General features: G+C 71.3%; 44 protein-coding genes and 1 pseudogene (1 of these 45 only partly in view). 27 read left to right on the forward strand and 18 right to left on the reverse strand.

Annotated elements, in window-relative coordinates; all coding sequences use genetic code 11:
* Together fdh and AC3EN4_RS10120 are read right to left on the reverse strand one after the other, a co-directional pair.
* Positions 1-392, reverse strand: a pseudogene (gene fdh / locus AC3EN4_RS10115) (formate dehydrogenase); its annotated part reaches 2,857 nt to the left of the window's first position; the annotation flags it as partial.
* Positions 393-537: 145 nt separating this feature from the next.
* Entirely contained in the window at positions 538-1,329 is a 792-nt protein-coding gene (locus tag AC3EN4_RS10120) for a PrsW family intramembrane metalloprotease (protein WP_435205667.1), read from the reverse strand.
* Between the two features lie 158 nt (positions 1,330-1,487).
* Here AC3EN4_RS10120 and AC3EN4_RS10125 point away from each other — a divergent pair, with 158 nt between their 5' ends.
* The 3 genes from AC3EN4_RS10125 to AC3EN4_RS10135 all read left to right on the forward strand — a co-directional run bounded on the left by AC3EN4_RS10125 (position 1,488) and on the right by AC3EN4_RS10135 (position 3,049).
* Positions 1,488-2,216: a hypothetical protein gene (locus tag AC3EN4_RS10125; protein ID WP_435205668.1), complete on the forward strand. Its 729-nt coding sequence runs from the start codon at positions 1,488-1,490 to the stop codon at positions 2,214-2,216.
* 150 nt (positions 2,217-2,366) lie between these two features.
* A complete protein-coding gene (locus AC3EN4_RS10130; RefSeq protein WP_435205669.1) occupies positions 2,367-2,771 on the forward strand; it encodes a VOC family protein in 405 nt (134 codons plus the stop codon).
* Entirely contained in the window at positions 2,768-3,049 is a 282-nt protein-coding gene (locus tag AC3EN4_RS10135; RefSeq protein ID WP_435205670.1) for a winged helix-turn-helix transcriptional regulator, read from the forward strand. The genes AC3EN4_RS10130 and AC3EN4_RS10135 overlap by 4 nt, the downstream gene beginning before the upstream one ends.
* A 47-nt stretch (positions 3,050-3,096) precedes the next feature.
* Here AC3EN4_RS10135 and AC3EN4_RS10140 read toward each other — a convergent pair whose 3' ends face one another.
* Positions 3,097-3,981 carry a LysR family transcriptional regulator gene (locus AC3EN4_RS10140; RefSeq protein WP_435205671.1) on the reverse strand — a complete coding sequence of 295 codons (885 nt, stop codon included), beginning with the start codon at positions 3,979-3,981 and terminating at the stop codon, positions 3,097-3,099.
* Between the two features lie 82 nt (positions 3,982-4,063).
* Here AC3EN4_RS10140 and AC3EN4_RS10145 point away from each other — a divergent pair, with 82 nt between their 5' ends.
* Positions 4,064-5,311: an MFS transporter gene (locus tag AC3EN4_RS10145; protein WP_435205672.1), complete on the forward strand. Its 1,248-nt coding sequence runs from the start codon at positions 4,064-4,066 to the stop codon at positions 5,309-5,311.
* A 15-nt stretch (positions 5,312-5,326) separates the two neighbouring features.
* Here the strand turns inward: AC3EN4_RS10145 and AC3EN4_RS10150 are convergent, their stop codons facing one another.
* Entirely contained in the window at positions 5,327-6,076 is a 750-nt protein-coding gene (locus AC3EN4_RS10150; protein WP_435205673.1) for a VOC family protein, read from the reverse strand.
* A 163-nt stretch (positions 6,077-6,239) separates the two neighbouring features.
* On the opposite strand from AC3EN4_RS10150, the gene AC3EN4_RS10155 reads away from it, so the two are divergent.
* From AC3EN4_RS10155 to AC3EN4_RS10170, 4 genes are read left to right on the forward strand one after another with little or no spacing between them, the layout of a single operon-like run.
* On the forward strand, positions 6,240-7,163 hold the full coding sequence (locus tag AC3EN4_RS10155) for a hypothetical protein (RefSeq protein WP_435205674.1): 924 nt from the start codon (positions 6,240-6,242) through the stop codon (positions 7,161-7,163).
* A complete protein-coding gene (locus AC3EN4_RS10160; RefSeq protein WP_435205675.1) occupies positions 7,160-7,609 on the forward strand; it encodes an ABA4-like family protein in 450 nt (149 codons plus the stop codon). Before AC3EN4_RS10155 ends, AC3EN4_RS10160 begins: the two co-directional genes overlap by 4 nt.
* Positions 7,610-7,614: 5 nt before the next feature.
* Positions 7,615-8,844 (forward strand): sensor histidine kinase, encoded by a 1,230-nt coding sequence (locus tag AC3EN4_RS10165; RefSeq protein WP_435205676.1) that lies wholly within the window; start codon positions 7,615-7,617, stop codon positions 8,842-8,844.
* Positions 8,841-9,467, forward strand: coding sequence for a response regulator (locus tag AC3EN4_RS10170; RefSeq protein ID WP_422735241.1), 627 nt, complete (start codon positions 8,841-8,843; stop codon positions 9,465-9,467). Before AC3EN4_RS10165 ends, AC3EN4_RS10170 begins: the two co-directional genes overlap by 4 nt.
* Positions 9,468-9,477: 10 nt before the next feature.
* Here AC3EN4_RS10170 and AC3EN4_RS10175 read toward each other — a convergent pair whose 3' ends face one another.
* The 5 genes from AC3EN4_RS10175 to nhaA form a co-directional block, all read right to left on the reverse strand.
* Positions 9,478-11,268: a gamma-glutamyltransferase family protein gene (locus AC3EN4_RS10175; protein ID WP_435205677.1), complete on the reverse strand. Its 1,791-nt coding sequence runs from the start codon at positions 11,266-11,268 to the stop codon at positions 9,478-9,480.
* Positions 11,269-11,339: 71 nt separating this feature from the next.
* The gene (locus AC3EN4_RS10180) at positions 11,340-15,371 is read right to left on the reverse strand and encodes a discoidin domain-containing protein (protein WP_435205678.1); all 4,032 of its coding nucleotides are present in this window, start codon (positions 15,369-15,371) and stop codon (positions 11,340-11,342) included.
* Between the two features lie 152 nt (positions 15,372-15,523).
* Positions 15,524-17,269 carry an alpha/beta hydrolase gene (locus AC3EN4_RS10185; RefSeq protein ID WP_435205679.1) on the reverse strand — a complete coding sequence of 582 codons (1,746 nt, stop codon included), beginning with the start codon at positions 17,267-17,269 and terminating at the stop codon, positions 15,524-15,526.
* Positions 17,270-17,420: 151 nt separating this feature from the next.
* Positions 17,421-18,407: a LuxR C-terminal-related transcriptional regulator gene (locus tag AC3EN4_RS10190; protein WP_422735245.1), complete on the reverse strand. Its 987-nt coding sequence runs from the start codon at positions 18,405-18,407 to the stop codon at positions 17,421-17,423.
* Positions 18,408-18,470: 63 nt separating this feature from the next.
* Positions 18,471-20,405 (reverse strand): Na+/H+ antiporter NhaA, encoded by a 1,935-nt coding sequence (gene nhaA, locus AC3EN4_RS10195; RefSeq protein ID WP_435205681.1) that lies wholly within the window; start codon positions 20,403-20,405, stop codon positions 18,471-18,473.
* Positions 20,406-20,551: 146 nt separating this feature from the next.
* Between nhaA and AC3EN4_RS10200 the strand changes: the two genes are divergently transcribed.
* The 5 genes from AC3EN4_RS10200 (at position 20,552) to AC3EN4_RS10220 (ending at position 23,239) form a co-directional block, all read left to right on the forward strand.
* A complete protein-coding gene (locus AC3EN4_RS10200; protein WP_435205682.1) occupies positions 20,552-20,938 on the forward strand; it encodes a YbaB/EbfC family DNA-binding protein in 387 nt (128 codons plus the stop codon).
* Positions 20,925-21,293, forward strand: coding sequence for a type VII secretion target (locus AC3EN4_RS10205; RefSeq protein ID WP_435205683.1), 369 nt, complete (start codon positions 20,925-20,927; stop codon positions 21,291-21,293). Before AC3EN4_RS10200 ends, AC3EN4_RS10205 begins: the two co-directional genes overlap by 14 nt.
* Entirely contained in the window at positions 21,290-22,483 is a 1,194-nt protein-coding gene (locus AC3EN4_RS10210; protein WP_435205684.1) for a WXG100-like domain-containing protein, read from the forward strand. The genes AC3EN4_RS10205 and AC3EN4_RS10210 overlap by 4 nt, the downstream gene beginning before the upstream one ends.
* Positions 22,480-22,803, forward strand: coding sequence for a hypothetical protein (locus AC3EN4_RS10215; protein ID WP_435205685.1), 324 nt, complete (start codon positions 22,480-22,482; stop codon positions 22,801-22,803). Before AC3EN4_RS10210 ends, AC3EN4_RS10215 begins: the two co-directional genes overlap by 4 nt.
* Positions 22,804-22,981: 178 nt before the next feature.
* On the forward strand, positions 22,982-23,239 hold the full coding sequence (locus AC3EN4_RS10220) for a hypothetical protein (RefSeq protein ID WP_435205686.1): 258 nt from the start codon (positions 22,982-22,984) through the stop codon (positions 23,237-23,239).
* A gap of 45 nt (positions 23,240-23,284) precedes the next feature.
* On the opposite strand, the gene AC3EN4_RS10225 is transcribed toward AC3EN4_RS10220, so the two are convergent.
* Complete coding sequence (locus tag AC3EN4_RS10225; protein ID WP_435205687.1) at positions 23,285-23,536, reverse strand: hypothetical protein; 252 nt, start codon at positions 23,534-23,536, stop codon at positions 23,285-23,287.
* Positions 23,533-23,811 (reverse strand): DivIVA domain-containing protein, encoded by a 279-nt coding sequence (locus AC3EN4_RS10230; RefSeq protein ID WP_435205688.1) that lies wholly within the window; start codon positions 23,809-23,811, stop codon positions 23,533-23,535. Before AC3EN4_RS10230 ends, AC3EN4_RS10225 begins: the two co-directional genes overlap by 4 nt.
* A gap of 179 nt (positions 23,812-23,990) precedes the next feature.
* On the opposite strand from AC3EN4_RS10230, the gene AC3EN4_RS10235 reads away from it, so the two are divergent.
* The 4 genes from AC3EN4_RS10235 (at position 23,991) to AC3EN4_RS10250 (ending at position 27,286) form a co-directional block, all read left to right on the forward strand.
* A complete protein-coding gene (locus AC3EN4_RS10235; protein ID WP_435205711.1) occupies positions 23,991-24,878 on the forward strand; it encodes a helix-turn-helix domain-containing protein in 888 nt (295 codons plus the stop codon).
* Positions 24,871-25,074, forward strand: coding sequence for a DUF397 domain-containing protein (locus AC3EN4_RS10240; protein ID WP_435205689.1), 204 nt, complete (start codon positions 24,871-24,873; stop codon positions 25,072-25,074). Before AC3EN4_RS10235 ends, AC3EN4_RS10240 begins: the two co-directional genes overlap by 8 nt.
* A gap of 268 nt (positions 25,075-25,342) precedes the next feature.
* Positions 25,343-25,846, forward strand: coding sequence for a hypothetical protein (locus tag AC3EN4_RS10245; RefSeq protein WP_435205690.1), 504 nt, complete (start codon positions 25,343-25,345; stop codon positions 25,844-25,846).
* A gap of 204 nt (positions 25,847-26,050) precedes the next feature.
* Positions 26,051-27,286, forward strand: coding sequence for a S1 family peptidase (locus AC3EN4_RS10250; protein WP_435205691.1), 1,236 nt, complete (start codon positions 26,051-26,053; stop codon positions 27,284-27,286).
* Between the two features lie 62 nt (positions 27,287-27,348).
* Here the strand turns inward: AC3EN4_RS10250 and AC3EN4_RS10255 are convergent, their stop codons facing one another.
* Together AC3EN4_RS10255 and AC3EN4_RS10260 are read right to left on the reverse strand one after the other, a co-directional pair.
* Positions 27,349-28,116, reverse strand: a complete 768-nt coding sequence (locus AC3EN4_RS10255) for a hypothetical protein (protein WP_435205692.1) — start codon at positions 28,114-28,116, stop codon at positions 27,349-27,351.
* Positions 28,103-28,612 carry an RNA polymerase sigma factor gene (locus AC3EN4_RS10260; protein WP_435205693.1) on the reverse strand — a complete coding sequence of 170 codons (510 nt, stop codon included), beginning with the start codon at positions 28,610-28,612 and terminating at the stop codon, positions 28,103-28,105. The genes AC3EN4_RS10255 and AC3EN4_RS10260 overlap by 14 nt, the downstream gene beginning before the upstream one ends.
* 276 nt (positions 28,613-28,888) lie before the next feature.
* Between AC3EN4_RS10260 and AC3EN4_RS10265 the strand changes: the two genes are divergently transcribed.
* From AC3EN4_RS10265 to AC3EN4_RS10280, 4 genes are read left to right on the forward strand one after another with little or no spacing between them, the layout of a single operon-like run.
* Positions 28,889-29,365, forward strand: coding sequence for a hypothetical protein (locus AC3EN4_RS10265; protein ID WP_435205694.1), 477 nt, complete (start codon positions 28,889-28,891; stop codon positions 29,363-29,365).
* 58 nt (positions 29,366-29,423) lie between these two features.
* Positions 29,424-31,226, forward strand: coding sequence for a glycoside hydrolase family 15 protein (locus AC3EN4_RS10270; RefSeq protein WP_435205695.1), 1,803 nt, complete (start codon positions 29,424-29,426; stop codon positions 31,224-31,226).
* A gap of 35 nt (positions 31,227-31,261) precedes the next feature.
* On the forward strand, positions 31,262-32,098 hold the full coding sequence (locus AC3EN4_RS10275; RefSeq protein WP_435205696.1) for an aldo/keto reductase: 837 nt from the start codon (positions 31,262-31,264) through the stop codon (positions 32,096-32,098).
* A 46-nt stretch (positions 32,099-32,144) separates the two neighbouring features.
* Complete coding sequence (locus AC3EN4_RS10280) at positions 32,145-33,374, forward strand: hypothetical protein (RefSeq protein ID WP_435205697.1); 1,230 nt, start codon at positions 32,145-32,147, stop codon at positions 33,372-33,374.
* On the opposite strand, the gene AC3EN4_RS10285 is transcribed toward AC3EN4_RS10280, so the two are convergent.
* Positions 33,359-34,909: an MFS transporter gene (locus tag AC3EN4_RS10285; RefSeq protein ID WP_435205698.1), complete on the reverse strand. Its 1,551-nt coding sequence runs from the start codon at positions 34,907-34,909 to the stop codon at positions 33,359-33,361. The genes AC3EN4_RS10280 and AC3EN4_RS10285 overlap by 16 nt on opposite strands.
* A gap of 77 nt (positions 34,910-34,986) precedes the next feature.
* Positions 34,987-35,610 (reverse strand): class I SAM-dependent methyltransferase, encoded by a 624-nt coding sequence (locus AC3EN4_RS10290; protein WP_435205699.1) that lies wholly within the window; start codon positions 35,608-35,610, stop codon positions 34,987-34,989.
* A 100-nt stretch (positions 35,611-35,710) separates the two neighbouring features.
* Here AC3EN4_RS10290 and AC3EN4_RS10295 point away from each other — a divergent pair, with 100 nt between their 5' ends.
* Positions 35,711-36,307, forward strand: a complete 597-nt coding sequence (locus tag AC3EN4_RS10295; protein ID WP_435205700.1) for a helix-turn-helix domain-containing protein — start codon at positions 35,711-35,713, stop codon at positions 36,305-36,307.
* A 47-nt stretch (positions 36,308-36,354) separates the two neighbouring features.
* Here AC3EN4_RS10295 and AC3EN4_RS10300 read toward each other — a convergent pair whose 3' ends face one another.
* A complete protein-coding gene (locus AC3EN4_RS10300) occupies positions 36,355-38,424 on the reverse strand; it encodes a phosphocholine-specific phospholipase C (RefSeq protein ID WP_435205701.1) in 2,070 nt (689 codons plus the stop codon).
* 117 nt (positions 38,425-38,541) lie between these two features.
* Between AC3EN4_RS10300 and AC3EN4_RS10305 the strand changes: the two genes are divergently transcribed.
* A complete protein-coding gene (locus tag AC3EN4_RS10305) occupies positions 38,542-39,555 on the forward strand; it encodes an SEC-C metal-binding domain-containing protein (protein ID WP_435205702.1) in 1,014 nt (337 codons plus the stop codon).
* Between the two features lie 100 nt (positions 39,556-39,655).
* A complete protein-coding gene (locus AC3EN4_RS10310; RefSeq protein WP_435205703.1) occupies positions 39,656-40,141 on the forward strand; it encodes a DUF2231 domain-containing protein in 486 nt (161 codons plus the stop codon).
* Between the two features lie 49 nt (positions 40,142-40,190).
* On the opposite strand, the gene AC3EN4_RS10315 is transcribed toward AC3EN4_RS10310, so the two are convergent.
* The gene (locus AC3EN4_RS10315; RefSeq protein ID WP_435205705.1) at positions 40,191-43,541 is read right to left on the reverse strand and encodes a S8 family peptidase; all 3,351 of its coding nucleotides are present in this window, start codon (positions 43,539-43,541) and stop codon (positions 40,191-40,193) included.
* A gap of 320 nt (positions 43,542-43,861) precedes the next feature.
* On the opposite strand from AC3EN4_RS10315, the gene AC3EN4_RS10320 reads away from it, so the two are divergent.
* Entirely contained in the window at positions 43,862-45,745 is a 1,884-nt protein-coding gene (locus tag AC3EN4_RS10320; protein ID WP_435205706.1) for a Xaa-Pro dipeptidyl-peptidase, read from the forward strand.
* A gap of 9 nt (positions 45,746-45,754) precedes the next feature.
* Here the strand turns inward: AC3EN4_RS10320 and AC3EN4_RS10325 are convergent, their stop codons facing one another.
* Positions 45,755-46,639, reverse strand: coding sequence for a helix-turn-helix transcriptional regulator (locus tag AC3EN4_RS10325; protein ID WP_435205707.1), 885 nt, complete (start codon positions 46,637-46,639; stop codon positions 45,755-45,757).
* A 144-nt stretch (positions 46,640-46,783) separates the two neighbouring features.
* On the opposite strand from AC3EN4_RS10325, the gene AC3EN4_RS10330 reads away from it, so the two are divergent.
* Positions 46,784-47,545 carry an SDR family oxidoreductase gene (locus tag AC3EN4_RS10330; RefSeq protein ID WP_435205709.1) on the forward strand — a complete coding sequence of 254 codons (762 nt, stop codon included), beginning with the start codon at positions 46,784-46,786 and terminating at the stop codon, positions 47,543-47,545.
* A 738-nt stretch (positions 47,546-48,283) separates the two neighbouring features.
* The coding region (locus tag AC3EN4_RS10335; protein ID WP_435205710.1) for a C39 family peptidase at positions 48,284-48,862 on the forward strand (579 nt) is incomplete at its 3' end.

Here is a 48,862-nt window from a genome sequence, read left to right on the forward strand (position 1 = left end):
ACCCGGTCCGCGATCATGTTCAGCGCCGTGTCGAGGTCCAGGTCCTCCCACTCGGTGCCGTACGGCCGGCGGTAACGGACGGTGGTCTGGCGCAGCGGACTCGTCACCAGGCTCTTGCTGGCCGATCCCTTGGGACACAGGCGGCCCCGCGAGATCGGACTGTCCGGATCACCCTCGATCTGCGTGACCCGGCCGTCGGTGACGAACACCCGCTGACCACATCCCACCGCGCAGTACGGACACACCGACCGCGCGACAGAATCGGCGGTCTCGGTGCGGGCCGTCAGAGCGGCCGAGCCCGCCGACTTGGCGGCGGCACCGCGACCGAGCGGGTCGGTGCCGGCGAGCTGGCGATAGAGCGGCCAGCTCGCGATCCAGCGGCGCACCCCCATCGCTGCACCTTTCCCACCAAAGACCCGAAATATGAATACTCCGACACTAGATGAGCGGTCGGGCCGGCCGCAGCGGGTTCAGCAGAGCAACGCCTCCCCCGGCCGGGTCGTGGCGGCCGAGGGAGGCATGGTGGGCGGGGTCGGGCTATCGATGTTCGACGGCCAGGTGATCGCCGAAGGTCCGGTAGCGGCGCAACTCCCAGAACAGCCAGCCGATGCTGACGAGCGCCACGACCACGAAGACGATCGAGCCGGTGAAGGTGTCCCAGAGCGTATGCAGGGCGACGACGCCCACGAAGGTGCCGAGGAACCCGAACAGCCGGCGGACGCTCGGGGTGGCCAGCAGCGCCCACAGCGCCCCGGCGGTAAGGCCGGTCCAGGCGGTGTGCCCGGCGGGGGCGGTCAGCCCACGGATGAACAGGGTCTGCTCCACCGCGCCGATGTTGCCCTTCGAGCTGAGCAGCGCGGTGAAGGCGTACCCCATCGTCTCCAACGCGGCGAAGCCCATGCCGGCGGCCACGCCGATGACCAGGCCGTCGGACGGCACCCGGCGGCGGTGCTGTGCCAGGGCCGTGAACAACAGCACCACCGGGACGATCAGCTTGGCCGACTCCTCGATCAGCGCCACGAACACCATGGGCAGGGTGCCGAGGCCGCGCAGGGTGTCGTACTCCAGGGTGCCGGCGACCACCGTACCGATCACCCCACCGAAGAACGCCGAGGTCACCAGCACCCACGCCGGCACCTGCCACCGCCCGGTACGGGCCTGGGCGAACGTCAGGAACGTCAGGGGCGCCAGGGTCGCGCCGAGCAGGATCAGCGCGGGCACGAAGTTCGGATTCTGGGTGCGGACCAGGGTCCGCAGCACCGCTAGGTAGAGGATCAGCCCGACAACGAAGACCCCGACCCACGCCCACCGGCGAGAACGATCACGCATAACGGGGAGTGTGGCGGATCCACGTTACGAAGAACAGCCTGGGTCCGGCAACGACCGCACACCGCAGGGCGGATTCCAGGCGCCCGCGTTGGTTCTGGCCGTGGTCTAGACTCGCTCTCTTCGGCGGCGTACCGCGCGGAGTCCCCGAAGGCGTTCCCGTGGCCCCTGATCTCACCGACGTGCACGACAAGCTGGCAGCCGCGCTGGCGGGTGTGGCCGCCACGTTCCGCGGCATGACCGCCCACCCGTCGGAGTCCAACTGCGAGTGCCACTGGGGCAGCGCGCAGGAGTTGGCTCTGCTCAAGACGCCCGACGTTCCCCTCGACGACGACCTGCTCCGGCGCACCTACTGGTTGGCTGACTGGACCTATCCGGGGCCGCTACTGCGCCGGATACTGCCGCAGGTGGCCCAGGGGCTGGTGAGCGGCGACGTGGTGCTGATCGACGGATTGATGGGACTCTTCATCCGTGGCCGCTGGTGGGAGTGGCCGGGTGCGCAGCGTGACGCCGTGCAGGCGTTCCTGGATGCGTGGTGGCGGCACATCCTGATCGATCCCGACGCCGCCGTACCAGCCCACGAGGCGCTGGGATTCCTCGCCGAGATCTCCGTACGGCTCACGCCGTGGCTGACCACCTGGGCCAGCCTGCTGGGTGACCAGACCGCGGCGACGCGGTTCGTGGTCGCCGTCGAGCACTGGAACTACGACCTACCGGGCGACATGCTCCCCTGGCAGGGCTGGCATGACGCGGCCGACTGGTGCGCCACCCTGTCGTTGTGGGTGCTACGGACCGCGCCGCCCGTACTGCGCGAGCACGGCGCGTCCGCCGAGTTGCAGGACGACGTGCGGCGGCTCGCCCTGCCGTTCGAGAACCGGTGGGACGACTGACTCCGACCGTCGGAGTGGTGCGGCGGACCGCCAGCGTGACCACCAAGGTCCATCTGGCCGCGGAGTCGCACTGCCGGCCGATCGCGGTACCCGATCCTGCGGGACGCATGCCCCTTGACGGGTCACTTGCATTTTGCAAGCATGGCACGCATGAGCCTCTTCATCACCTGCCCGGTCGAGAGCGTCGAGCGCGCGACCGCCTTCTACACAGCCCTCGGCTGGACCCTCAACACGGAGATGTCCGACCACAATGTGTCGTGCTTCGCGATCGCCCCCGAGCAGTACGTCATGCTCGGCAGCCGCGAGATGTACGCGAGCGTCGGCGGAGTCGAAGAGCTCGTCGGCGGACCAGATACGCCCTCGAAGGTCACGGTCTCGTTCAACCTGGGCAGCCGCGAGGCGGTCGACGAGCTCGTCGACCGCGCCGGCGCCGCCGGCGGGCGGATCGGTGACACCGACGACTACCCCTTCATGTACCAGCGCCAATTCGACGACCCCGACGGCTACCACTACTCACCGTTCTGGATGAAGACGGACGCCGATCCGACCGCGTGAGCGACCTCGCCACGGCCCTCGACATCGTGGGAGCACGGTGGGCCCTGCTCATCGTCGAACGGCTGCTCGACGGACCACAACGCTACGGCGATCTGCAGCGCGACCTCGGCGTGCCGACGAACATGCTCGCGACACGCCTGCGCGAGCTCGAAGCGGCTGGCGTGCTGTTCCGCCTGCCCCTTCGACACAACACGCGGGCCTATGCACTGACCGATCGTGGACTCGCCCTGCGCGAGGCGATCGTCGCACTCGGCAACTGGGGCAAGAACGACGCCTAGGGACCCTCTGTCGCATCACGGTCTGGTCCAGAGCAGGATCGTCCTCGTCATGGCAGGAACTCGCCGGTCAGGGCGATGAGGGCGCGGGCGGCCGCGCCGACCGGGCGGTCCACCGGCGTGGCCAGCGACGCGATCCAGTCCAGGTCGGCGTCGGTGACGGTGAGGGTGCGGACGCCGGGAGCGTCGGCGACGACGAAGCGGGGCAGCAGCGCGATGCCCAGGCCGTGCCGGACGTGGTCGACGCCGGTGGCGATGTCGGGGATCTCGATGGTCACGCGTCGGGACAGGCCGGCGGTGGCGAACGCCCGGTCGGTGACGGTGCGGTTGCCGTACCCGATCGGGGAGTCGATGAAGTCGAGGCCGGCGAGGTCGTGCAGCGACACCGCTTCGCGGGCGGCCAGCGGATGATCGTCCGGTACGACAAGGTCGATCACCGAGCGGGCCAGCTCGGTCAGGTAGATCTCGGCGGGTGGCGCGCCGGGCAGCGAGACGAAAGCGAGGTCGAGCCGGCGCTCGGTGAGCGCGTCGATCAGCCCCTGGGAGCCGGACGGCGCGACGCTGGTGTGCAGCAGCACCCCGGGATGCCGACGGTGGAACTCGCCGAGCAGGGCCGGCAGGTGCAGCAGCCGGATCGAGGTCATGGTGCCGATCCGCAGGGTGCCCCGCAGGCCGCCGTGCACCTCGGCGACCGCGTCGCGGGCGTCGCGGGCCGCGTCCAGGGCGATCCGGGCGCGGGGTAGCAGCGCCGCACCGGCGTCGGTGAGCAGGACGCGCTTGGAGTTGCGATCCAGCAGCGCCGCGCCCAGCTCGCGTTCGAGGGTCTTGACCGCCGCGGAGACGGCGGACTGGACGACGTGCAGGCGGGCGGCGGCGCGGGTGAAGTTCTGCTCCTCGGCCACCGCGACGAAGTACTCGAGTTGCCGCAGTTCCACGCCGCCAAGTATCACCTACGGCGATGGTAACTAGCGTCAACTTTCGTTGGACGTGATGATCGGCTGGGGTGACAGTGGGGCCATGTCGTCAACGACCCTGCCCTCCCGACAGCCCCTCGCACCGGGTGACCCGCACGAAGGATCGTCCCGCCACGGCCGTGGCTTCTGGGCGATCGCCCTGGCGTTCCTCACCGCGATGGCGTTCTGCACCGTGCCGTCCCCGCTCTACCCGCTCTACCAGGCGCGGGACGGCTTCTCCACGTTCATGGTCACGATCGTGTTCGCGGCGTACGCGGTGGGTGTGGTGATCAGCCTGCTGCTCGCCGGGCACGTGTCGGACTGGGTCGGCCGCAAGAAGATCCTCGTCCCGGCGCTGGCGTTGGAGCTGGTCGCCGCCGCGCTGTTCCTGGGCGACACGTCGCTGCCGGTGCTGCTGCTCGCCCGGCTGGTGAGCGGTCTGGGCATCGGCATGATCACCGCGACCGCCACCGCGTACCTGCAGGAGTTGCACGCGGCGCACCGCCCCGGCGCGTCCCGGCAGCGCTTCGAGGTGGTCTCCACCGCCGCGAACATCGGCGGCCTCGGCGTGGGCGCGCTGGTCGCGGGCGTCCTGGCCCAGTACGTCCACGCGCCGCTGCGCACCCCGTACCTGGTGTTCGCGGTGCTGCTGACCGTCAGCCTGGTGGCGGTCGCGGCGACTCCGGAGACGGTGCGGGAACGCCTGGTGACGCCGGCCTACCGGCCGCAGCGGATCAGCGCCGACCACGGCGACCCCGCCGGGTACGTGGCGGCGACCGCCGCCGGCTTCGCCTCGTTCGCCGTGTTCGGCCTCTTCACCTCCGTGGCGCCGGGCTTCGTCGCCGGTGCCCTGCACCTGCCGTCGCGGGCGCTGGCCGGCGCGGTCGTGTTCGCCGTGTTCGGCGGCGCGGCCGTGGCGCAGAGCCTCACCACCCGGCTGCCCGCCTCGGCGAAGGTCCGGCTCGGGTTGCTGGCGCAGGCCGTCGGCGTGCCCGTCGTGCTGGTCGGGATGCACACCGCGAGCCTGACCGCGTTCCTGCTCGGCGGCGTGCTCGCGGGAGTCGGCGCGGGCGTGCTGTTCAAGGCCGCCGTCGGTACGGTCGCGGCGATGGCCGTGCCCGCCCGGCGCGGTGAGGCCCTGGCCGGGCTGTTCCTCATCGCCTACCTCGGGATGAGCCTGCCGGCCCTGGGCATCGGCATCGCCACCCGTGGGGTCAGCACGATCACGGCCATGAACTGGTTCACCGGCCTGCTCCTCGTCCTGCTCGGCGGCGTGACACTGCTGTTCCGCCGCAGCAACGCCAACCGCTGACCGGGCCGGGGGCGGTCACCGTGGGTCGGGCCAGAACGGTTCCAGCAGCGCCGGGTCCGCGACATAGGCCGCGACCTGGGTACGCTCCGACTCCGTCAAGGTCAGCGTGCGCAACCGGGCACCCCACTCGGGTACCCGGTCGGTCTTGCCCAGCGCCACCGACAACTCGACGAGCGCGGCGAGCGCCATCGCCTGCTCGACCACCGGGGCGTCCTCGGCCCGGCGGCGCATCCCCGAGTCGAGCGCCCGGTAGGCGGCCCGGTCGTCGGTCTTGAACTCGCGCAGGATCCGCGCGTTGTCCAGCACCCGGGCCAGCCCCTGGAGCTTGGACGACCCGCCGTACTCCAGGTCCTTCGGCTCGTCGCGGCGGATGAAGACGATGGTGTTGCCGCACGGGTCGACGATGCTGAACCGCGACGCCCCCGCCCGGAAGCGGGTCATCCGGGGCAGGCCCTTGACGAGCACCTTGCCGTACGCGCGGCGCATCGCCTCGGCGAACGCGGCGTGGTACGGCGCGACCGCGTCGACCATCACCAGCGCCCCGCCGGACTGCTCCCGCGCCGGGTCGAGGTCCTTGGGCGCGGGGCCGTAGTGCAGGTCGAACCCGCTGAACCGGAACGCCAGGTACACGTACGGCCGCAGTTGCTCGTAGGTCACCTCGAAGCCGAGGGCTCGCCAGAACGCCAGGGTCTCCTCCGGCGCCGGGCAGGGCAGCAGCGGCACGGTCGTCTCGTTCGGCTGGACTCGGTCCTCGCTGATCGTCACGGTCACTCCCCCGGTCGGCAGGCCGGCCATTGTGCCAGCATCGGCACCGGTCCGCCCTGCACTTCACCTCCTACCCAGGGAGGAGGTGGGCTCCGACCGGGGGCCGCGACCGGGACCCGAGGTCGGACGCGCGCGTCGGCGACGGTCACGAGCATCTACAGGCATGACTACCGTTCTGCGTCGGGCGACACAGTGGAACCGCCCGCTCATGCTCCTCGTCGCCGCGATGGCGGTGCTCGCCGTCGTCGCCGCCGTCGGCATCGTCGCCGACCCCCGCGTCCTCACCGGGGCGCCGATCTGGCTCAAGCCGTTCAAGTTCGCGGTCTCCTTCGTGCTGTACGGCGCGACGCTCGCCTGGATGCTGTCGCTGCTGCCGCGCCGCAGCCGGGCCGCGGAGTGGGCGGCGGCGATCATCGTTGCGCTGTCGCTGGTGGAGATGGTGGTGATCGTCGCGCAGGTGGTCCGGGGTACGACGAGCCACTTCAACGACACCAGCGCGCTGAACGCCGCCCTCTTCTCGGTGATGGGCGCCGCGATCATGGTGCTGTTCGTCGCGCACCTCGTCCTCGCGGTCGTGCTGCTGATCCGGCGAATCCCGGACCGGGTCGCCGCGACCGCCGTCGGGTGGGGGCTCGGCCTGTCCCTGCTCGGTATGCTCGCGGCCGTGCCGATGGTGCTTCCGACGCAGGACCCGGGCATCGAGGGCGTCTCCGGGGCGCACAGCGTGGGCGTGGCCGACGGCGGCCCCGGGCTGCCCGTGGTGGGGTGGAGCACCACCGGCGGCGACCTGCGGATCGGGCACTTCGTGGGGTTGCATGCCCTGCAGGCCCTGCCGCTGGTGGCGATGCTGCTGACCCGGTTCGCGTCCCGGCTCGACGGGCGGACCCGCGTCCGGCTGCTGGTCGTCGCGGGCACCGCGTACGGCGTACTCACGATGGTGTTGACCTGGCAGGCACTGCGCGGGCAGCCGCTGCTGCGCCCGGACGCCCTCACCTTGGCCGTCGTCGCGGCTCTGGCGGTCGCGACCGCGACTGCCACCGGCCTGGTGCTCGCGCGCCGCCGCCCGGAACTGGCGCTTGCGGCATGACCGGGGCGCTGTTCTCGCTGACGTTCGCGCTGGCCGCGCCGTTCTGGGCGCTGATGATCCTGCTGCCGCGCTGGTCGTGGACGGCTCGCATCGTCGGTTCGCCGCTGATCGTGCTGCCGGTCGTGGTGATCTACGCGCTGCTGGTGGTGCCGGCGTTCGGCACGGTGCTGCCCGCCGTCGCGTCGCCGACCCTCGACGGGGTACGCGACCTGCTCGGCACGCCCGACGGCGCGGCTGCCGGCTGGGCGCACATGATCGCGTTCGACCTGTTCGTGGGTCGCTGGGCGTGGCTGGACAGCCGGGAACGGGGGGTACCGGCGCTGGTCATGGCACCGGTGCTGGTGCTGACCATCCTGCTCGGACCGCTCGGTCTGGCCGCCTACCTGGGCGTCCGCGCGCGGTGGCGGCCGACGGTCGCTGCCGGCGACTCCGAGCACCTAGGCTGACGACCGTGCGGTGGTGGGGGCGGCTGTTCGACGCGCGGGACGCGCGCGTGCGGATGGTGCTGCTCGACCTCAGCGGGTTGGGCTACCTGCTCTTCGTGCCCCACTCCGCCCCCGCGCCGACGTCGACACAGTGGAGCCTCGCGCTGGCCGCGTTCGCCGTGGCGCTCGTGGCGTACCGCCGGCCGGTGGTCAATCTGGCGGCGCAGGCGGCGTTGCTGGCGGTCGCGATCTGCCTCATCGACGACATCACCATCAACCAGGTGGGCGCGAGCTGGGCCCTGCTCGAGGTCGCCATGCGCGCCGGTCGCTCCCGCACGATCTGGCTGGCGGCCGGGCTGCTGGCCGTTGTCGACCTGACCGACAGCATCGGGGATTCGCTGCGTGAGGTCGGCTCCGGTGTCGTCGGGCTGGGCCTGGAGGTCGGCGTCCCGGTGCTGCTCGGTCTGGTCATCCGGGCCAACCGGGAGGTGGACCGGCAGGCCGTGGAGCGGGCGCTGGCCGAGCAGCGACGCCGGGAGTCGGAGGGCCGCGCGGCGCGCGCCGATGAGCGCGCCGCCATCGCCCGCGAGCTGCACGACGTCGTCGCCCACCATGTGGCGTCGATGGTGCTGCGGGTCGGGGTGGCCCGGCACGTCCTGACCGACCTGGACCCCCGGGTGGGCGAGGTGTTCGACGACGTGCACGGCACGGGCACCGCGGCCCTGTCGGAACTGCGCCGGCTGGTCGCGGTGCTGCGCGACCCCGACGGGGTACGCGGTGACGCCGCGCTGACCGCGATCGAGCCCGCGGCGCTCCCGTCGGCGCTCGGCGCGGCCGTCGACCGGGCCCGCCAGGCCGGCATCACCGTGGAGGCCGACGTCGACGCGGCGATCGGTTCGCTCGACGCGGTACGGGGTCTGGCCGTGCTGCGGCTGACCCAGGAGGCGCTGACCAACGTGGCACGGCACGCGGGGGCGTCCGCACGGGCGCGCCTGGTGGTGGCGGTCCGCGACGGGGCCGTGCACTGGGAGGTCACCGACGACGGGGGCGGTGTCGACGGCCACCACGCGTCGACGGCGGTGCCGGCCGGCGGTGGTCACGGCGTCACCGGGATGGCCGAACGCGTCGAGGTCCTCGGCGGGCACCTGGAGGCGGGCCCGGCCGGCACGGGCTGGCGGGTACGGACCGTCCTGCCGAACACCCTGCCCGCGCCCCGGACGGCCCCGGCACCCTCGACCACCGGGGGGTCGGCGTGATCCGGGTTCTGCTCGTCGACGACCAGCACCTCATCCGCGCGGGCCTGCGCATGTTGTGCGACGCGCAGAGCGACATCGAGGTCGTCGGCGAGGCCGACAACGGCCGCGAGGCGGTCACCCTCGCGGCGCGGCTCGTCCCCGACGTCGTCGTCATGGACCTGCGCATGCCCGGCGTCGACGGGATCACCGCCACCGGTCGGATCCTCGCCGAACGTCCGGCCACCCGGGTGCTGGTGCTGACCACGTTCGGCGATGACGACCACCTCTACCCCGCCCTGAGCGCCGGCGCGTGCGGCTTCCTGCTCAAGGACGCGCCGCCGGCCGAGCTGCTGGACGGCATCAGACGGGCCGCCGCGGGCGACAGCCCGTTCAGCCCGGAGGTGTTGCACCGCCTCGTCCAGCGCGCGGTGCGGGCCCGCGTCACGCCGCCCCGGCAGCTCGACGGGCTGACCGCCCGCGAGCAGGACGTGCTGACCCTGGTCGCCGAGGGTTTGTCCAACACCGAGATCGCCGAGCGGCTGCACATCGGCGTCACCACCGTCAAGACCCACATCACCAGCCTGATGACCAAGACCGAGAGCCCCAACCGGGTACGCCTCGCGCTGTTCGCGCGCGGCGGCTGACCGGCGTCCGCTACCGGCCGCAGGCGTAGCCCTGCATGCCCCGCGGGTTCGCCCCGGCGGCGAGTACGCCGGTGGCCGGGTCCCGGGACACGGCGCAGAGCCGACCGAGGCTCCACGCGTCGGCGAGCCGCACCTCGTGCCCGTACGACCGCAGGGCCGTCACCACGGCGGCGTCGAGCCGGTCCTCCACCAGCAGCACGCCGGGCTCGGACTCGCGGGGGTAGAACGACGACGGCACGCCGAGGCTGTGCCAGGCGGGCGCGTCGATGGCCTGCTGGAGGTGCTGGCCGCCGACGAGGTGCCGCAGCAGGAAGGGGAGCTGCCACTGGTCCTGCTGATCGCCACCGGGCGTGCCGCAGGCCAGGACGGGCTGCCCGTCACGGTGCACCATGGTCGGGCTGAGCGTGGTGCGTGGGCGGCGGCCCGGGACGAGCGACGCGGGAAGACCCTCCTGCAACCAGCACATCTGCAACCGGCTGCCCAGCGGGAACCCGAGTTCCGGAATGGTGGGTGAACTCTGCAACCAGCCACCGCTCGGCGTCGCGGAGATCATGTTGCCCCACCTGTCGACGACGTCGACGTGGCAGGTGTCGCCCCGGGTCACCCCGTCGGACCGCACCGTCGGCTCGCCCGTGGTCGGGTCCGGCACGTCGAGCCGGTGGGTCACCCGGGACCGGACGTGGTCCGGGAGGCGCGGCTGCGCACCCCCGGGGCTCCCCGGGCGCAGCTCCCGCGACGCGCGGTCACCGATCAGGGCCGCCCGCTCCCGCGCGTACGCCGGGTTGAGCAGTGCCGTGGCGGGCACGTCGGCGCTGTCGCCGTACCACGCCTCCCGGTCGGCGAACGCGAGCGTCAGCGCCTCGGCCTGGGCGTGGATGCCGGCGGCGCTCGCCGTGTCGTACGCGCCGTCGTCGTCGAGCGCGTCGAGGATCGCCAGCGCCTGGAGCAGCACCGGGCCCTGACCCCAGAACCCGGTCTTGGCGATCGTCCAGCCCTGCCAGTCGAGGGTGGCCGGCTCTTCCCAGGTCGCCGAGTACGCGGCCAGGTCGTCGCCGGTGACCAGTCCGGCGTGTGCGCGGCCGCTGGAGTCGCGGAAAGGCTGCCGGCTGAACGCGTCGATCGCGTCGGCCACGAAGCCCGTACCCCAGGCGCGGCGGGCCGCCTCGATCTGCGCCTCCCGGTCGCCGCCGGCCGCCTGCCCCGCCTCGACGAGTCGGCGCAGGGTGCGCGCGTACGCCGGATTGGTGAACCGCTCCCCCGCGACCGGCGGTCGGCCGCCGCGCAGCCAGAGCTGGGCGGACGTGGGCCAGTGCTGCTCGAACAGCGACCGCACGGCCGTCACCGTCGCACCGACCGCGCCCACCAGGGGGTGGCCGGCGGCGGCGTAGCCGATCGCCGGTTCCAGCACCTCGGCGAGGGAGAGCGTGCCGTGCTCGCGCAGCAGCAGGAGCCAGGCGTCCACCGCGCCCGGCACGGCCGCCGCGAGCGGACCGGCGCCCGGCACGAGGTCCAGGCCGAGGGACCGGAAGTGGGCGATCGTCGCGCCGGCCGGCGCGGGTCCCTGCCCGCACAGCACCCTGGGGCGCGGGTCCCGGGCGGTGGCCACGATCGCCGGCACCTCGCCGCCCGGGCCGTTGAGGTGGGGCTCGACGACGTGCAGGACGAACCCGGCGGTGACGGCGGCGTCGAAGGCGTTGCCGCCGCGTTCGAGGATCCCCATCGCGGACTGGCTGGCCAGCCAGTGCGTCGACGACACCATGCCGAAGGTGCCCTGCAGGGTCGGTCGGGTGGTGAACGACATGACAACACCTCACTGGGGGCCGGTGACACGGGGAGGCGACCCCTGGCGGAGCCGCCTTCCCGCGCCACATGCTAGGCCGCGTTGTACGCCTCGGCGGTCACCGTGGCCTTGCGGGCAAGGCCCGGCCGAGCCGGCCAGGAGATCCGCACCGCACGCGTCTCCCCGGGCAGCAGCCAGAGGTAGTTGTCGTCGTAGCGGGCCGGCAGGACCCGCCGGCCGTGCTCGTCGCGGACGGCGAGCCGGACCATCGCGGCGACCGTACGGCCCTGGTTGCGGACCGTCGTGGTGACGGTGTTCCGGCCGTCCACGACGCGTACGCCGCTCGTCGACGTCGACAGGCGGGCACCGGCCAGGGTGGTGAGCGCCCGCATCTGCTCGGGCCTGTCGTAACGCCAGTAGGTGTTCTCCGCGAGCACCCGGTCCCGGCCGTCGCGCAGCTCCAACCGGACCAGGTGCAGCCCACCGCCGTCCGGCGCGGCGACGGCGAACACCGGCGTCGTGGAGGAGCGCGCCACGTCGACCCGTTGACGTTGGGCGGCGCCCAGCGACCGGCCGTTGAGGTCGTACCGGCGGGCGGTGACCGTCACGCCGGTGAGCGCCGCCGACGTGTGGTTGACCACCCGCGCCTGCCAGGTGCCCGGGTCGGCCTGGACGTGCACCGGCTCGCACCCCTTGCGGGCCCCGTAGTACGCGCCGTTGACGTCGAGGTCGTAGTCGTACGTCTGCCAGACCGTGCTGTGCCACGCCGGGTGCGACATCCACAGCAGCAGGCCGGTGGCGTCCCGCCACAGGTTGGCGTTCCACGCCTCGAACATGGCCCGGTGGCTCTCGTAGTTGACGAACTGCGCGCGGGCGGCGAACTCGTCGAGCGATCCGGACGCGCTGAGCCGCGCGTCGATCGCCTCCTGGTACGTGCCCACACGCTGGTTACCGATGGTCGACCAGTCGTGGTAGTTCCACACCTCGCCGATCGGCCACTCCGGCGCGTCGCCGACCAGGTTGCGCATGCTCTCGGCCACCGACACCACGGGCATGCCGATCTCGGTGTGGAAGCCGAACGAGTCGGCCTCGTAGATCGTCGCGTCGGTGTAGGTGGTCGGGTCGACCCAGCCGTACGGTCCGCGTCCGCTCACGATGCCGCTGGCGGAGTTGGGGATGTAGAGAATCTCCGGGTGTTCGGTGGCGACGGCCTGCTTGAGGCCGGCGTCGACGATCGGCGGCGGGTCGCCCTCGTTCGCGCCGCACCACACGACGATGCTCGGGTGGTGGCGGAACCGCCGGATCGTGTCGGCGGCGATGTCGACGTAGCCGGGCGGGTTGGGCAGGAAGCCGCCGGCCTGCCAGAAGTCGTTCCACACCAGGATGCCCTGCTCGTCGCAGGCCCGGTACAGCTCCTCGCGGTTGCTGCTGCCCAGCCAGTTGCGGATCATCGTGAAGTTCATGTCGCGGTGCATCTCGACGGTGTCGGCCAGCCGGTCGGGCAGCACCCGGCGCAGCAGCTCGTCCCAGCCCCAGTTCCCGCCGCGGGCGAACACCGGCACCCCGTTGACGCTGATCTTCAGCTCGGTGATCTTGTTGCTGACCGCCTTGACGTCGGTCCATTCCTTGCCGTCGTCGGAGACCTGGAGGACGAAGTCGCGGGCGTACGCCTGCTCCCAGACGATCGTCACCTGGTCGAAGGCGACCGGGGCGCCCAGGTCGACGGCGATCCACTGGTTGTCCTCGAACTTCGAGGACCACCGGGTACGCGGGTTGCCGTCGACGGCCCGCTCCGGCCCGGTGGAGTCGCCGTCGGACGACGACGCGGTGGCCGTCCGGCCCAGGGCCAGGTCGACGTCGGGCTCGGCCTGGCGCTGCACCGAGAGCGTCCACATGGACACGCCCCACGACGTCGCCCGCGCGCCCGTCTGGACGCGCAGGTGCCGGGCGGTCCGGCTGGCGAACGTCTCGACCTGGGTGGCGCGGCTGCCCAGCGGGGTGTCGTTGCTGACCGACCTGACGTCCGTCCACTCCTGCCCGTCGGCGGAGACCTGGACGCGGTAGTCGAGGGCGTACGCCTGCTCCCAGACGATGGTGACCCGGTCGAAGTCGACGGCCGCGCCGAGGTCGACCTGGATCCACTGGTCGTCCTCGGCCTGCGAGGCCCAGCGGGTCGACGGGTCACCGTCGACCGCCCGGGCGGGCACGTTGGTGTCGTTCTCCGACGACGAGGCGGTCGCGTCGCGGCGTAGCGCGAGGTCCGGGCCCGAGCCGTCGGCCACCGACAGGGCGTACATCGAGATGCCCCAGCCGGTGGCACGCTGGCCCGCCTGGATACGCACGTGCCGGGCGTGCTGCCGGTCGAACGTGACGGTCTGCGTGGCGGCCCCGTCGACGAAGTCCAGCGGAGGCTGGCCGGGCGGGGAGATCACGATTGGCTGGTGCCAGTCGTAGCCGAACTGGCGGACACCGAAGCGCAGCTCACGCCGGTCGCTGACCGTGCGCTTGACGGTGGCGGTGAGCGTCAGGTCGTACAGGTGCGGCTCGCCGTAGCCGTTGGGCCACCAGAGGCGGGGCTTGTGCAGGCGCAGCGCCGCGAAGCGCTCCGGCGCGAAGGTGACCGTCGTGGAGGCGTGGGCGGGGACGGTCACCGTGGACTCGACGCGTACCTTGTCGAACTCCGCGCGGACGGTGACGGTGGTCGCGGTGGCCGTGGCGTTGCGCACGGGCACCCGGATGGTGACCTCGGCCGTGCCGGTGTCGGGCAGTTTCGGCAGGGTGGTCTCGACGTGCGGGTCACCGACGACCACGGCGCCGGTGCTGCGCAGCCGGACGTGGTCCCACAGGCCGGTGACGCGGTCCCGGACGGCGGGCATCCAGTCCCAGCCGGACACCGCCAGGTAGGTCGGCGCGTCGAGGTAGTGGTGGGCCGACTGGAGGAAGGTGCGGCCGTCGGGCCCCTTGTCGCCGGGGGTGCCGACGTGCGGCATCGGGGTGACCCGTACGGCCAGGACGTGGTCGCGGTGGCCCGCGAGAGCCTCGGTGATGTCGAAGGCGGCCCGCGCGAACGGGTGCTTGACGCTGCCGACCGATACGCCGTTCACCCAGACGGTGGCCTCGTGGTTGATGCCGTCGAACTCCAGCCAGATCCGGCGGCCGGCGGAGGTGTCCAGGCCGCGCGGCAGCCGCAGCGCCCGCCGGTACCACCAGGTGTGCCGCGACAGCGCCTCGGGGATGCGCAGGTTGTTGAAGCCGGCGACCGGGTCCGGCAGGTGTCCCTGCTCGACCAGGGTGCCCAGCACGGTGCCGGGCACGGTGGCCGGCAGCCAGGAGCTGACGTCGACGCCCGCGCGGGACAGCTCGGCGCCGTCGGTCGTGCCGGCGAAGTCGTCCATCGTCAGCGACCAGCCGGATTCCAGCGCGACGGTGCCGTCCGGGGCCACGGTCAGTTCGGGAGCCCGGCCGGTGTTGCCGCCCTCCCAGCTCGTCCAGCCCTCGGCCTTCGGGCGGGGTGACAGGGCGACGCCGTAGACCTGGAAGCCGTTCAGGCCGACCGGGTTGCTGTTCGACCGCCCGGTGACCGTCATCCGGACCCAGCGCGCGGTGACCGGCTGCGGGAGTTTGATCGCCTGCACGCCGCCCTGACCGTCGGTGGTCTCGTACACCGACCGCCAGTCGCGGCCGTCGGTGGAAACCTCGATGCGGTACGCCGTCGCGGCGCTGGAGAGGATCTCGTCGCCGTCGGTGTCGGTGTAGTTGCCGTCGAACGGCCCGTCGGCGAGGGTCGCCTCGAAGACCAGGGTGACGGCCTCGACGCGGCACTGCGCCTGGAGGTCCACCGAGATCCACTGGGGATCGCCGTTCGCGGCCCGCCACCCGCTGCCCCGGACGCCGACCTGGGGCAGGCCGTCCACGGCGAACGTGGCGGGCGTCGGCGCGTAGTCGGTCGAGGAGACCGCCACCGGGCGGTACCGGGCCAGGTCGGTGGTGGTCGACGGGTTGCCGGCCGACGGCGCGGCGCCGGCGACCGCGTCCGGCAGGACGGCGGTCACCCCGACCGACGCCAGCAGCGTCGCTCCGGCGGAGAGGAAGGTACGCCGCGATACGGTCGATGGCTCGGACATTGCGCCTCCAGGGTGGCAACGTTGTCAGGTGCTCGAGGGGTGGTGGTGACAACGTTGTCAGATGGTGGCCCGATCTTTCCCGGGAGTCAAGAGGGCGCGTCCCATCCACTGGGGAGCGGGCGGCAGGTCGCCGCCCGCTCCCCGGTGCGACGTCACTCCGGGTACGACGGCCCCGGCTCGGTGCGCAGCATCCGCTTGAGCATGCGGTTCGCCGCCCGCATGTCGTCGGTGATCAGGCGGGTCTTCACCGTGCCCTTACCGGTGAGCTTGCCGCCCACCTCGAACACCGCGCTCTCGCCCGGCAGCGGCACCGCCTGGCAACCCGTGTACGTCTCGGCGGGCAGCCGGCCGTCCAGCAGGTAGGCGTACACCGGGTCGTCCACGCACGGGGTGTAGTACGGGAAGACACCGTGGCTGCCCTCGTTGTCGACGCTGATCATCGACGCGCCCGGCAGCTTCTTCGACGCCGCCAGCGCACCCTCGTACGCGGTCGCCACGTCGAGTTCGTCCTGGAGCATCAGCACCTTCGGGAACGTCTTCTTGTCGAACTTCGGCATCCGGTTGCTGGTCGGCCAGTACGCGCAGGCCGGCGGGTTCTGCAGGTAGGGGGCGACCAGCGGCGCGTCCCGGGTGAGGCGTCGGCTGAACGCGTTCCAGTACGCGACGCTGTCGTTCCACTGCCCGTCCTGGCAGCGGATCACCTCGAAGACGTAGTCGATGTCGTACGTGTACTCGTCCGTGCCCTGGGCCAGCTGGGACCGGTCGCGCTGGGTCTTCAGCGCCGCCTGGGCGGCGACCCGGGACTGCTCGATGTACGCCCGGTCGTCGGCCGTGATGCCCGGCGCGGCGAGCAGCTTCGCGGTCGCGGCGCTGAGGATCTGCTCGGGCGTCCAGCCGTTCCACTCCTCGTAGTACTGGATGACCGTGTTCACCGCCGCCGCGGCGGTCGGGTAGTTCTGCGTGTCGTAGAGCGCGCCGAGGATGAACCAGCCGAACATGAACGGTCCCATGCCGACCCGGGTGCCGCCCGCGCGCTCGAACATCTCCCGGATCTTCATCGGGTCGCTGCCCCGGCCGTACAGGTCGTCGTGCCGGGCCATGTACGGCAGCAACTGCTCCTGGAACGCCCGGTCCCGGGTGAACGGTTGCAGGTCCCAGGTCTCCTGGAGCGTGGGCGAGCCGACCGCCGCCACCGAGTCGAGCACCATCCGGCCGGTCCGGCTGCCGAACGTCGCCGCGTACCAGGTGCCCAACCAGGTGCCGTACGAGTAGCCGAGGTAGTTTAGCTTGCGCTCCCCCAGCAGCACCCGGATGAAGTCCATGTCGTACGTGGTCTGCTCGGTGGTGATGTACTTCGTCAGCTCGGTGCCGCGGCAGCCGCGCACGTTGGCCTGGGTGATCAGGTCGTTGGTGTTGTCGGTGTCGCGGTAGGTCACCGTGCAGAGCAGCGGGGTGCTCTGCCCGACCCCGCGCGGGTCGAAGCCGATCACGTCGTACCGCTCGGCGAGGGCGGGCGCGGACCGCGCCACGTACGGCGCCAGCGACAGGCCACTGCCGCCGGGGCCACCCGGGTTGACCAGGAGGATGCCCGCCCGGTCGGGGCCGGACGCGGCGGTACGACTGATCCGGACCTGGATCGTCCTGCCGTCGCGGGGGTTGTGCCAGTCGCGGGGCACGGTGACGGTCGCGCAGGACAGACCGAGCTGCGCCTCGTCCTCGGGGCTGACCTCGGCCAGCCCGCACGGCTCCCAGGTGATCCGCTGGGTGGCGAGCGGCGCGGCCAGGGCGGCGGTGTCCGGCTCGGTGGCCGTGGCCGCGCTGGCCGAGGTGCCGGCCGCGCCGCTGGTCAGGACCGCCGCGACCAGGGTCACGGCGAGCAGGGCGGTCGGCCGGCGCACGCGGCGTGGGTGGCGCGACCCGGTCGTGGGATGGGGCATCGTCCCGTCCTCTCGTACAGCGATTGATCGAACGGCATTCACCCTGGCTCAGGAGTGTTTCGCCGCCGCCGTTCCGGCGTGACGAAGACCCGCCATGGCAGGTTCCGGCCAGTTACAACCAGCCGCGCCGGGTGGCCTGCACGCCGAGCTGGAACCGGCTGCGCGCGCCCAGCAACTCCTGGAGGCGGCTGACCCGCCGGTGCACCGTACGGTTGCTGACGCCCAGGTCACGGGCGATCGCCTCGTCGGTCAGGCCCGCGGTGAGCAGCGCGAGCAGCCGCTGGGTGGCCACCGTCGGCTCGGCGTCCGGCTCGGCGGTGGCGGCGGTGGCGTGGATCGGCGCACCGAGCCGCCAGAACACCTCGAACAGCTCGGACAGCCCCTCCAACAACCGGGAGCGGTGCACCAGCACGGCGTCGGCGTCGTCCCCGCCGGCCCGGGGCAGGACGACCAGGCCACGGTCGGCGTCGACGAGCATCATCTTCAGCGGCAACTCCGGGAAGACCCGCGCCTGCTCACCGGCGGCGACCGTGGCGCGTACGGCGGCCAGCATCGCCTCGTCGTGCAACAGCTCGCCCTCGTAGACGCAGCGGTACCGCCGGCCGCGGCGCAGCGCGTCGTACTGCACCTCCTCCGGCACCCGGGTGGTGTCGCGCAGGTACGGTCCGCGTTCCAGACCGCGTACCTCGGTGCGGGCGCCGGCCTGCAACTGGCGGAACAACTCGCGGACGGCGTCCTTGCCCTCGATGACCTCGACGAACGCCGCGCCGGCGCCGTGCACGGCGGTGTAGAGCCCGGACAGCGTCTCGGCGGCGGCACGCGCCTGGGCGGCCTCCAGCTCCCGCTGCGCGGCCCAGTTCTCCAGGGCGGTACGCGGCGGCCGGACGTGCAGCACGCCGGCGGCGTCGCGGTGCACGGCTCCGCTGTTCAGCAGGCCGGCGAGCGCGCGCGTGGCCGGTGCCGACGCGGTGGTCAGGAACTCCCGTTGCGCCACCGGCGCCACCCGCAGGAGATCCTGGTAGACGTCCACGGCGTCCGCCGTGAGCGGGAGCGATTCCACGTCGAGGGCGGGCGTCACGGCGTGGGGACCGATCCGCATGCGGGCGATCGTAGAGCGCGTGGGTGTCGACGGTTCACGCAGGTCGGAGCGCATTTATTGCGATCAGTCCGGGGTCGCTCCCTTGCCCTGGCCGGGCTCGCGACGGTGGTACTCGGGTTGCAGCCGCGCGCTCGTGAACGCCGACTTCACCGCCGCCTTGAGCGCGGCGATGTCGTACGCCCCGTGGTGGCGCTGGCCGTTGATGAAGAAGGTCGGCGTGCCGGTGACGCCGCTGAGGTCGGCCGACTCGACGTCCTCGGCGATCCGGTCGACGCCCATCCGCTTGGCCATGTGCTCCCGGAACGGGTCCAGCTCCAGGCCGAGCTGCTCGGCGTAGCGCAGCACGTCGGCGGGGTCCAGGGCGTCCTGGTGGGCGAGCAGCAGGTCGTGCATCTCCCAGAACGCGCCCTGTTCGCCCGCCGCCTCGGCGGCCTCGGCGGCGAGCTGCGCGTGCGGGTGGACGTCGGTGAGCGGCAAATGCCGCCATACGTACCGGATGTTGGCGAAGTCGGCCAGCAGTTCCCGGACCACCGGCTCGGCCTGCCCACAGTAGGGGCACTCGAAGTCGCCGTACTCCACCACCGTCACCGGCGCGTCGAGCGACCCGCGCAGGTGATCGCGCTCCTCATCGACCGGGAGTTTCAGGTCGACGATCCCCATGGCCATGCCGAGCAGCGCCCGCGCGCGTCGGGTCGGCGAGAGCCGGGCGACGATGCGGAACAGCAGCCAGGTGAGGACGGACGCGCCCACCGTCGAGACGAGGATGCCGAGCTTCGCCTCGTCCAGCGCCGGGCCGTGCAGGGCGTGGCTGGCGATCAGGAGCGCGACGGTGAACCCGATACCGGAGACCGTGCCGACCCCCACGACGGCGACCCAGCCGACCGGCGGCCGGAACCGCTCGCCGCTGAGCCGGGTCACCAACCACGAGGTGAGCACGATGCCGAGCGGCTTGCCGACGACGTACGCCGCCACCACGCCGAGCGTGACCGGGGAGGTCACGGCCCGGCCCAGCAGCTCGCCGTCGACGACGATCCCGGCGTTCGCCAACGCGAACAGCGGCACGATCACGTAGCTCGCCCACGGGTGGTAGAGGCTCTGGAGTCGATCGTTCGGCGACAGCGCGGCGGTCAGCCCGGCCTGGGCCATCCGGGCGAGCCTGGGCGTCGGTTGCTCCCGGAAGAGGCGGAACTGGTCGCTCGCCCACTGGAGGTCCTTACGGCCCGGGTCGTAGGCGTAGGTCAGCAGTCCCATCACCAGACCCACCACGACCGGGTCGACGCCGGACTCGGACACCGCGACCCAGGCCGCCACGCCGAGCAGCGCGTAGAACCAGCCGTGCCGCAGCCCCCACGTCCGGACGAGCACCACGACGGCGAAGATCAGGGCCGCGACGAGCAGCGCGGTCGGCGAGAAGTGCGCCGGGTAGGCGATCGCCAGCACCGCGATCGCCACCAGGTCGTCGACGACCGCGACCGTCAGCAGGAAGGCCCGCAGCCGGTCCGAGAAGCGCGGCCCGAAGACGGCCAGCGCCCCGAGCGCGAGCGCCGTGTCCGTGGCCATCACCGCGCCCCAGCCCACCGCGGTGGAACGCCCGGCGTTGATCGCCAGGTAGATCCCGATCGGCAGCAGCATGCCGCCGAACCCGGCCAGCATCGGCAACGCCAGCCGACGCCGCTCGCGCAGCTCGCCGATGTCGAACTCGCGGCGCAGCTCGAGCCCGGCGACCAGGAAGAAGAAGGTCATGAGGCCGCTGTTGACCCAGGTGCGCAGGTCGTGCGAGACGGGCCAGTCGCCGAGCCGCACCGACAGGGTGGTGCGCCACACCGCCTCGTACGACGACGGGTGCAGGTTGGCCCAGACCAGGGCCACCACGGCGGCGACCAGCACCACCCGTGCGCCGCCCGTCTCGGTGCGCAGGAACGCGCGCAGCGGGGCGTTGATCCGCCCCTGCCAGGCCGTTCGGCTGGACCACCCGCGGTGTGGGTTGTTGCTCGTCACGGAGGCAATCTTCCTCGACCCGACCGCCGCGTGGCGCAGATTGGCACGAGGCGAACGTCTCAGGCATGCACGGAACGCGACTGGTTGGTAGCGTATCGGTGATCTCGCTGGCGGCGGCCGGCGGTGGTCCCCTGGGGAGGGTCAGCATGTGGGCGGACGACGCCGCGCTCGACGCGGCGGGACGCCGGCTCGACGAGTGGGAGTCGTCGCTCGCCGAACGGGCGGAACGGGCAAAGGCGCTGTCGACGCGGGTGCAGGAGCTGACCGGCACCGCCCACACCCCCGACCGGACGGTCCTGGTCACCGTCGACTCGGCTGGCCTGCTGATCGACCTGTGGCTCGACGAGCGCACCCGGCAGCAACCCGCGGCACGCACCGCCCAGCAGATCGTGGACACCACGAGAGCCGCACGCGCCGACCTGTTGCGACAGGTCGCCGACTCTCTCGGCGACGACGCCAGCGCCCGGGCCATCATCGACTCCTACCGCAACCGGCTGAGCCACGACCAGGGGCCGAGCGATGCCGGGCGGTGACGGCATCCAGGTCGACCCGGACGACCTGACCGCCCACGCCGCACGCCTCGATCACTGCGCCGGCAGCCTCGACACCGCCCGGCAGGCGGGCCAGCAGGTCCGGTTGGGCACCGACGCGTACGGGCAGCTCTGCGCACTGATGCCGACGCTGCTCGACGGCCTCCAGCGGACCCTGGTCGACGGCATCGGCACCGCTGCGGGCTCGGTGCGGGACACCGCCGCAAAGCTGCGGACCAGCGCCGACCGCTATCGATCCTCCGACGCCCATGCCAAGCACCTGCTGGACGGGGTGCGGCAGCACCCGCTCGACGGGGTGCGGCAGCGTCCGCTCGACGGGGTGCGGCAGCGTTCGTGACGTCCAACCCGCTCGTCGCCGTCGCGGCGGACACCCCGCCCAGCGCCTGGGCGGGCGTGTGGATCTGCGAGGACATCGAACTCATCGCGCAGGGCATCCGCAGCGGCAGCTGGATCGACGGCAGCCTCGGTGTCGTGAGTGCCGGCCTCGACGCCCTCGCGTTCGTCTCCGACCCGGTCGGCGCACTCCTGCAATACGGGATCGCCTGGCTCATCGAGCACGTCAAGCCACTCAGCGAGGCGCTCGACTGGCTCGCCGGCGACCCGGCGCAGATCACCGCACACGCCCAGACCTGGCGCAACGTCGCCGTCTCGCTCCGCGAGGACGCGGCCGAACTGGCGCGCGCTGTCTGCGACGACGTCGCCGGCTGGGGCGGCAGCGCCGGCCCCGCCTACCGCGCCTGGGCCGCCGAACAACACCAGGCCATCACCGGCCTCGCCCTGGGCGCCGACACCATGGCCGCGATCACCGAAGGCGCCGCCGGCCTGGTGGCCGCCGTCCGGCTCCTGGTCCGCGATGCCATCGCCACCTGCGTCTCCCGCCTCATCACGTACGCGGGCGAACTCGTCATCACCGGCGGACTGGCGACGCCGCTGGTCGTGGAGCAGGTGACCACGCTGGTCGCGTCGTGGGGGGCGCGGATCGCACGGTTGCTTCGCGCACTGCTGGCCAGCCTGCGACGGCTGATCCCGGAGGTGCGCCGGCTCAGCGACCTCATCGACAAGCTCAAGCAGGCGCTCGGACGGCTGCAGAGAGCAGAATCGCCGCCGAGTCGGAACACGCCCAAACCTGAGCCGCCCCGCGAGCCGCCAAAGCCGGCGGTGACGGAACAGCAACGGATACACGATCTCGGCATGGATCCGGCGACCGGGAAGTTTCGTCCGACCGAGGCGGAGACAGCGGTCCGGCTGGAGCAGGAGATGGGCGTCATACTCCACCGCGCTCCCCCGGCCTCCTCTGCCGACTGGGTGGACGAGTCCGGACGGACCTACGATGCGGTGGGCAACTTCCCGCCTCAGTTCTTTGACCGCCAGTGGCCCCAGCTGCAGTATCAGATCGAACGACACTTGCACAAAGCTGACCTGGTACCGGTGGACGTGTCGCAGTTCGTCCCGGAACAGGTTGCTCGGATCGAACAGTTCATCGCGGATCGAAACCTCGGTCCGCGAGTATTCATCGTGGGGAAATGATGGCTGGCCTTATCGTGCTGAAACCCGGCGTCGACTGGACTTCATCGGGTGGGCTGTTCGAATGGACGCTGGAGTTCTTGATTGCCCGTCTCTCCGACAGGCAGACCGCTGACCGCTTGCAGGAGATCGTCGACAACAACCTCGGGTCGTTGTGGGTCGACGACCTCCCACCGGCAGCACAGCTGGAGATCGTCAGCCACTGGCGCAACGACCTGGTGACGGCCGGCGAACGGCAACTGCCGGAGACCGAGCACAAGGTCGACGTCATCCGCCATCTCCAGGAACTCGTGGACGCAACCTACTCAGCCGGGTTCCCCTGACCCGTCGTCGACCCGCTCGCCGCCAGGTCCGGATTCGGCACTCTCCTGCGCCACCCGTTCGGCCCGTACTACGAAGGCCGCACCGGCGGATAGCCTGACACTCACGAACTTCGATGTCCCGGACGCGGCTCGGCGCGGAGTACGTGCACTGTGGACGGTGATGATGGAAGGAGACTCCATGCGCGCACGCAGATGGGCGACGCTGGCGGTGGCGACGACGCTCACACTCGGCGGGCTGGTCGGGACCGGCGCCGCCCCGGCGGCAGCCGACCCGCAGGGCGGCACGCTCCGCGGCGTCTACTACGACGGCCAGTTCTGCAACAGCTACGGCAGCGAGGGTGTCCAGACCGGCCAGTGGAGCTGGTACTACTGCGAGTACCGCCAGTACGGTCCCAACGCCCCCGGGTTCTACTTCCTCTGGAGCTTCACGTACTGAGCGGCGGTTCCGCCGCCGGCCCCGCTCGGCCGGCGGCGGCTCCCCTCATCGGCGCAAACGGCGAGAGCATTCGCCGTCATGGCCGTCGCGCAGCAGGCAACGCCGACCGCCGGGCAGCCGCAGATCGCAGAAGACCCGGTGGCGCAGGCACTGCTGATCCTCCTCGGAGACGGTGGTCTCCCCCGGGTCCGCCATCGGCAGCACCAGCATCCACCGTCCGATGACCCGGGCCAGGCGCTGCGCGGCGGGCAGGTCGGTGGCGACGACGGGCAGGTGGATCACGTACCGCTGGCTCATCGACCATGACCTCCGGCCTGCCGGCGGTCCATCTCGCCCCTGAGCCGGACGGTCTCGCGGCGACTCTGGACAAGGGCCGCGTAGACGGCGGCCATGTCGACGGCGACCCGGTCGAGGAAGGCGTACACGTCGTCGGGGTCAAGACCGCGACGCCCGAGCCCGACCGGCACGAAGCGCCGCTCACGCACCTGCCATGGCAACAAACTGGTGTACGCACCGGAGCGATCGACGCCACCACCGCTCGCCGCCCTCGGTCGCTCGTTCCTGGTGTTCATGTCTGCCTACCTTCCTGACGGGACCGCCGTAGCGTGCTCAGCCTGCGACGGTCCGCAGTCAGAACGCAACGTTCCATACCGCGATTTCGTCGTTGTGCATTGACTTTCTTTGCTGAAACCCGTAGGAGTTGCAGGAGCAGGTCACACAGCGTTGCGCCTTGGAACCAGGGAGTGTGCGGATGCCCGACGACATTGGATCGACCGTGCCGCGCCGGCAACTCGGTCGGCTGCTGCGGCAGTTCCGCAACGAGGCCGGCGTGACACTCGACGCCGCCGCCGAAGCCCTCGAATACAGCCGGCAGAAGATCTGGCGACTCGAATGCGGCCAGGGCCCGGTCCGGGTGCTCGACGTCAAAGCGATGTGCGAGCTGTACGGGGTGTCGCCCGAGATGACCGAGGCGATGCGCGGACTGGCCATGGAGACGAAGTCGAAGGGCTGGTGGCACGCGTACGGCGATGCGGTGCCGAACTGGTTCGAGCTGTACGTAGGACTGGAATCCGCCGCCGCCCACCTCCGCCGTTACGACGAGTCGCTCATCCCCGGGATCCTCCAGACCAAGGAGTACGCCCGCGCGCTCTACCGCCTCGGCGGAATGTTGAACGAGGAAGAACGCGAGCTGGCGGTGCAGGTCCGACTTCAACGGCAGGCATTGCTCATTCGGCGCTTGCCGGCTGCTCCCAAGCTTGAATCCGTCCTGTCCGAGGCGGTACTCCGGCGCGGCGTTGGCGGCTCGCCGGTCATGACCGAGCAGCTCGCTCACCTCACCAAGCTGTCCGAGCTACCAAACGTCAGCGTCAGGGTGCTGCCGCTGGCAGCAGGCCCGCAGCCCGGGGCGGTTGCGGGGTCGTTCGTGATCCTCGATTTCCCCCCAACCAAGGGTGGCCGTGCCGCCCCGGAACCGTCGGTGGTCTACAGCGAGTCGCTGACCGGGGCGCTATACCTCGACAAGCCCGACGAGTTGGCCGCGTACCAGCGCGTCTGGCGAGGGCTGGATGCGCTGGCCCTCAGCGAGGCAGAATCGAAGGACATGATCAAGCGGATCTCCGGGGAGATGCGGCATGACTGACCTGACCGGCGCCGTATGGCGCAAGAGCACCCGCAGCGGCGACAACGGCGGCGACTGCGTGGAGGTCGCCACCAACCTTGCCAGCATCGTGGCCGTCCGCGACTCCAAGGACCAGGCCGGACCGGCTCTCACCTTCCACCCAAACGCTTGGTCCGCCTTCGTCGGCAGCACCCGCGACAACGCGCTGACCCGCTGAACTCAGATGCGGACGCGCGGGCGCAGATGACCGTGTCGGTGCAGCGCCACTGAAAGTCGCCACCGAAACCGGTTTCATGCCAATTGCCTGTGCGGGAATTGCGGGATCGCGGATCGTGATTAGTCAGCCCTGCCCAAAAACTCGTCGGATACTTGTCCAAGATACGACCACGGTAATACGGGCCGGATAGACGACAGCGCACTCCTTCGCTTACCGGGCTAGCCTCCTCTCGTCCGTCCATTGAGGCTCCGAGCCGGAGGTGCATGTCATGTTCATCGTGGCGACCCAGGACCCGAATACCCGCCGTCATTCCGAGGGTGCCGAATCGGGCGCGGCCGCGTGGGGCGCTCTCCTGCCCATCGACGCCGGGCTCACGCAGGCGGAGGCGGATCGGCAGTTGGCCACCTACCTGGCCGGCGTGCAGGCAGGCGAGCCACTGTGCATTCGCGCCCACGGCAACGACGAGGAGATCGGTGACGCCGAGGCGGGCGCCAAGGACTGGGGTTGGACCTACAAGAAGCTGGCCCGGATGCTGGCCACCCACCTGACCGCCACCCCGAGCGTGGTCCTGATCCGCTCGTGCGCCGAGAAGGTGACCAACTTTCCCACCCAGATGGCGGTCCGCCTGGAGTCGAACTGGCCGGGTGCGAACCACCTCGACGGTGTCGCCATCTACGGCTACAACCTGTCCGTCAACATCAGCACGCCGGTCCCCTCACCGGAGCAGCTGACGAAGAACGTCCAGGTCCAGCCGGTGGTCGTCTCGTTGTGACAGCCGATCCCCGCGATCGTTGAACACCAGTCCGCTCGGGCGCTCAACCCCCCGAACAGAAAGACGGTAGTCGCACCCTTTCACGTAGCGCTCCGACCATTTGGTGCAGTTCGTCTCTTGTACGGGTCAGCCCGAACAGGACATCGAAATCCGTCTTCGATCAATAGGCTCTGAGCTTCTCAACTCGGCATGAGGAGGGCTTGGATGTCCAAAAAGCGGGGGACTGTCGTCCTAGCGGCGACCTTGATGGCAACGACCGCGATGTGGAGCAGTCCGGCGGCGGCCGATCAACCGAAGTTGACCAACCAGCAGATCGCGGCCATGTCACCTGCGGAGCAGGACCTTCTGCTCCAACCGTTGCGCGAGATAGCGGATGCGGCCGCCGCCGTCGGGGCCGCATCCCACAGCGGTGTTTTCTCCGGTCTCGAACTCGATGGAACAACGGGAACGGTCAAGATTTATCTGACCGACCTCGGCGCGGCGAAGAGTTTCCTTGCCGCGGTGCGGAAGACCGACCCGACGATCGAGGCCAACCGCATCGAACTGAAGCAGGGCGGCCACACCTTCGCCGAGTTGAAGTCGGCGGGTGAGCGGCTCATCAACGAACAGCAGCGTTCGGACCTGTCAATTGAAAGTGTGGCGGTCCCCGCCGACGGCACCGGCCTGACGGTTCGCGCCCGGGACGTCGTACGCGCGGCAGAGGCGTTGACACCGTCCGCTGTCGCCCGGCGGCCCGTCGCCGAACTTGTCGGCATTCCCACCGTCGTCGAGCCGGCTTCCGCAATGGCCGACGCTTCGCGGCGGCGGGACACCCCCCAATGGATCTCCGGCGCAGCCCTGAGCGCGTCCAGTACTACGCAGAGCGAGGGATACGACTGCTCGTCCGGCCTGCCTGCCCGCCGGAAATCCGACGGGCGGTCATTCCTCATAACTGCTGGGCACTGCTTCGCCAACAGTGTGACGATCTACACCGGGTGGGAGAGCGGTGGACGCAACAAGATCGGAGTTACCACCACGCGATCCGACTATTACGACGCCGTGGCAATCGACACCTCCTCCACGGGAACGACAGCGAGCCGGACGTGGGACGGAAAATCGGGCAACTACACGGTCAACGATGTGACCGGCTCTGCTCTTTCCTACACCGGAGACTGGGTCTGCCAGACGGGCTACACCTCCGGTGTCGTGTGCGGCATCCAGGTGACCAGCGGCTGGCTCACCTGGGTGGGATCCAATGGCATCACTCACGGCGGGGTCGAGGCCTTCCAGCGCGACGGCACCACGGCCTGCCGGCCCGGTGACAGCGGAGGACTTGTGTTCAACGTGAGTGCCAACGTTCGTCAGGCCCGCGGGATCATCAGCCAGTGTGGCGGCACGAAGGCGAGGTGGACGGAGGCACCGGCCATCTTCAACATACTTGGGATGTCGCTCGCACCCTGATCTCCGGCATCGGCACTTCCCCGCGTGGCCCCGAAGGTTGGGCTGCGCGGGGAAGACCTCGCTCAGCCCGGCAACACCGCTCTCGTCACCAGCGAGGCGGCCGAGGGTGGGAGCGGAACATTGAGGAGAAGCTCATCCCCGCGGTCCTCGACCGGGCCGATCACCACCGCGACCTCGTAACGATCGGGTCTGGCCCAGATTTCGGGCCAGGTCAGGGACGGGCACAACATCTCTCGCGGACCCAGCTGCAGTTCGTGAGGTTTGCCGGGAGCGAGATCAAACCCACCTCGGATCGCATCGATGCCCTGGGAGGTGGCATCGCCCGGCTGGTTGACCATCGGCCCTCCGCCGACGATGGTGCCGTCCCTCAGGTAGAGAACCTGGAGCAGCGATGGCGGGCTGGAGGCCACATGAACGGCACGCCGGGCGGCGAACGTCACGGTGACTGCCGGGCCGGAATCTGCGTTCACCTTGGCGACCGAGGTCAGCGCTGCCGAGAGGATGCCAGCCGACGACGTACCGGGCTGGTCGTAGCGGTCGCCGCAGGCGTACACCGCGGGCTGCTGGGTGCTGGCGGAGGGCTCGGTCGGCATCGACGGCCCCGGCGTGGCACCGGTCCCGCTGATCCGATCTCCACCGCCGACCATCCCGACGGCGGCGGCTGTCACCAGCGAGACCACCATGATCGAGGCAGCGCCGGTCCCCGCCGCCAATAGACCACGCCGACGCCTCACCCGCGCGAGCACGCGGTCGCTGGCGAACGACGGTGGGGTGACTCCGTCCGCCAAGGTTTCCAGACGCTCCCGCAGAAGACGGTCATCGAACGACACGGTCGTCCTCCCTGGCATCGTGCAGCAGCCTGGCCAGGCGGCGTCGGCCATCGTGCAAGTGACGTTTCACCGTGCCGACCGCGCAATTGAGTTGTGCGGCGATTTCCGGGATGGACAGGTCGAGGTGGTAGTAGAGGACAACGCAGGCCCGTTGTTGGGGGGCTAGCCCCAGAAGAGCCGTCCGGAGGTCGTACCGCGCGTTGACGGCACCCGAATCGTCGTCGACCCACTCCGGCGCGGCTGCCAGCGGCATGACCCGCCGCCACACGCCGCGCCTCCGCAGCCGGTCGAGATAGAGGTTGAGTACGGCTCTCCGGACGTACTGCTCGGGGTTTTCGATCTCGTCGCGATGTCGAAAGGTGAAAGCTCGCACCAACGCGTCCTGCACCAGATCCTCGGCATCGCCATCGTCACCGCACAGCAGGTAGGCGTAGCGTTTCAGCGCCACGCCCCTGGTGTTGACGAGGTCCGTCAACACCCGCTCCCAGCTGGCCACGACAGCGTCCCCTCGATGGTGTCTTTCAGTATCTTGGACGAACCAGAGGCCACCCCGGTTGGGCGTCGAGTGGCTTTTTGTGCGGCACGACCGTCTCCTTCCGGCTGCCAACCCGTCAAGGGGCGTCTGGGCGAGCAGGTCAGCGCGACAACCCCGGTGGCTTATGGTGATAAACCGGACGCCCGGCGGGTGGGCGCCCGGGCCGTGGACTGCGCGCTGTTCAGCCGGAGGGTGGACCGATGACCGACAACGCCCACAGCGTCGACGACTGCTGAGATGGACTGGGCCGGATGGGCGGTGTTCGGGTTGGTCGCCACCGCGGCGCTCACCGCGGCGATGATCACCGCTCAGCTGGTCGGCCTCACCCGGCTCGATCTGCCCCTGGTGCTCGGGACCTTCCTCACCGAGGATCCCGACCGGGCCCGGGTCGTCGGGTTCGTCCTGCACGTCGGCGCGGGGCAGGGTTTCGCCCTCGGCTACGCGGCCACGTTCGCGCTGGTGCACCGTGCCGACTGGTGGATCGGAGGGTTGCTCGGGATCGTGCACGTCGGGATCGCCCTGACGGTGCTGCTGCCGCTGCTGCCCGGTGTCCACCCCCGGATGGCGTCGCAGCGGGCCGGACCGGCCAGCACGGCGGTGCTGGAGCCGCCCGGGCTGTTCGCCCTCAACTACGGCGTCCAAACTCCCCTGGTCACGGCCGTCGTCCACGTCGTCTACGGGGTCGCTCTCGGGCTGCTCCTGCACGCCAGGTGACCCGCCGCTCGCGCGGGAGCGATCGCCGTGACCCGCCCCTCGTGCGGGAGCGTTCGCCGTGACCGGTGAGCCACCGATCAGCGACTACGGGCTGCTCGGCGACACGCGTACCGCCGCCCTGGTCGCGAGTGACGGCGCGATGGACTGGCTCTGCGTGCCGCGCTTCGACGGCGATCCCCTGTTCGGCAGGTTGGTCGGAGGCCCGGCGGCCGGGACGTTCCGGGTGGGCCCGGCGCAGCCGGCCCCGGTCGTCGAACGGCGGTACCGGCAGCACACCGCAACCCTGGAGACCACCTGGGCGGTGGGTGGCGGTCGGCTCCGCCTCACCGAGGCGATGGTCGCCGAGGTCACCGGTCGCCTGCTGCCCACGACCCTGATCGTGCGGCGGCTGGAGGCCGAGCGGGCACCTGTCGACGCGGTGGTGGAGTTCGATCCCCGCCTGGGCGTGCGACACCGTCGGCCCCGGGTGCAGCGCCGGCGGCAGACCCTGGTGTGTGAGTGGGGGGCGCTGGCGGTCGCGCTGGACAGCAGGCCGGCGTTCGGGATCGAACCGGGCCGACCCACCCCGGTCACGGTGCGGCCGGGTCATCCGGTCACCCTCGTCCTGGCCGTGGCCTACCGCGAACCGGTGATCCACGTCGAGCCGACGGCCGCCTGGGACCTGCTCGTCGAGGACGAGGCCCGCTGGCGCACCTGGACCGGGGAGATCGACGAGCGGGTGCCCTTCCGGGAGCACGTCGTACGAAGTCTGCTCACGATGCGACTGCTCACCTACTCGCCCTCGGGAGCGCCGGTGGCCGCGCCCACCACGTCCCTGCCCGAGGATCCCGGTGGGGACCGCAACTGGGACTACCGCTACGTCTGGCCGCGTGACGCCAGCATCGGCGTCAGCGCGTTTCTCAGCGTCGGCAAGGCCGACGAGGCACAGGGGTTCCTCGCCTGGCTGTTGCACGCCAGCCGGCTGCAACGGCCGCGCCTGCCGGCGCTGCTCACCGTGCACGGCCGGCACGTACCGGCGGAGCGGGCACTTCCCGGCTGGCCCGGCTACCTCGACAGCCGTCCGGTACGGATGGGCAACGCCGCCGCCGGCCAACACCAGCTCGACGGGTACGGCTGGGTGATCGACGCCGCCTGGGCGTTCGCCCAGGCCGGGCACCGCCTGTACGCCGAGACGTGGCGGGCGGTGCGCGGTTTCGCCGACATGGTCGACAGGTGCTGGCAGGAGCCCGACGCCGGTATCTGGGAGGTGCGGGAGCCCGCCCAACACGTCCACTCCAAGCTCATGGGCTGGCTCGCGCTGGACCGTGCCCTGGCCATCGCCGACACGCACCCGCTGCCGGACCGGCAACGTCGACGCTGGCAGCGGTCCCGGGACGCCATCGCCGCCGAGGTCCGGACGCGCGGCTTCGACCCGGCGGCCACCAGCTACGTGCGCCGGTACGGCTCCCCGGATCTCGACGCGGCCCTGCTCGTCCTGCCGCTGCTCGGCATCGACCCGGCCGGGTCGCCCCGGGTACGCGGCACCATCGACGCCATCCGGGACCGGCTGTCCGCCGGCGGTCCCCTGCTCTACCGCTACCCGCCCGGGCGGGACGGCCTACCCGGCGTCGAGGGCGCGTTCCTGCCCTGCTCGTTCTGGCTCGTTCAGGCCCTGGCCCGCACCGGGCGTCGCCGCGAGGCCGTCGAGCTGTTCCAGGCCATGGTCGATTACGCCAGTCCCCTCGGCCTGTACGCCGAAGAGGTGGACCCGGCGACGGGCGCCCACCTCGGCAACTACCCCCAGACGCTGACCCACGCCGCGCTCGTCCAGGCCGCGCTCGCCATCCGGGACGCCCCCGCTGCTGATCCCGGGTCTGCCTGAGCGTCCAGCCAGCTCGGGCGAGTAGGGTCCCGATCATGACGATTCCGCACCTGAGCGCCGCCGACGGCACCACCCTGCCCGCGATCGGGCTCGGCACGTACCAGTTGAACGGCTCGGCGGGCGTCGACGCGATCGGGCACGCGATCCGGGCGGGGTACCGGCTGCTCGACTCGGCCGTCAACTACGAGAACGAGGGCGCGGTCGGTCGGGCCGTACGGGACGCGGGCGGCGTCCGCGACGATCTCGTCGTCACCTCGAAGCTGCCGGGCCGGCACCACGACTACGACGAGGCGCTGACCACCATCGAGGAGAGTGTGTTCCGCACCGGCCTCGACCGGATCGACCTGTACCTGATCCACTGGCCGAACCCGAAGGTCGACAGGTACGTGCCGGCGTGGCGGGCGCTCATCGAGGCACGGGAGCGGGGCCTGGTGCGGCACATCGGGCTCTCCAACTTCCTGCCGGAGCACATCGACCGGCTGGTGGCCGAGACCGGGGTCGCCCCGGTGGTCAACCAGATCGAGGTGCACCCGTACTTCCCGCAGCAGGAGGCGCTGGCCTACCACCGGGAGCACGGCATCCTGGTGCAGGGCTGGAGCCCGCTGGGCCACGGCAACGACCTGCGACAGCACCCGGTCATCGCCGAGATCGCCGCCGCGCACGGCGTGAGCACCGCGCAGACGATCCTGGCCTGGCACGTCGCCCGCCAGGTGATCCCGCTGCCCAAGGCCGCGTCGCCGCAGCGGCAGGTCGAGAACCTGGACGTCTTCGGCATCGCGCTCACCGACGCCGAGGTCGAGGCCATCACCGCACTGGGCCGCCCGGACGGGCGGCTGTCCGATCAGGACCCCGCGGTGTACGAGGAGTTCTGACCGACCCGCCACACCGGACGGTCCGGGCTCGGGAGAGCATGTCGGCGTGCTCGACGGACTTGACGACATCGACTGGGCGCGGCTGGGCCACGCCTACGGTTCGGCCGACGACGTGCCCGGCCAGCTGCGCGCTCTGCTCGACCCCGATGCGACCATCCGGGACGAGGCGCTGGGTGAGCTCTACGGCAACGTGTTCCACCAGGGCAACCGGTTCGAGGCGAGCGCCTACGCGGTGCCGTTCCTGCTGGAGATGCTCACCGATCCGGCCACCCCGGACCCGGCGGCGGTGCTCGGGCTGCTGAGCGCCCTGGCCGTCGGGTACGACGAGGGTGTCCTACCGGACGGCTTCCCGGTGGCCGAGTACCGCCGCGCCGCCGAGGGCGGGCGCGCGCTGATCGCGGCCAAGCCGCCGCCGTGGACCGGCAGCGACGAGACCCAGAAGGAGTACGTCGAGTACCTCTACGTCGAGTCGCTGTCGACGGCGGATCAGGGCCGGCTGTGGGCGTACGTCGCGGTGGCGACCTACGACGCGGTGCGCGCCGGGGTTCCCGTGTTCCGTGCCCTGCTGGATCACGCCGATCCCGATGTGCGCCTGTCCGCGGCGTACCTCCTGGCCTGGTTTCCGGAGGACGCCGACGGCAGCGTGACCGCGCTGGCCCGCGCGGTCGACGCCGCCACCGGCGTCGCGGCGACCCCGGGCGAGGTGGCCACCATGCTGGTGTCCACCGGGCTGCTCGGTGCCGCGCCGGACGTGCGGTGGCTGACCGATCCGCGCCCGCTGGTCCGCTGGGGCGCCGCGGCCGGCCGGGCCCGGGTGCTCGGCGCGGCGGCCGACGCGGCGACCGTCGAGGAGCTGTTGGGCTGGGCGTCGGCGGCGTCCGGCGAGGTGCCGGACGAGCCGGTGGAGGGTGAGTGGGTGCCGTTCCTCGGTGGCGATCTCTGTGGTTACGCGGCGCTCGCCCTGCGACAGCTCGGTCCCCAGCACGCCGACCGGGCGTTCGACGCGCTGCTCGACCGGCTGCCCACCGTCGACGGCGACCGGTCGCTGACGCTGCTCAACGTGGCGCTGCGCCTGGCGTTCCCGGACGGCCCGGCGGCGACGCAGCCGCCGGTCGACGCGTTGACGCCCCGGCAGCGCCGGCTCGCCGAGGAACTGAGCCGGTCGACCGAGCCCTGGCTGATCGACGGTGTGCAGTTCGGCAACGTCACCGAACTGGTCGCCGGCTACGGCCTCCCGGGCACCCGCGCGGAGCTGCGCGCCTACCTGGGCCCTTGAGTCCGTCGAGGTCCGCGCGCCACGACGTAGACGAAGAGGATGGTCATGACGGCGACTCCTGCCCACATGGCCTGTTGCCAGCCGTCGACGAACGACTCCTGGGCGGCGCGAACGAGGGCCGGTGCCTGACCGCCCGCGGTGTCAGCGGCGGCGACGGCGTTGGCGATGCCGTCGCGGGCGGTGTCAGCGGTGTCGGTGGGGATGGTGTCGAGGCGGGAGTCGATGGCGCTGCGGTAGCCGGCGGTCAGGACCGCGCCGAGCAGCGCGACGCCGAGGGCGGTGCCGAATTCTCGGGTGACGTCGTTGAGCGCGGACGCGACGCCCTGACGTTCGCGGGGCAGCGCGGAGGTGATGGCCTCGGTGGAGGGCGTCTGGGTCAGACCCATGCCGAGCCCCATGGCGAGCATCCCGGGCAGGATCGCCGGGTAGCCGCCGTCAACCGAGACGAGGGCGGCCATCAACGCCAGGCCGACGCCGCCGAGCAGGATCCCGGCTGCCATCGTCGCGCGGGCTCCGGTACGGGCGGCCAGGCGGGGCGCGAGTCCGGAGGCGAGCATCATCATCGCTGCCATGGGCATGAGCGCGAGGGTGGAGCGCAGACCGGACCAGCCGAGGACGGCCTGGAAGTAGGGGAACAGCACGACGAAGATTCCGGCCTGGACACCGAACAGTGCCAGCAGCGCCAGCGAGCCGCTGGCGAGGCGCCGGTCGCGGAACAGTCGCACGTCGAGCAGGGGTGCCCCCCGGCGGAGTTCCCAGGCCACGAATCCCGTGGCGGCGACGACGCCGACGAGCAGGCTGGTGAGGGTGCTGGGTGCGGTCCAGCCGTTGACCGGGCCTTCGTGCAGGACGTAGATGAACGCGACCACGGCGAGCGCCGACGTCAGTGACCCGGCCAGGTCGAACCTGTGCGGTGACGCCTCGCGGGAGTTCGGGACGGCTCGCAGGGCCATGACGACGGCCACGGCCACGAGCACGACCGGCAGCAGGAGCAGCCACCGCCAGTTCGCCCAGTCGACGAGCACCGCGGACAGGTACATGCCGAGGATGCCGCCCCCGCCGGCGACGCCGGTCCACACACCGATGGCCTTGGAGCGTTCCTGGTCGGGGAACGTCGAGGTGATGACGGCCAGGGTGACCGGCATGATCATGGCCGCGCCGACGCCGGAGAGCAGCCGGGCGGCGATCATCATCTCGGCCGAGGTGGCCAGGCCCGCCGCCACGCTCGCGACGCCGAACACGGCCAGTCCCGCGAGCAGGATCGGTTTACGGCCCACCCGGTCGCCGAGGGCGCCGAGGGGGAGCAGCAGCGCGGCCAGGCTGAGGGTGTAGATGTTGATCATCCAGAGGACGGTGCTCTGCGAGGCATCGAACGCGACCGCGACCTGCGGCTGGGCGACGTTGAGGCCGGAGACCGAGGCGATGACGGCCATCAGGGCGATGCACACCGCGATCAGGATCGCGCGGCGCTGCCGCGGATCGTGAATCGTCGCGTCGGAAACGCGCACGCTCGGTGGGTTGGTCAGGGCAGACATGTGCAGGTTCCTTCCAAAGGGCGCGATGGGGTACGGCGTCGGGGCGGAGCGCCACCCCGACGCGGAGAAGGTGGAGGTCAGCGGCGGCGGGTGGCGCGCACGACAACGTCGTGCAGCGGGACCGTGTGGTTGCCGGGCCCGGGGGCCGGGCGTTGCCGCTCCTCGGCGGTGACGATCTCCCAGTCGGCCGCATCCAGGCCGGCGGTGATGTCAGCGAGAGTGACCGTCGCTTCGGCGGGATGGTGGTGGGCATGGCCGGTGTGCCGGTGCCCGACGATCAGCAGGGTGCCGCCGGGCGTCACCCAGTCGCGGATGCGCTGGTAGAACGCGAGTTGCGGCATCGCGGGGTGCGCGTAGTGGGTAGTGACCAGGTCGAAGCGCAGGTCCGGTTGCCAGGTGGTCAGGTCCGCCTCCACCCACCGGATGCTCTGCGCCTGCCCGTGGGCGGTGGCGCGCTCGGCGGCGCGGGCGAGGGCCTCGGCGGCGATGTCGACGGCGGTGACCTGCCAGCCGTGGGAGGCCAACCAGATCGCCTCGGCGCCGGCGCCGCACCCGGCGTCCAGAGCCGTGCCCGGTACCAGCCCAGCGGTCTCCCGGGCGAGGTGGGGGTTCGGTGGGTTGCCGGCCATCGAGCCGGCCCGGCCGCCGTGGGTGTGCTGCCAGTGCTGTTGCCAGTAGGACTTGTCGAAGCTGTGCGTCATCGGACGGTCCCCGTCTCTCCCCTGTTCGCGGATCACGACTCGATCCTGGGAGGGCCGCCGAGAATGCGCAAAAATTCTTGCCGAATGGCAAAATCGGGGTGTGGACGAGAAGTTTGATCGCACCCTGGACGCCGTCGGCCCGCGGCTGAAGCAGCTACGGCAGCGCCGCAACATCACCCTCACCGACCTGGCGGAGGAGACCGGCATTTCCGCCAGTACGCTCTCCCGACTCGAAGCCGGCCTACGGCGCCCCACGCTCGAGCAACTGCTCCCGCTCGCCCGCGCCCACAACGTCACCATCGACGAACTCGTCGACGCCCCACCGACCGGCGATCCCCGCATCAACCTGCGCCCCATCGCCGCCGGCGACGGCGCCACCATCCTGCCGCTGACGCGTAGACCCGGCGGCATCCAGGCGTACAAGTTCGTCCTGCCCACCGGCGACGACGATCGTGTGCCCGACCTGCGCACCCATGAGGGCTTCGACTGGGTCTACGTCCTCAACGGCACCCTGCGTCTGGTCCTCGGTGACGACAACCTCACCCTGCGACCCGGGGAGGCCGCCGAGTTCGACACCCGTACTCCCCACTGGTTCGGCGCCACCAGCTCCGGGCCGGTCGAATTCCTCAGCCTCGTCGGCAGGCAGGGCGAACGAGCGCACGTACGCGCCACACCGAACCCGGAGCCGCCCCACTGATTGCCGCGCCACCCGGAGCCGGAACGGTCCGGGTGGCGCGGCGTCGCTCAGACGAGCCCGCCCAGGGCCGGGTCGCTGATGCTGTCCCTGCCGTTCTCGACGTGGCCCGCGCATCGGTACGCGAAGCCGGGGTCACCCGCCGCCGCGACCGTCAGGTCGTACCAGCCGTGGGTACGGGCCAGCGGCCAGCCGGCGCGCTCGGTGTCGCCGGGGCGCAGCGACAGGGTGACCGGCCGGGAGTGGTACCCGTCCCGGACGGTCACCTCGACCCGCTTGGGCCCACGGTTGGTGAGCGTGAGCGTGAGCTTGTCGCCCCGCTCGTCGACCGACGGCGTGATGTCGAGGTCCGACGCACCGCCCGCGAACCGGCGGAAGAAGCCGTTCGGTCCGTGCACCGACAGGTCGTACCCGGAGGGGGTTTTCCAGGTGTCGGCCAGGCGCTTGCCCGGCTCGACCGTGTAGCTGCGCGGCGCCGCCGCGCTGCCGGCTTGGCGGACCTGGAGGACCGCTCCCGCGCCGCCGGTGTTGCGGAACTCGATCCGGAACTCGCCGTCGCCCCGGCGTCCGTCGGCGTGCAAGGCGTACGGGATCGCCCGCGCCGGCCGTACGCCGTGCTCCTGCTTCGGCAGCCGTCCCTCGGCCGGCGGCACCGGCACCTCGTCGGGGTGCCGGACCAGGTCGTCGGGCTTGAAGTCGTCGGTGTCCGGCAGCTGCACGTCGCGCGACCGGTTCGGGTGCCGGAAGTCGAAGGCGCTGGTCAGGTCACCGACGACGGCCCGCCGCCACGGGGTGATGTTCTGCTCGACCAGGTCCGGTCGGCCGTGGCCGAAGCGCGTCTCCAGGAACTTGATCAGCGAGGTGTGGTCGAAGACCTGCGAGTTGACGTAACCGCCCCGCGTCCACGGCGACACGATGATCATGGGTACCCGGACGCCGAGGCCGTACGGGCCGGCCGGGTGGTCGGCGTCGCCGGGGAAGATCTCGTTGGTGGTCGGCACGGTGGACTGCCCGTGCTCGCGCGTCTGCGGCGGAGTCGGCGGGACCACGTGGTCGAAGAAGCCGCCCTCCTCGTCGTACGTGATGAACAGCGCCATCTTGCTCCACACCTCGGGGTGCGCCGCGAGGATGTCGATGACCTGCGAGATGTACCAGGCGCCGAACGCCGGGCCCCAGTTCGGGTGCTCGGTGTACGCCTCCGGCGCGGTGATCCAGGAGACCTGCGGGAGGCGTCCCGCCGCGACGTCGGCCCGGAAGTCGGCCAGCAGCGCCTCGGGGTCGCGGCCCTGGGTGCGGATCTCGGTGCCGGTCTTCGCGCGGTCGGCGAGGGGCGTGCCGGGCTGCGCGTTCTGGTACTGGTGGAAGTAGAGCAGCGAGTTGTCGCCGTAGTTGCCGATGTACGGGTCGTTCGTCCAACCCCAGGAGCCGGCGGCGTTGAGGCCGGTGCCGACGTCCTGGTAGATCTTCCAGGTGATGCCGTTGCGCTCCAGCCGCTCCGGGTACGTCGACCAGTCGTAGCCGGCCTCGGCGTTGGTGATGACCGGGCCGCCGCCCTTGCCGTCGTTGCCGACCCAGCCGCTCCACATGTGGTACCGGTTCGGGTCGGTCGGCCCCATCAGCGAGCAGTGGTAGCTGTCGCAGACGGTGAACGCGTCCGCGAGCGCGTAGTGGTAGGGCAGGTCCTGCCGGGTGTGGTACGTCATCGAGGTGACGCCCTTGTTCGGCACCCACCCGTCGAACCGGCCGTCGTTCCAGGCGGCGTGCCCGTCGTTCCAGCCGTGCGGCGGGTCCGGCAGGAAGGTCTGGCCGAGGTCCTTCACCTCGGGCCGGAACGGCAGCAGCTCGTCGGCGCCGTCGGGCTGGTGCCACACGTCCTTACCGGATGGCAGTGTCACCGGATGCGGGTCGCCGAAGCCGCGTACGCCGCGCATGGTGCCGAAGTAGTGGTCGAAGGACCGGTTCTCCTGCATCAGGATGATCACGTGCTCGACGTCCTCGATCGAGCCGGTCCGGTTGTTCGCCGGGATGGCGAGCGCCTTGCTGAGATCCAGCGGGAGCGCCGCGCCGATGGCGGGAACTCCCATCGCCTTGAGGAACGTACGCCGATCCACCGTGCCCATAACTCCGCCTTTGTGTGCTCTGGTCGAGAAACTGGCGACCGGACGCTATCGAGGGCGGGTTGACGGCAGATGACCATAATTGGGCCGCACGGGAGCCCTCCGACGTACCGTGAGATCGTGCCGACGAGAGACGTACTCACCAAGGCTGACCTCGCCGAACTGCGCCGCACGGCGCTCGGGGCGGCCGACCCGCTCGGTGTCGCGGCCGACATCGCCGAGGCGGTCGAGCAGGGCCGGCTGGAGGATCCGGACGACGGCGGGGATGCCCTGACCCTGGCCGCCGAGATCGCCCGGATCCGGACCCGGACCGAAGCCGCGCTGCGATACGCGGATCAGGCGCTGGCGGCGTACCCCTCGGTGGACGACCCCCGGGCGGGCGTGGCCCGCGCGCTGCGTGCCCGGGTGATGTTCCAGGCCGGCGGCCGGGACGACGAGGCGATGGCCGAGCTGACCGCGCTGCGTCCGTTGCTGCTCACCCAACCCGACGTGCCCGCCTACCTGAGCGCGGCGCTGGACGCGGTCGGTCGGTCGGCGACCGCCGAGACGTGGTTGAGCGAGGCGGTCGACACGCTGCTCGGCGAGCGCGACACCACGGCCGACCCGGAGGTCGGCCCGCCGGACGCCCCCGGTGTGCTGTTCCTGCTGCTGCAACAGCGGCACCGGGTACGCCGCAACCTCAACCTGCCGCACGACCGGCAGGACGACCTGGCCGACCGGCTGGAGAACCAGCTCGTCCGCCAGGTGTCGGAACGCCAGGGCGGTTCCTCGGACCTGCTGCTCTGGCCCCGGGACGAGTTCGACAAGCTGCTCGCCACCCACCCCGAGCTGACCGACGTGTACGGGCCGGACTGGGACGCGCACCGGGCGCGCCTGGAGAAGGAACTGGTCCGGCTGACCGGCGCCGGCCGGACCGGTCTGGGCGTGTACCGGGCGAGCGTGGCCGGCCTGGACGCGTTCGCCGGTCGCCGCGACGGCTCTCCGACCGACGCGGCGGTCCGGGCCGGCTACGCGGCCGAGGTGTCGGCGCGGCCCTCCGCCCGGGTGCCCTGGCCACCCGAGCGCAACGACCCGTGCTGGTGCGGGTCGGGCCTGAAGTACAAGAAGGACTGCCTGCCGCGCTCGCGCAGTTGAGCGGTGGCTCTGGGTACACGACTCTGGGCACGCCGGGCCGGTGCCGATAGCCTCCATGCCTCGGATCATCGAGATCCGCCACGGCTGGAGGAGTCGCCGAATGTTCGAAGAGTTCCAGGGCATCCCCGCCCACCCGCTCGTGCTGCACGCCGCGGTCGTGTTCGTGCCGCTGCTCGCGCTGCTGGCGATCGCCTACGCGCTCGTCGCGCCGATCCGGCCGCACACGCGCTGGGTGCTGGCGTTGCTCGCGGTGGGCGCGCCGATCTGCGCGCTGCTGGCGAAGCTCACCGGGGACGCCTTCTTCGAACGGTTGCGCTCGGCGAACCGGGTCACCCCGGAGTTCGTCCCGAAACTGGAGGCGCACCAGGACTTCGGCGACATGACCCTGTACGCCGCGATCGCGTTGGGAATCGTGGCGCTGGCCCTGGTCCGCTTCGTCCCGCCGCGCGCCGCCGAGGGCGTACCCGCCAACCGGGCGGTGACCGTGACGTTGCAGGTGCTGTCGGTGCTGGCCGCCGCCGTCGCCGTGTACTACGTGGTCCGTACCGGCGACTCGGGCGCGAAGGCGGTCTGGGAGGGTCAGTGACGGCCGTGGTGTCGGCCCGGCGCCTGCCGAGCCGACACCACGTCGCCCGTCAGCCGGCGCGGTACGCCCGGATCACGGTCTGCTCGATGCCGCTTCCGCCGTTGGCGGCAGCCTTCACCCGCAGCGAGACGGCCTGCCCGGAGGCGGCCTTCGGCAGCTCGAACCGGTAGCTGTCACCGCTTGCGGTGACGCGGGTCGACGTCCAGGTGACACCGTCGTCGGTCGAGGTCCACACCTGCATCGACGTCACCTTCTGCGCCTTGACGCCGTGCGCCTGCCGGACGGCCAGCTCCGCGGTTCCACCGACCGGGTGGTTGTCGTGGTCCATCGGCAGCCTGTAGTCGACCGCGAGCAGCGGCAACGGCACGCGGTCGGTCCCGTCCGGCCCGGCGGACCGGAACGTCCAGGACGTGTTGACCTTGGTGGAGATCGGCAGGATGAGGCTGGTGTCGACGTCGAAGGTCAGCCGGTAGTCGGCCATCGCCTGCGGCACCGTGAAGTCACCGATCGGACGCTGCTTCTGCTCGACCAGCTTGCCGTCGCGGTACAGCGACAGCGTGCGCTTCACACCGATCGCCTCGCCCTGGAGGCAGTCGGCGCGCTGATGCTGGTCGGTCAGCGTCACCATGTCCAGGTGCAGGTTGCCCCGGGTCCGCGACGGCGGGCTGGCGCAGCTCCAGCCGTCACCGGCCGGGTCGTCGTACCAGTCGGAGTGCAGCGGCTGCCGCGCCCAGACCTTGGACTGCTGACTGCCCGGCCGGTACTGGCGCGGCGCCTCCATGGCCCCCAGTCCGCCGTAGACACCCTGGTCGGCCCAGACGATCTCCGGGGAGAGGTACGACGTCCGGTTCGGCGGCATGATGCCCTCGTAGGTCTGGGTCACCGGCACCCCGTCGGTCGTCTCGCCGGAGCGGAGGAACGTGGTGTACATCTCCGGTGAGTCGGTCTGGTGGAACCGCTCGTCGATGCGGGCCAGCCGGGCCTGCTCCGCCCGGGTCACCCGGAACGACGGATCGGCCGGTACGCCGTCGGCGTACTCGTGCACGATGTTGTAGCGGTACGGCTTCGCGGTACCGGCCGGCGAGTCCATGTTGACGGCCGCCCAGGTGCGCCGCGACCCGATGGTGGGCTTCGGGATCGCCACGCTGCGCACCGCCGTCGCCACCCCGAACCCGCTGATCTGGTGCCACCACGGCAGGCCGTTCACCGCGGTCTGGAAGGTGGTGACGTCGGTCCGGGTGGTCTTCGTGGCCGCCCCGTCGACGGTCGCCGTGACCGGCCGGGCCTGCGCCGGGTCGAGGGTCACGCTCCGCGGGCGGCGCACGTCCAGGTCACCGGCCGCGGTGAGGGTGGTCTCCAGCACGTCGCTGTCGACGTAGTAGGCGACCGACGCGCCGAGCACCGAGTACCGGCCGGCCGGTACCCGCAGGGTGAAGGTGTCCCCGGGGGTACCACCGCCCCCGCCGTAGAACAGCAGCGGGTCGGTGAGGTTGGCGACCATGAGGTTGATCCAGCTTTCCGCGCCGTCCCGCAGGCCGGGCATCGGCTTGGTGTGGATCGTCAGGTCGTAGCTGGGCTGCTCGACGTAGAAGCTGACCGGGGTGGTGGCGACCACCTTTCGGCCGGTGCGGGCGGTGACGGTGGCCAGGTAGAGGCCCGGCCGACTGCCCAGCGCCGCGCGGTTGATCCGCAGCGTCGCCGTCCCCGTCGCGCCCCGCTTGAGGGTCACCCGGCTCGTCGACAGCGACGCCGCGCCGCGCGGCACGCTCTGACCGTCGTGGTTGACGATCGACACGTCCAGGTCGAGGACCGACGTGGCCGGGGTGGACCCCCCGGTCCAGCTCAGCGTCGTCTCGCTGGTCCCGGACTGCGGGTACGCGAACGTGCCGAGGTTGACCACCGGCTGGTCGCTGGTCGGGCCGCCGAGGGCACGGGCCGCGTTGAGGCGGCCGGCCCCGATGGCCCACGGGTCGATGTCGGCCAGCGGGTCCGACGCGCCGACCAGGGCGGCCTTGATCTTCTCGCCGGTCCAGTCGGGGTGTCGCTGGGCGAGCAGCGCGGCGGCGCCGGCGACGTGCGGCGTGGCCATCGAGGTGCCGCTGAGCGACTCGTAGTACCCGTCGATCGGGTCCTGGAGGTTGGTGCCGGCGGCGCGGGCCGCGACGATGTCGACGCCGGGCGCGACGACCTCCGGCTTGGCCGCGTGGTTGTTGATCAGCGGTCCCCGGCTGGAGAAGTCGGCGAGCTTGTCGTCGCGGTCGACGGCCCCGACGGTGAGCGCGGTGGCGGCCGAGCCGGGCGAGGAGATCTGCGCGCCGCTGTTGCCGGCCGCGATGACGAAGAGCGTGCCGGTCTGCCTGCTCAGGGCGTCGACGGCGAGCGAGAGCGGGTCACTGCCGTCGTCGGCCTGGCTGCCGCCGAGGCTCATGTTGATGACGTCGGCCCGGGTGGCCGCCCACTCCATGCCGAGGATGATGCCGGAGTCCTCGCCGGAGCCGTGGTCGTCGAGCACCTTGCCGATCACGAGGTTGGCGTCCGGCGCGACGCCACGACGTTGACCGTGCGAGGCCGCGCCGGTGCCGGCGATGGTCGAGGCGACGTGCGTACCGTGGCCGTTGTGGTCGACGGCGTCACCGTCCTCGACGGTGAAGTCGGCCCGCTCGACGACCCGCCCGGCGAGGTCCGGGTGGCTGAAGTCGGCGCCGGTGTCGAGCACCGCGACCCGGGCGCCCTTGCCGGTGTAGCCGGCCTTCCAGGCTTCGGGCGCGTCGATCTGGGTCAGGTTGCGGTCCAGGCCGGCGGGCTTCGCGCCGGCCGGCAGGGCGGTGGCGCGGACCTTGCGGTCGAGCCAGACCTTCTTCGCGCCGGCCAGCAGCGAGTTCGTCGCCAGCTTGGCGGTGGCGGGGCTCTTCTTGGGTACGTGTCCGGCCACCGCGCCGATGCTGGACAGCGTCTGCACGTCGGCGAGCGCGGCCACCCGGGCGGACGCGGTGGCGGGCTGCACGATGACGGGCAGTTCGCTGGTGTTCTCGTCGTCGTACCCGTCGGCGATCAGCGCGGTGACGTCGAACAGGTCGGGGTCGAGGACCGAGCCGACCTGGGACGCGACACGGGCGGGAACGACGTGCAGGTGACCGTCGGGGCCGCAGCTCTGGTCGATCACCGCGTTCTCGTCGACCGGCCGGATCGTGGCCTGCGGGCACCCGGAACCGGTACTGCGGACGGTCACCACGTCGCCGGTCAGCAGGGTGACGGTGTGCGTCTTCCCGTCGCCGGAGGTGCGCGGTGTGTCGGTGCCGGCGATGCCGCCGGGGCCGGCTGTGGCGGTGCCGCCGGGCACGGCGGTCAGCGCCGTGGCCGTCACGGCGACGGCCAGCAGCCAGCGAGTTCTCCTGAGCATTTCGCTCCTGTCTCATGTGGACAAATGACGCCTCTTGGGCGACATGCTGCAAGATCATAGGTCCGCGAAGCGGATCTCCGGGAGGCCACGACAGGGGTTTTCTCTCCCTCCGAGACAACGTTTTCCGCCAGGTGACGGCGGTGTGCCCAATTCGATGTCGATTCGATTACCGCTGCCGTCCCGATCGGCAGAACGGGCGGCGACGACCACCCGAAGGGATCGACGCCGACGGGGCCCCGCACCTAGCATGGCGACGAATGGATCTTCGCGACTGGCCCCTGCCGCGACCCGGCAACCAGCCCGACCGAAGGGAGACGCGCGTGCGTCGACCCCACCATCTGGCACTCCTGAGCGTCGGCGTGTCCGGCGCACTGGTCCTGAGCGCCACACCGACACCCGCAGCCGCCCGCCCCACGACGCCCGCGCCCACCGGCATCGTGGTGGCCGACGGCATGACCCAACCGGTGTTCTCGCTCGCCGACGCCATCGAGGAGCGGGTGTACGTCCAGACCCCGGTGGACACCGACCACGACGGCCGTCCCGACCGGGTGGCGATCGACATCTCCCGGCCCCGGGAGACCGCCACCGAGGGCTTCAAGGTGCCGGTCATCTTCGAGCACAGCCCATACCGCAAGGGCACCTGGGGCGACGTGCCGTACCCGAGCGTGCTCGTCGACGACCTGCCGCAGAACGGCCTGACCGACCGCTCCGGCCGGCGCGCGCTCGACGCCGGCACGCAGCGCGCCCAGGCCAAGGCGAACCTGCCCGGCTCGCTCGACGACTACTACGTGCCGCGCGGGTACGCGGTGGTGCTCGGCCAGAGCGTCGGCACCGGCGACTCGGACGGCTGCCCGACCAGCGGCGACCAGGCCGAGACGCTCGGCACCAAGGCGGTCATCGACTGGCTCAACGGCCGGGCCAAGGGGTACGACGCGAGCGGAGCACCAGTCACCGCCGGCTGGACCACCGGCGCGGTCGGCATGACCGGCGTCTCCTACAACGGGACGCTGCCCAACCAGGTGGCCACCACCGGGGTCAAGGGCCTCAAGACCATCGTCCCGGTCTCGGCGATCAGCAGCTGGTACGACTACTACCGGGCCAACGGCCTGGTCGTCGCGCCCGGCACCTTCCAGGGCGAGGACCTCGACATCCTGGCCCAGTACACGGCCGGGCAGGCACGCGCCGAGGGGCCCTGCGCCGACGAACTCGCGCAGCTCACCAAGGAACAGGACCGCGTCACCGGCGACTACTCCCCGTTCTGGCGCGACCGCGACTACCTCGACGCCCGCAACGTCCAGGCCAGCGTCTTCGTCGTACACGGCCTCAACGACTGGAACGTCAAGACCGAGCACTTCGCCGGCTGGTGGGACGAGTTGGCCAAGCGCCACGTGCCGCGCAAGATCTGGCTGCACCAGGGCGGGCACGGCGGGCCGGGCAGCAGCGCCTCGGTGACCCTGCCCAGCGGGCAGACCTGGACGTACAAGCAGACCGAGAACCGCTGGTTCGACTACTGGCTGTGGAACGTGCGCAACGGCATCATGGACGAGCCGACGGCGGTGCTCCAGCGCGAGGACCGGGCGTACACCACGTACGCCAACTGGCCCGACCCGGCCGCCCGCGAGGTCGGGCTGCGGTTCGCCGCCACCGACGCCACCGCGCCGGGCACCCTCACCACGGGTAAGCCGCCGAAGGCCCGCGTCGAGCAGAGCTTCGTCGACGAGGGACGGACGATCCACCCGGACACCCTGGTCGCCGACCCGGACACGACCAGCGCCAACCGGCTCGCCTACCGCTCCCCCGCGCTCGCGCAGAGCGTGCGCATCTCCGGCCGCCCCGAGATGCGGCTGCGGATGGCGATCGACAACAAGCCGGACGCCAACCTGACCGCGTACCTGGTGGACTACGGCCCGGCCGGGTCGACCGCCGCGCCCGTCGTGGTGACCCGCGGCTGGATGGACCCGCAGAACCGCGTCAGCGCCGCACGCACCGCGCCGGTCAAGCAGGGCAAGCTGTACGACTACCGGTGGACCATGGAGCCGAAGGACTACGTCTTCCCGGCGGGCCACCGGATCGGCGTGGTCGTCTTCTCCTCCGACCAGGAGTACACGCTGTTGCCGTTGGGCGGCACCGAGTTGCGGGTCGCCCCGAACGACAGCGAACTGCGACTGCCCGTGGTGGGCGGGCGGGGTGTGCTCGGTTTCTGACCGGCTCCGTCAACGGGTGGGGCGGTCCGACGACGCGTCGGGCCGCCCCACACCCGTCTGGTCGTCGGCGGTCCCGGTCTGGGCGAGTGAGGCGAGGAGCCGCAACTTCTCGTCGCTGTCGCTGTCCTTGTCCGGGTAGTAGACGACGAGGATGACGTCGTCGATGGGGAGCTTGTCCCGGTGCAGGCGTAGGTCACCGACGACGGGGTGGTGCACCGTCGTCGTGCCTCCGTCGAGATTGCGGACGTCGTGGCGGGCCCACAGGGTGCGGAACCGCTGACTGGACAGCGCGAGTTCGCCCACCAGCTCGACGAACCGCGGGTTGTCGATGTCGTCCCCGATGGTGGTACGAAGGGTCGCGATGAAATTGGCGGTGGCCTTCGTCCAGTCCTGGTGAAAGGCGCGTTCCTCGGGATCGAGCAGGAGCGACCGCAGCCGGTTCTGACCGGGCCGCAGGCGCGGGGAGAACGCCACGGCCATCGGGTTGGAGGCCAGCACGTCGAAGGCGCGTCCTTCGACGAACGCGGGGATCTGAAGGTGGGCAAGCAGCTCGTACACCCGGGCCGGTACCTGCTCGGACCGCTTGCGACGCGGCGCCCTGGGGCGCGCGGCAGCGAGGTCGAGCAGATACATCCGCTCGATGTCGTCGAGCTGCAGGACGCGCGCGAGCGATTCGAGGACCTGCGGTGAGGGGTTCCTGTCCCGGCCCCGTTCCAGCCGCAGGTAGTAGTCGGGGCTGATCCCGGCGAGCAGGGCGACTTCCTCGCGTCGTAGGCCGGGGACGCGGCGCCTGCCGCCGGTCGGTAGCCCCACCTGCGACGGTGTGACCAGTTCGCGCCGGGCCCGCAGGTAGCTGCCGAGCCGGTGGCCGCCGTCCGACACCTCTTCACCCATGGTCACCACGGTAGTGCGGCGCGCGGGCCGCAGCGGGGGCCCTGGCAGGACCTGGGTAAACGGGGGCCCTGCCACCCCCGCCGGGCTCGGTCGAGACTGGTGATCGCCCTGGTCGGGCGTCCTCTGGATCGAAGGGAAGATCTCGTGGATCTCTCCAACCGCACAGTTCTCATGGTCGGCGGCACCTCGGGTATCGGGCGGGAGTTGGCCCGCCGGTTCGCCGCGGCGGGCAGCACCGTGGCCGTTGGCGGTCGCAACCCCGAGGCCCTCGCGGAACTCGCCACGGAAGGTTTCGGCACGTTCAGCATCGACGTCACCGACAGCGCCTCTGTCGCATCCGCCCGGGACGCCGTGCTCGCCCGTTACCCCGAGCTGGACACGGTGGTGACGATGTCGGGTGCCATGCTCATGGAAGACCTCCGCGACCCCGCGCACTTCGCGGCAGCGCAGACGACGATCGAGACCAACCTGGTCGGCACCATCCGGGTCATCGACGCCTTCACCGCGCATCTGGTCGGTCGGGGTGCGGGCACCTTCATCACCGTCACCTCCGGCATCGCCTTCCTGCCGTTCCCGCCCATGCCCAGCTACGCCGCCTCGAAGGCCGGGGTGCACGCCTACTCCGAGGCGCTGCGGGCGCAACTCGACGGCACCGGTGTCGACGTCGTCGAACTCGTCCCCCCGGCCGTCGCGACAGCCGGCCAGGAGAAGGTGAACCCGCGCGCGCTGCCGCTCGACGACTTCGCCACCGAGGTCATGCAGCTGCTCTCGGCGAACCCCACCCCGCGCGAGATCCTCGTCAAGGGCGTACACATGCACCGCTGGGCCGAGCGCGACGGCACCTACGCCGACCTCGTCGCCGAGCGCTCGAAGGCCCTGGCGAGGCTTCCCGGCCGCAACGGCTGACACCTCCCGTGCGGCACGCACTGCCACACACCGGGGCCGGTCTCCGACGCGAGGAGACCGGCCCCGGTGACAGCACCGTACTTCCGCAGTCGGCGATGCCGGTGGTGCAGGCCAGCACACACCCGCTTGGGCATCCTAGGAGGATAGGCCGTAGCCTCCGACCCGTTTTCGCCTAGGCCGCGAGGCTGGGGATGATCCACTCCAGGTCGGTGATGTCGGGCTATCCCTGCGCGAGGATGCCCCGACTTCGGCGATCTGGAGTCGATCATGCCCACCGGCACGCCCCGACCGGCCGCCCGATGGGAGGTATGTCCGGTTTCTGCCTGGCTGGGTGGTGGCCGGTGACACCGTGGCGGCGGAATCGGTGACCCGGCGGGGTCGTTATACCGGGCACGCCGCCGCGACCCCCGGGTCGACGGGTGGCCGCCGGGAACAGCCGGCGGGTCGGCGTCGTTACAACGCCCGCACGGCCGAGCACCATGCTGGCTGGCCCGGGACGGAGTCGCCCCGGGAACACCCGCCAGGCCGCCGTCGTTACACCCCCGCACGGCCGAGCACCACCGGGCCGTCCCCCCGGTCCCCCGGCGGGAATGACCCGTCGGCCCGGACCGTTGCACCAGCCCCGCGCAGACCCCCCTGTCGGGTCGCCGGAGCAGATCCCCCTCACGAACTTTCCCGCCCGGCACCCCCCCCTGTGCCGCGCGCGTATCCCCCGATGAAGCAGAGGAGCACGCCATCATGCGTACCGATCTGATTCGCAAGACCGCTCTGACCGCCGCCGGCCTCGCCTTCACCGGCGGCGCCATCGCCGGCCCCGTCACCACCGCGTTCGCCGCCGAGAGCACCGCCAAGCCGGTGTCGCAGACCCAGTCGGACCGTAAGGGTCACGGTGAGCGTCAGCTCGGCGTGCGGTACGAGGCGCAGCCGAACTTCTACTACTGCGGCCCCGCCGCGGCCCGTAACGCCCTGAGCGTGCAGGGCAAGGACATCAGCGTGGACGCCATGGCCAAGGAGATGGGCACCACCGAGGCCGGCACCAACAGCATCAACGACATCACCCCCGTGCTGAACAAGGAGACCGGCAAGAACGACGCCTACCGGTCGGTCGAGATCAGCAGCCCCGACGCCGACGCCAAGCAGACCGACCAGCTGCGCGCCGACATCGTGAAGACCGTCGACAACGGCCGGGCCGTGGTCGCCAACATCGCCGGCACCAGCACCGACACCGACGGCAACACCCACTCCTTCGAGGGCGGGCACTACATCAGCGTCACCGGCTACCGCGACAACGGCAACACCGTCACCATCGCCGACTCC

The sequence above is a fragment of the Micromonospora sp. bgisy143 genome (assembly GCF_057708145.1).

Coding starts and splice junctions, on each gene's coding strand:
- AC3EN4_RS10120 (WP_435205667.1), bottom strand. CDS start 1,329: ATGCGTGATCGTTCTCGCCGGTGGGCGTGGGTCGGGGTCTTCGTTGTC.
- AC3EN4_RS10130 (WP_435205669.1), top strand. CDS start 2,367: ATGAGCCTCTTCATCACCTGCCCGGTCGAGAGCGTCGAGCGCGCGACC.
- AC3EN4_RS10145 (WP_435205672.1), top strand. CDS start 4,064: ATGTCGTCAACGACCCTGCCCTCCCGACAGCCCCTCGCACCGGGTGAC.
- AC3EN4_RS10155 (WP_435205674.1), top strand. CDS start 6,240: ATGACTACCGTTCTGCGTCGGGCGACACAGTGGAACCGCCCGCTCATG.
- AC3EN4_RS10160 (WP_435205675.1), top strand. CDS start 7,160: ATGACCGGGGCGCTGTTCTCGCTGACGTTCGCGCTGGCCGCGCCGTTC.
- AC3EN4_RS10175 (WP_435205677.1), bottom strand. CDS start 11,268: ATGTCGTTCACCACCCGACCGACCCTGCAGGGCACCTTCGGCATGGTG.
- AC3EN4_RS10180 (WP_435205678.1), bottom strand. CDS start 15,371: ATGTCCGAGCCATCGACCGTATCGCGGCGTACCTTCCTCTCCGCCGGA.
- AC3EN4_RS10190 (WP_422735245.1), bottom strand. CDS start 18,407: ATGCGGATCGGTCCCCACGCCGTGACGCCCGCCCTCGACGTGGAATCG.
- AC3EN4_RS10200 (WP_435205682.1), top strand. CDS start 20,552: ATGTGGGCGGACGACGCCGCGCTCGACGCGGCGGGACGCCGGCTCGAC.
- AC3EN4_RS10205 (WP_435205683.1), top strand. CDS start 20,925: ATGCCGGGCGGTGACGGCATCCAGGTCGACCCGGACGACCTGACCGCC.
- AC3EN4_RS10215 (WP_435205685.1), top strand. CDS start 22,480: ATGATGGCTGGCCTTATCGTGCTGAAACCCGGCGTCGACTGGACTTCA.
- AC3EN4_RS10220 (WP_435205686.1), top strand. CDS start 22,982: ATGCGCGCACGCAGATGGGCGACGCTGGCGGTGGCGACGACGCTCACA.
- AC3EN4_RS10225 (WP_435205687.1), bottom strand. CDS start 23,536: ATGAGCCAGCGGTACGTGATCCACCTGCCCGTCGTCGCCACCGACCTG.
- AC3EN4_RS10230 (WP_435205688.1), bottom strand. CDS start 23,811: ATGAACACCAGGAACGAGCGACCGAGGGCGGCGAGCGGTGGTGGCGTC.
- AC3EN4_RS10235 (WP_435205711.1), top strand. CDS start 23,991: ATGCCCGACGACATTGGATCGACCGTGCCGCGCCGGCAACTCGGTCGG.
- AC3EN4_RS10240 (WP_435205689.1), top strand. CDS start 24,871: ATGACTGACCTGACCGGCGCCGTATGGCGCAAGAGCACCCGCAGCGGC.
- AC3EN4_RS10245 (WP_435205690.1), top strand. CDS start 25,343: ATGTTCATCGTGGCGACCCAGGACCCGAATACCCGCCGTCATTCCGAG.
- AC3EN4_RS10250 (WP_435205691.1), top strand. CDS start 26,051: ATGTCCAAAAAGCGGGGGACTGTCGTCCTAGCGGCGACCTTGATGGCA.
- AC3EN4_RS10265 (WP_435205694.1), top strand. CDS start 28,889: ATGGACTGGGCCGGATGGGCGGTGTTCGGGTTGGTCGCCACCGCGGCG.
- AC3EN4_RS10275 (WP_435205696.1), top strand. CDS start 31,262: ATGACGATTCCGCACCTGAGCGCCGCCGACGGCACCACCCTGCCCGCG.
- AC3EN4_RS10285 (WP_435205698.1), bottom strand. CDS start 34,909: ATGTCTGCCCTGACCAACCCACCGAGCGTGCGCGTTTCCGACGCGACG.
- AC3EN4_RS10290 (WP_435205699.1), bottom strand. CDS start 35,610: ATGACGCACAGCTTCGACAAGTCCTACTGGCAACAGCACTGGCAGCAC.
- AC3EN4_RS10300 (WP_435205701.1), bottom strand. CDS start 38,424: ATGGGCACGGTGGATCGGCGTACGTTCCTCAAGGCGATGGGAGTTCCC.
- AC3EN4_RS10310 (WP_435205703.1), top strand. CDS start 39,656: ATGTTCGAAGAGTTCCAGGGCATCCCCGCCCACCCGCTCGTGCTGCAC.
- AC3EN4_RS10315 (WP_435205705.1), bottom strand. CDS start 43,541: ATGCTCAGGAGAACTCGCTGGCTGCTGGCCGTCGCCGTGACGGCCACG.
- AC3EN4_RS10325 (WP_435205707.1), bottom strand. CDS start 46,639: ATGGGTGAAGAGGTGTCGGACGGCGGCCACCGGCTCGGCAGCTACCTG.